This window comes from Sphingomonas sanguinis NBRC 13937, from assembly GCF_001591005.1.
Taxonomy (GTDB): Bacteria; Pseudomonadota; Alphaproteobacteria; order Sphingomonadales; family Sphingomonadaceae; genus Sphingomonas; species Sphingomonas sanguinis.
This window is the reverse complement of record NZ_BCTY01000008.1, coordinates 57,048-100,429: the sequence shown is the minus strand read 5'-3', so window position 1 is coordinate 100,429 and position 43,382 is coordinate 57,048. Positions and strand designations below refer to the sequence as shown.

At 66.6% G+C, this 43,382-nt stretch carries 48 protein-coding genes (1 of these 48 only partly in view); 26 read left to right on the top strand and 22 right to left on the bottom strand.

Translation table 11 applies throughout. The annotated features are described in order from the left end of the window. Positions 1-56: 56 nt before the first annotated feature. The 3 genes from phbB to SSA01S_RS06365 form a co-directional block, all read right to left on the bottom strand. Positions 57-779 (bottom strand): acetoacetyl-CoA reductase, encoded by a 723-nt coding sequence (gene phbB, locus SSA01S_RS06375; RefSeq protein WP_058751053.1) that lies wholly within the window; start codon positions 777-779, stop codon positions 57-59. 85 nt (positions 780-864) lie between these two features. Beyond that, positions 865-1,878 (bottom strand): ferrochelatase, encoded by a 1,014-nt coding sequence (gene hemH / locus SSA01S_RS06370; RefSeq protein WP_061779681.1) that lies wholly within the window; start codon positions 1,876-1,878, stop codon positions 865-867. Next, a complete protein-coding gene (locus SSA01S_RS06365) occupies positions 1,878-4,091 on the bottom strand; it encodes a xanthine dehydrogenase family protein molybdopterin-binding subunit (RefSeq protein ID WP_061779680.1) in 2,214 nt (737 codons plus the stop codon). Before SSA01S_RS06365 ends, hemH begins: the two co-directional genes overlap by 1 nt. Before the next feature lie 395 nt (positions 4,092-4,486). On the opposite strand from SSA01S_RS06365, the gene lgt reads away from it, so the two are divergent. The 5 genes from lgt to SSA01S_RS06340 all read left to right on the top strand — a co-directional run bounded on the left by lgt (position 4,487) and on the right by SSA01S_RS06340 (position 9,207). Then, positions 4,487-5,368: a prolipoprotein diacylglyceryl transferase gene (lgt, locus tag SSA01S_RS06360; protein WP_061779679.1), complete on the top strand. Its 882-nt coding sequence runs from the start codon at positions 4,487-4,489 to the stop codon at positions 5,366-5,368. A gap of 40 nt (positions 5,369-5,408) precedes the next feature. Beyond that, complete coding sequence (locus SSA01S_RS06355) at positions 5,409-6,491, top strand: class I SAM-dependent methyltransferase (protein WP_061779678.1); 1,083 nt, start codon at positions 5,409-5,411, stop codon at positions 6,489-6,491. After that, positions 6,488-6,997: a GNAT family N-acetyltransferase gene (locus tag SSA01S_RS06350; protein WP_061779677.1), complete on the top strand. Its 510-nt coding sequence runs from the start codon at positions 6,488-6,490 to the stop codon at positions 6,995-6,997. Before SSA01S_RS06355 ends, SSA01S_RS06350 begins: the two co-directional genes overlap by 4 nt. Beyond that, positions 6,994-7,761, top strand: a complete 768-nt coding sequence (gene pgeF, locus SSA01S_RS06345; protein ID WP_061779676.1) for a peptidoglycan editing factor PgeF — start codon at positions 6,994-6,996, stop codon at positions 7,759-7,761. Before SSA01S_RS06350 ends, pgeF begins: the two co-directional genes overlap by 4 nt. A gap of 114 nt (positions 7,762-7,875) precedes the next feature. Further along, positions 7,876-9,207: a cystathionine gamma-synthase family protein gene (locus tag SSA01S_RS06340; RefSeq protein ID WP_058717192.1), complete on the top strand. Its 1,332-nt coding sequence runs from the start codon at positions 7,876-7,878 to the stop codon at positions 9,205-9,207. Between the two features lie 30 nt (positions 9,208-9,237). Here SSA01S_RS06340 and SSA01S_RS06335 read toward each other — a convergent pair whose 3' ends face one another. Further along, a complete protein-coding gene (locus SSA01S_RS06335) occupies positions 9,238-9,804 on the bottom strand; it encodes a TetR/AcrR family transcriptional regulator (protein WP_082794963.1) in 567 nt (188 codons plus the stop codon). 11 nt (positions 9,805-9,815) lie between these two features. Then, positions 9,816-10,277 carry a nuclear transport factor 2 family protein gene (locus tag SSA01S_RS06330; RefSeq protein ID WP_061779674.1) on the bottom strand — a complete coding sequence of 154 codons (462 nt, stop codon included), beginning with the start codon at positions 10,275-10,277 and terminating at the stop codon, positions 9,816-9,818. A 360-nt stretch (positions 10,278-10,637) separates the two neighbouring features. Here SSA01S_RS06330 and SSA01S_RS06325 point away from each other — a divergent pair, with 360 nt between their 5' ends. Next, complete coding sequence (locus SSA01S_RS06325) at positions 10,638-11,720, top strand: GGDEF domain-containing protein (RefSeq protein ID WP_061779673.1); 1,083 nt, start codon at positions 10,638-10,640, stop codon at positions 11,718-11,720. A gap of 386 nt (positions 11,721-12,106) precedes the next feature. On the opposite strand, the gene SSA01S_RS20150 is transcribed toward SSA01S_RS06325, so the two are convergent. After that, the gene (locus SSA01S_RS20150) at positions 12,107-12,958 is read right to left on the bottom strand and encodes a cold-shock protein (RefSeq protein WP_061779672.1); all 852 of its coding nucleotides are present in this window, start codon (positions 12,956-12,958) and stop codon (positions 12,107-12,109) included. 288 nt (positions 12,959-13,246) lie between these two features. Here SSA01S_RS20150 and SSA01S_RS06315 point away from each other — a divergent pair, with 288 nt between their 5' ends. From SSA01S_RS06315 to SSA01S_RS06290, 6 genes are all read left to right on the top strand, one after another. Continuing rightward, positions 13,247-13,867: a ribonuclease D gene (locus SSA01S_RS06315; protein ID WP_058732266.1), complete on the top strand. Its 621-nt coding sequence runs from the start codon at positions 13,247-13,249 to the stop codon at positions 13,865-13,867. 23 nt (positions 13,868-13,890) lie between these two features. Continuing rightward, a complete protein-coding gene (gene lptC, locus SSA01S_RS06310; RefSeq protein ID WP_058717186.1) occupies positions 13,891-14,517 on the top strand; it encodes an LPS export ABC transporter periplasmic protein LptC in 627 nt (208 codons plus the stop codon). An 18-nt stretch (positions 14,518-14,535) separates the two neighbouring features. Beyond that, complete coding sequence (locus tag SSA01S_RS06305; protein WP_058717185.1) at positions 14,536-15,078, top strand: LptA/OstA family protein; 543 nt, start codon at positions 14,536-14,538, stop codon at positions 15,076-15,078. A gap of 60 nt (positions 15,079-15,138) precedes the next feature. Beyond that, a complete protein-coding gene (lptB, locus tag SSA01S_RS06300) occupies positions 15,139-15,939 on the top strand; it encodes an LPS export ABC transporter ATP-binding protein (protein ID WP_153002894.1) in 801 nt (266 codons plus the stop codon). A gap of 60 nt (positions 15,940-15,999) precedes the next feature. After that, positions 16,000-17,481 carry an RNA polymerase factor sigma-54 gene (rpoN, locus tag SSA01S_RS06295; RefSeq protein ID WP_061779671.1) on the top strand — a complete coding sequence of 494 codons (1,482 nt, stop codon included), beginning with the start codon at positions 16,000-16,002 and terminating at the stop codon, positions 17,479-17,481. A gap of 63 nt (positions 17,482-17,544) precedes the next feature. Then, positions 17,545-17,946: a hypothetical protein gene (locus SSA01S_RS06290; RefSeq protein WP_061779670.1), complete on the top strand. Its 402-nt coding sequence runs from the start codon at positions 17,545-17,547 to the stop codon at positions 17,944-17,946. Between the two features lie 481 nt (positions 17,947-18,427). Here the strand turns inward: SSA01S_RS06290 and SSA01S_RS06285 are convergent, their stop codons facing one another. Beyond that, entirely contained in the window at positions 18,428-19,588 is a 1,161-nt protein-coding gene (locus SSA01S_RS06285) for an IS30 family transposase (protein WP_061779669.1), read from the bottom strand. Positions 19,589-19,812: 224 nt separating this feature from the next. On the opposite strand from SSA01S_RS06285, the gene SSA01S_RS06280 reads away from it, so the two are divergent. Then, positions 19,813-20,304, top strand: coding sequence for a Ros/MucR family transcriptional regulator (locus tag SSA01S_RS06280; RefSeq protein WP_058717181.1), 492 nt, complete (start codon positions 19,813-19,815; stop codon positions 20,302-20,304). A 279-nt stretch (positions 20,305-20,583) separates the two neighbouring features. Here SSA01S_RS06280 and SSA01S_RS06275 read toward each other — a convergent pair whose 3' ends face one another. From SSA01S_RS06275 to SSA01S_RS06215, 13 genes are all read right to left on the bottom strand, one after another. After that, complete coding sequence (locus SSA01S_RS06275) at positions 20,584-21,474, bottom strand: flagellar motor protein MotB (protein WP_061779668.1); 891 nt, start codon at positions 21,472-21,474, stop codon at positions 20,584-20,586. 3 nt (positions 21,475-21,477) lie between these two features. Beyond that, on the bottom strand, positions 21,478-22,341 hold the full coding sequence (gene motA / locus SSA01S_RS06270; protein WP_058717179.1) for a flagellar motor stator protein MotA: 864 nt from the start codon (positions 22,339-22,341) through the stop codon (positions 21,478-21,480). 113 nt (positions 22,342-22,454) lie between these two features. Continuing rightward, positions 22,455-23,351 carry a flagellin N-terminal helical domain-containing protein gene (locus SSA01S_RS06265; RefSeq protein ID WP_061779692.1) on the bottom strand — a complete coding sequence of 299 codons (897 nt, stop codon included), beginning with the start codon at positions 23,349-23,351 and terminating at the stop codon, positions 22,455-22,457. Positions 23,352-23,356: 5 nt separating this feature from the next. Beyond that, positions 23,357-24,700: a flagellar hook-associated protein FlgK gene (flgK, locus tag SSA01S_RS06260; RefSeq protein ID WP_061779667.1), complete on the bottom strand. Its 1,344-nt coding sequence runs from the start codon at positions 24,698-24,700 to the stop codon at positions 23,357-23,359. 3 nt (positions 24,701-24,703) lie between these two features. Continuing rightward, positions 24,704-25,006: a rod-binding protein gene (locus tag SSA01S_RS06255; RefSeq protein WP_153002895.1), complete on the bottom strand. Its 303-nt coding sequence runs from the start codon at positions 25,004-25,006 to the stop codon at positions 24,704-24,706. Positions 25,007-25,032: 26 nt separating this feature from the next. Next, on the bottom strand, positions 25,033-26,130 hold the full coding sequence (locus SSA01S_RS06250; protein WP_061779666.1) for a flagellar basal body P-ring protein FlgI: 1,098 nt from the start codon (positions 26,128-26,130) through the stop codon (positions 25,033-25,035). A 12-nt stretch (positions 26,131-26,142) separates the two neighbouring features. After that, positions 26,143-26,874, bottom strand: coding sequence for a flagellar basal body L-ring protein FlgH (locus SSA01S_RS06245; protein ID WP_082794960.1), 732 nt, complete (start codon positions 26,872-26,874; stop codon positions 26,143-26,145). A gap of 2 nt (positions 26,875-26,876) precedes the next feature. Next, complete coding sequence (flgG, locus tag SSA01S_RS06240) at positions 26,877-27,665, bottom strand: flagellar basal-body rod protein FlgG (RefSeq protein WP_058717176.1); 789 nt, start codon at positions 27,663-27,665, stop codon at positions 26,877-26,879. 13 nt (positions 27,666-27,678) lie between these two features. Then, the gene (locus tag SSA01S_RS06235; RefSeq protein WP_058717175.1) at positions 27,679-28,434 is read right to left on the bottom strand and encodes a flagellar basal body rod protein FlgF; all 756 of its coding nucleotides are present in this window, start codon (positions 28,432-28,434) and stop codon (positions 27,679-27,681) included. Positions 28,435-28,466: 32 nt separating this feature from the next. Beyond that, complete coding sequence (locus tag SSA01S_RS06230; RefSeq protein ID WP_061779665.1) at positions 28,467-29,753, bottom strand: flagellar hook protein FlgE; 1,287 nt, start codon at positions 29,751-29,753, stop codon at positions 28,467-28,469. A gap of 28 nt (positions 29,754-29,781) precedes the next feature. Continuing rightward, positions 29,782-30,480: a flagellar hook assembly protein FlgD gene (locus SSA01S_RS06225; RefSeq protein ID WP_058732274.1), complete on the bottom strand. Its 699-nt coding sequence runs from the start codon at positions 30,478-30,480 to the stop codon at positions 29,782-29,784. A 2-nt stretch (positions 30,481-30,482) separates the two neighbouring features. Beyond that, positions 30,483-30,896: a flagellar basal body rod protein FlgC gene (gene flgC, locus SSA01S_RS06220; protein WP_058717172.1), complete on the bottom strand. Its 414-nt coding sequence runs from the start codon at positions 30,894-30,896 to the stop codon at positions 30,483-30,485. Positions 30,897-30,899: 3 nt separating this feature from the next. Then, a complete protein-coding gene (locus SSA01S_RS06215) occupies positions 30,900-31,250 on the bottom strand; it encodes a flagellar basal body rod protein FlgB (RefSeq protein ID WP_061779691.1) in 351 nt (116 codons plus the stop codon). 247 nt (positions 31,251-31,497) lie between these two features. Between SSA01S_RS06215 and SSA01S_RS06210 the strand changes: the two genes are divergently transcribed. The 10 genes from SSA01S_RS06210 (at position 31,498) to SSA01S_RS06165 (ending at position 39,159) form a co-directional block, all read left to right on the top strand. Further along, positions 31,498-32,187: a motility protein A gene (locus tag SSA01S_RS06210; RefSeq protein ID WP_061779664.1), complete on the top strand. Its 690-nt coding sequence runs from the start codon at positions 31,498-31,500 to the stop codon at positions 32,185-32,187. Further along, the gene (locus tag SSA01S_RS06205) at positions 32,184-32,726 is read left to right on the top strand and encodes a hypothetical protein (RefSeq protein ID WP_061779663.1); all 543 of its coding nucleotides are present in this window, start codon (positions 32,184-32,186) and stop codon (positions 32,724-32,726) included. Before SSA01S_RS06210 ends, SSA01S_RS06205 begins: the two co-directional genes overlap by 4 nt. Then, positions 32,723-33,220: a flagella basal body P-ring formation protein FlgA gene (locus tag SSA01S_RS06200; RefSeq protein ID WP_061779662.1), complete on the top strand. Its 498-nt coding sequence runs from the start codon at positions 32,723-32,725 to the stop codon at positions 33,218-33,220. Before SSA01S_RS06205 ends, SSA01S_RS06200 begins: the two co-directional genes overlap by 4 nt. A 157-nt stretch (positions 33,221-33,377) precedes the next feature. Further along, complete coding sequence (gene flgM, locus SSA01S_RS06195) at positions 33,378-33,629, top strand: flagellar biosynthesis anti-sigma factor FlgM (RefSeq protein ID WP_061779661.1); 252 nt, start codon at positions 33,378-33,380, stop codon at positions 33,627-33,629. After that, a complete protein-coding gene (locus SSA01S_RS06190; RefSeq protein WP_058717371.1) occupies positions 33,616-33,927 on the top strand; it encodes a flagellar protein FlgN in 312 nt (103 codons plus the stop codon). The genes flgM and SSA01S_RS06190 overlap by 14 nt, the downstream gene beginning before the upstream one ends. A 235-nt stretch (positions 33,928-34,162) precedes the next feature. Then, positions 34,163-35,020, top strand: a complete 858-nt coding sequence (locus tag SSA01S_RS06185) for a hypothetical protein (RefSeq protein ID WP_061779660.1) — start codon at positions 34,163-34,165, stop codon at positions 35,018-35,020. 3 nt (positions 35,021-35,023) lie between these two features. After that, the gene (gene flhA, locus SSA01S_RS06180; RefSeq protein ID WP_061779659.1) at positions 35,024-37,105 is read left to right on the top strand and encodes a flagellar biosynthesis protein FlhA; all 2,082 of its coding nucleotides are present in this window, start codon (positions 35,024-35,026) and stop codon (positions 37,103-37,105) included. Continuing rightward, the gene (locus SSA01S_RS06175; RefSeq protein ID WP_061779658.1) at positions 37,102-37,911 is read left to right on the top strand and encodes a sigma-70 family RNA polymerase sigma factor; all 810 of its coding nucleotides are present in this window, start codon (positions 37,102-37,104) and stop codon (positions 37,909-37,911) included. The genes flhA and SSA01S_RS06175 overlap by 4 nt, the downstream gene beginning before the upstream one ends. Before the next feature lie 70 nt (positions 37,912-37,981). Further along, the gene (locus SSA01S_RS06170; protein ID WP_061779657.1) at positions 37,982-38,719 is read left to right on the top strand and encodes a HipA family kinase; all 738 of its coding nucleotides are present in this window, start codon (positions 37,982-37,984) and stop codon (positions 38,717-38,719) included. Then, positions 38,716-39,159, top strand: coding sequence for a DUF3037 domain-containing protein (locus SSA01S_RS06165; protein ID WP_061779656.1), 444 nt, complete (start codon positions 38,716-38,718; stop codon positions 39,157-39,159). The genes SSA01S_RS06170 and SSA01S_RS06165 overlap by 4 nt, the downstream gene beginning before the upstream one ends. Positions 39,160-39,296: 137 nt before the next feature. Here the strand turns inward: SSA01S_RS06165 and SSA01S_RS06160 are convergent, their stop codons facing one another. Further along, a complete protein-coding gene (locus SSA01S_RS06160) occupies positions 39,297-40,133 on the bottom strand; it encodes a flagellin N-terminal helical domain-containing protein (RefSeq protein WP_058717376.1) in 837 nt (278 codons plus the stop codon). A gap of 200 nt (positions 40,134-40,333) precedes the next feature. Further along, complete coding sequence (locus tag SSA01S_RS06155) at positions 40,334-41,182, bottom strand: flagellin N-terminal helical domain-containing protein (protein WP_061779655.1); 849 nt, start codon at positions 41,180-41,182, stop codon at positions 40,334-40,336. Positions 41,183-41,479: 297 nt separating this feature from the next. Here SSA01S_RS06155 and SSA01S_RS06150 point away from each other — a divergent pair, with 297 nt between their 5' ends. The 3 genes in view from SSA01S_RS06150 to fliF are tightly spaced (at most 23 nt apart) and all read left to right on the top strand, a layout consistent with a single transcriptional unit that may run on beyond the window. Next, positions 41,480-42,763, top strand: a complete 1,284-nt coding sequence (locus SSA01S_RS06150) for a sigma-54 interaction domain-containing protein (protein ID WP_058751744.1) — start codon at positions 41,480-41,482, stop codon at positions 42,761-42,763. A gap of 23 nt (positions 42,764-42,786) precedes the next feature. After that, positions 42,787-43,134: a flagellar hook-basal body complex protein FliE gene (gene fliE / locus SSA01S_RS06145; RefSeq protein WP_058717384.1), complete on the top strand. Its 348-nt coding sequence runs from the start codon at positions 42,787-42,789 to the stop codon at positions 43,132-43,134. A gap of 1 nt (position 43,135) precedes the next feature. Beyond that, positions 43,136-43,382: the 5' end (the start) of a flagellar basal-body MS-ring/collar protein FliF gene (gene fliF, locus SSA01S_RS06140; RefSeq protein WP_061779654.1), read on the top strand. The gene runs 1,604 nt beyond the window's last position; 247 of the gene's 1,851 nt are visible here — the first part of the coding sequence; its start codon is at positions 43,136-43,138; the stop codon falls past the right edge of the window.

Here is a 43,382-nt window from a genome sequence, read left to right as displayed (position 1 = left end):
TCAGCGCTGCGCGCCGCCACCTCCCCTTGCAGGGGAGGAAAGCGAGCACCCATACATCAATACATATGCTGGCCGCCGTTGATCGACAGGGTCGAGCCGGTAACGAAGCCCGCCTCGTCCGAACAGAGGAACGCGACGCCGCGCGCGATCTCATGCGCCTGGCCCAGACGGCCGACCGGGATCTTGGCGACGATCTTTTCCAGCACGTCGGCGGGGACGGCGGCGACCATGTCGGTGTCGATATAGCCCGGTGCGATCGCATTCACGGTCACGCCGACACGCGCGCCTTCCTGCGCCAGCGCCTTGGTGAAGCCATGAATGCCCGACTTGGCGGCGGCATAGTTGACCTGGCCATATTGACCGGCCTGGCCGTTGATCGAGCCGATGTTGACGATGCGGCCCCATTTGCGCTCGCGCATGCCGGGGAACACCGCCTTGGCCATGTTGAAGCAACCGCCCAGATTGGTGTCCATGACCTCTTTCCACATCTGGTAGGTCATCTTCAGCAGTGTGCCGTCACGGGTGATGCCCGCATTGTTGACGACGATATCGACGGGCCCCAGTTCCTCGGCGACCTGCGCGACACCGGCCTGCACCGCGTCGTAATCGGCGACGTCCCACTTGTACGCCTTGATGCCGGTCCGTTCCGAAAACTCGCGCGCGCGTTCGTCATTGCCCGCATAATTGGCGGCGACGGTGATGCCCGCCTCCTTCAACGCCAGGCTGATCGCCTCGCCAATACCACGCGTACCACCCGTCACGATTGCGACCCGAGCCATCAAACCTCTCCCAATTGAGATTGTGGCATAAAATGGGCATGCGACATCCGCAATGCCCAAGACGGGCCGGACATGGAATATAACGCTACGGCAACCAGCCCTGAAGCTCGCGTTCGATCAATCCGCGAAGCATCGCGATGCCGGTCGGACTGTCGTTAAGACACGGGAGATAGGCGAAATGCGTGCCGCCCGCGCCCTCGAAACTTTCCCGTCCACGGATCGCCAGTTCCTCCAGCGTCTCGATACAGTCGGCCGAAAAACCCGGCGCCAGAATCGCCACCTTGCGGATGCCGCGCCCCGGCAGTGATTCGAGCACCGTATCGGTCGCCGGCTCCAGCCACTTGGCGCGGCCGAATCGCGACTGGAAGGCGACCAGCAATTCGCGGCCGTTCAGCGTGTCCTTCATCGCCTCGGCCAGCAGCCGCGCGGTCTTGCGGCAATGGCAATGATAGGGGTCGCCCAGCTCCAACGTCCGCTGCGGCATGCCGTGGAAGCTGGCGACGATCGCCTCGGGCTCGAAATCGAGCGTGGCGAGCTGCGCTTCCAGCTGGGTTTTCAACGCGTCGATATAGAGCGCATCGTCATAATAAGGCGGCAGGGTGCGGAGCGCGGGTTGCCAGCGCATCGTCGCCAGCTCCGCAAACGCCTTGTCATGGGCGGTCGCGGTCGTCGCCGCGCAATATTGCGGATAGAGCGGCGCGAGCAGGATACGCTCGCAACCCGCCTCCTTCATCGCCTTGACCTGGTCGCCGATGGCGGGGCGGCCATAGCGCATCGCCCAGTCGACCATGACGCCCGGCCCGAACGCATCCTTCAACGCCACGGCCTGTGCCCGTGTGATCGCGGCCAGCGGCGAACCATCGTCGCGCCAGACCAGCGAATAGGCATGCGCCGATTTCTTGGGCCGGGTGTTCAAGATAATGCCGCGAAGGATCGGCTGCCACAGCAGCGCCGGGATTTCGATCACCCGGCGGTCGGACAGGAATTCGCGTAAGTACCGCTTCACCGATTTCGGATCGGGCGCGTCGGGCGTGCCCAGGTTCATCAGGAGCACGCCGATCTTCGGGCGCGGGACGGGCGGATGGTCGGGGGGCAGCATCAGGCGGACAACTCCATCGGCAGGCTTCGTATCCGTGGGAAGCCGGACAAGGTGGCGAGCGCATTGGCGATGGCGGGCGCGAGCGGCGGCACCGCCAGCTCCCCCACCCCGCCGGGGCCCTCGTCGGAGCGGATCAGCTCGACCGTGATGTCGGGCGTATCGGCCAGGCGCGGCAGGTTCAGCGCCCCCAGCCGCGACGGGATGGCATAGCCTTGCTCGAACCCGACCGCCGCGCCGCGCAAGGCGGCAAGGCCGAAGATCAGCCCGCCCTCGATCTGCTGGCGCACGATGTCGGGGTTCACCACCCGGCCGCAATCGACCGCCGCGACCAGCCGGTCGACGATCGGGCGGCCGGCATCGTCGCGATGCGTCTCGGCCATGACCGCGATATAGCTGTCGCGAAAGCCATGGGCCGCCACCCCCTGCCCACTGTTCGCGCCGCCGCCTTCCCAGCCGCCGAGCGAGGCGGCGGTCGACAGGCACCGCGCCAGCCGGGGCCCCTCGCCCAGCAGGCGGATGCGCCATGCCAGCGGATCGGCACCGGCCGCGCGCGCGCACTCGTCGAGGAAGGACTCGACGATGAAGCAGTTCGCGACATGCGCGCCGCCCCGGACATGCCCGGTCGGAATCGGCAGTGGTGCGTCATGATGATGCACCGCCAGCGCCGGAATGGCATAAGCGGGCACTGCGCCGCCCATAGCATAGGCATCGCCCCGCCCCTGCCCCCGCATCCCCAGGCGGACCAGACCGGCGGGCATCACCCGATCGGCGAGATTCTTGCCCGTCGCGGGCGTCGCGATCCGCGTGCGCCAGGCGGCCAAGCTGCCCTGGTCCAGCCGCGCGGTCATGCGTGCCTCCACCGGCGCGCGGTACGCGTCGCGGCGCAGATCGTCGGTGCGCGACCATTGGACGTTGACCGGGCGCTTCAGCCGGGCGGCGATCATCGCAGCCTGCGCGACCGCCTCCTGCTCCAGCCCGATGCCGAAGCCGCCGCCGATCGGCATGGGATGGACGACCACCCGGTCCACCGCGACGCCCGCCGCCTGGGCGGCCACCGTCCGCGTATGTTCGGGAAGGAGCGTCGGGGCCCAGAGCTCCAGCCCGTCGTCCTGCCACGCCGCCACCGCCGCGCGCGGCTCGATCGGGGCATGGACGCCGGTGCCGACGCGGTAACGCGCTTCGATCAGCCCCCGCCCGTCCAGCGCGGAGGCGACGTCACCGCGCGTAAAAACGGTCCGACCGTCCTCCTTCAGGGCGGCCTCCAGCGCCTGGGCGATGCCCGCGCCGCTCGGCATCGGACCATGGGTCACCGCCTGCGGGGCTAGCGCATCCAGCCCCTTCTGCGCGATCCACCAGCTGGCGGCGGCCACCGCGACCCAGCCGTCACCTTCGATCACCTCGACGACACCCGGCATTTTCATCGCCACCGCCCGGTCGATGCGAATCGCCCGTGTCTCGCCCAGCGGCGCATGGCGGACCGCGACATGCACCATGTCGGGCAGGCGGATATCGGCGGTGAAATTGGCCGAGCCGTCGATCTTGGCGGGCGAATCGAGCCGGGGCACATCCGTCCCCGCCAGCCGCCCCGCGCCACCGCTGCCCAGCGGCAGGGGTTCGGGCACGGTCTCGCTCGCCGCCGCCTCGGCCAGTTCGGCAAAGCGCAACCGCTGCTCGCCATGGACGATAAAGCCGTCCCTCGCCTCGCAGCTATTCCAGTCCACGCTCCATCGGCGCGCGGCAGCCTGCGCCATCAGCGCGCGGGCAGTGGCGGCGGCGGCACGCGCGGGCTCCTCGAACATCCGCAAGCTGCTGGACCCGGCGGTCAGCATCACCCGGTCACGACGCAGCCATTCCCGGCGCACGCCCTCGGGCAGGCGGTCGAACGCCCCCTCGAACAGCGAATCGACCCCGACCGGATTGGCATAAAGCGGGCTGAGCGGCGCAGGCTCGACCGCGACCGTCCGCCAGTCCGCGCCCAGCTCATCGGCGACGACCTGCGCCAGTGTGGTGGCGATCCCCTGGCCATGCTCGGCCTGCGGCACCGCGACCGTGACGATGCCGTCGCGCCCGATCTTCAGCCACGCGCCAAAAGCCCGCTCGCCCGGCCCGACCGTCAGGTTGGGCGGGTAAGCACGCGGCCACAGGCCCCAGGCGACCAGCAACCCGGCCCCCACGCCCCCACCGACGAGAATGTTGCGCCTGCTCAACTCCATCGCGGCCAGCCTTAGCCGACAGGCATGGACAGACAAGCCGGGGGTTTGCTGTCTCAAAGCGAGGGGATCGATTGGTCGCGCGAAGCCACGACGCCGCGAAGAGTTTTGCGCGCAGAGGCGCGGAGGACACAGAGTTGTCCGGCCCCGCCGCAAGGCCAGTCCATATTCGTGGGGCGACATGGTTTGCCGATCGAAACGGCAGGAGGAGCGAGCCGCCAATCCCCCTCTGCGTCCTCCGCGCCTCTGCGCGAACCATTCTTCTTCGCGCCATCGCGGCTTCGTGTGATTCCAAATTGGGCCACGCACCCCCGCCCCCACACAGCACGGCACCGAACCCATGGTCTTGGTGTTGTCCCACGACCGCTCTATGAAGCGGGCCAGAAAGGGAAACGCATTTGATCCTCTCCATGCTTGCCGCCGCGGGTGGCCATATCCGGTTCGAGGATCTGGGGTTGCACCCGGATGTGTTCTCGATCGGCTTCTTCACGCTGCGCTGGTACAGCCTGGCCTATATCACCGGCATCCTGTTCGGCTGGTGGTATCTGGGCAAGATGCTCGACCGGCCGGGCGCGCCGATGTCGCGGGCCCATGCCGACGATCTGGTGTTCTACGCCACGCTGGGCATCATCTTGGGCGGGCGGATCGGCTATGTGATTTTCTACGCGCCCGAGATGTTCCTGCACCCCTTGCGCATCCTGCGGCTGTGGGATGGCGGTATGAGCTTCCACGGCGGGGCGATCGGCGTCGGCATCGGCGTCATCCTGTTCGCGCGCAAGCACAAGCTCAACTGGTTGCGCATCCTGGACTATCTGGTCTGCACCGCGCCGGTCGGGCTGTTCCTGGGCCGTCTTGCCAATTTCGTGAACGGCGAGCTGTGGGGCAAGCCGTCGGACGTGCCCTGGGCGATCATCTTCCCGCGCACCGTGCCGTTCGGCCTGCCCGATCCGGCGCGCCACCCCAGCCAGCTGTACGAGGCCGGGCTGGAAGGCCTGGTCCTGTTCGCAGTGATGAGCTTCGCCTTCTGGCGGACCAAGGCGCGGTACGATCCGGGCAAGCTGTCGGGGCTGTTCCTGCTGGGTTATGGCATTGCGCGCTTCATCGTTGAATTCTTCCGCGAGCCCGACCAGCAGCTGCGCGCCTTTGCGCAGATGACCGGGCTGCACATGGGCCAGTGGCTGTGCGTGCCGATGATCCTGGGCGGGCTGTACCTGATGAGCACCGCCCAGGCGCGGCGCGTGCGGGTCGAGCCGATCGCGGGGCCCGACAGCGTGTCCTGACGGGGTTGCAGGGCGCCGCGACGGGGGGCAATGCGGGGGCATGACCAACCCGCTGATCCCCCCCGCCGATCACAAGCCCGAGCCCGAGGACGCGCTGCCCGAACGGCTCGCCCGCGCCATCGCGCTGGCCGGGCCGATCCCGGTGGCGCAGTTCATGGCCGCCGCCAATGCGCATTATTACGGCACCCGCGATCCGCTGGGCGCGGGCGGCGACTTCACCACCAGCCCCGAGATCAGCCAGATGTTCGGCGAGCTGGTCGGCCTGTGGTGCGCCGACCTCTGGGACCGGGCCGGACGACCGGAGGTTCACTGGGTCGAGCTGGGACCGGGGCGCGGTACGCTGGCGGCGGATGCTCGGCGCGCCATGGCCAAGGCGGGACTGACCCCGACCATCCATTTCGTCGAGACCAGCGCGACGCTGCGCACCGCGCAAGGCGAGCGCGTGGCCGATGCCCAGTGGCATGACTCGGTCGACACGCTCCCGACCGACCGACCGCTGATCGTCGTCGCCAACGAGTTCTTCGACGCACTCCCCATCCGCCAGCTCGTCCGGCGCGGTGATGGCTGGCACGAGCGGCTGGTCGCGGCGCAGGATTTGCTCTTCCTGCCGATCGCGGGTCCGCCGGTGCCGACCGAGATCATTCCCGAACCCCTGCGCGAGGCCGAGGCCGGGTCGGTGATCGAGGTCTCGCCCGCCAGCGTCGCGGTGATGCGCAGCCTCTCCGCCCGGATCGCTGCACAGGGCGGTGCGGCGCTGATCGTCGATTATGGCTATGAAGGCCCCGCCATTGCCGACACGCTGCAGGCGGTGCGCGGCCATGCCTATGCCAATCCCTTCGACCGGCCGGGCGAGCAGGATTTGAGCGCGCATGTCGATTTCACGACGCTGGCCGCCGCCGCGCAAAGCGCTGGCCTCGCCGCCTTCGGCCCGGTGACGCAGCGCGACCTGCTGGGCAGCCTGGGCATCGACCAGCGGACCGCCAGCCTCGCCCGCGCCCATCCCGACCGCGCCGATGCACTACTCGCCGATCGCCACCGGCTGATGCAGGACATGGGCACGCTGTTTCGCGCCTTGGCGGTGGCGCGGCCCGATTGGCCGGTGCCTGCGGGATATGGCGAATGATCGCCTATCGCGATGCGGTGCCCGGTGACGGGCAGGCGCTGGCCGCGATGGCGGCGGCGTCCTTTACTGAGACCTTCGGCCATCTCTACCCGCCCGCCGACCTGAACGCCTTTCTGGAGGACGCCTTCGGCCCCGAAGGGCTGCCTGCCCAAATCGACCACCCCGATTTCGCCATCCGGCTGGCGAGCGATGGCGACGCGATCATCGGCTATGCCAAGGTCGGCCCCGTCGGCTTTCCCGGCACATGGCCTGCGGATGCGGCCGAACTCTACCAGCTCTATGTCCTGTCGAGCCATGTGGGCGCAGGCATCGGCCCCGCCCTGATGGACTGGGCCATCGCCACCGCCCGCGCGCGCGGCGCGAGCCAGCTGATCCTGTCGGTCTATGTCGACAACCACCGGGCCAAGGCCTTTTACACCCGCTACGGCTTTGTCGATATCGGCCGCTACGACTTTCCCGTCGGCGACACGATCGACGAGGACCGGATCATGAGGCTGTCGCTATGACCATCGAAACGCTCCATGTGCCCCAGCTCTCCCCCATGCCCCACGGCTTTCTCGGGCGGCGCGGCGGCGTGTCGGCGGGCATCCATGGCGGGCTGAACGTCGGGCTCGGCTCGGAGGACGATGCGGATGCCGTCGCCGAGAATCGCCGTCGCGCCCGCGACGCGGTGCTGCCCGGCGCGCGGCTCATCACCTGTTACCAGATCCATTCGGCCGAGGCGGTGACGGTCCTGACCCCGCCGGAGGAGGATGTCCGCCCGCATGGCGATGCGCTGGTGACCAACCGGCCGGGCCTGTTGCTCGGCGTCCTGACCGCCGATTGTGCGCCCGTGCTGTTCGCCGATGCGGAGGCGGGCGTCGTCGGCGCGGCCCATGCCGGGTGGAAGGGCGCGCTCGGCGGCATCACCGATGCCACCCTGCTCGCGATGGAGTCCCTGGGCGCCCGGCGCGAGCGCATCGCCGCCGCGATCGGCCCGTGCATCGCCCGCGCCAGCTATGAGGTCGATGCCGGCTTCCTGCGCCGCTTCGCCGAACAGGCACCGGAGAATGAGCGCTTCTTCGCCGACGGGACGAGGGCCGATCATTACCAGTTCGACCTGGAGGCCTATGTCGCGCATCGCCTGGCCGTCGCCGGGGTCGCGCGGGTGGTCGCGCTGGGTGAAGACACCTATGCGCAAGAGGACCGTTTCTTCAGCTTTCGCCGCGCGACGCATCGCAACGAACCCTCCTATGGCCGTCAGATTTCGCTGATCGGCATCCCGTCGTAAAATTCCCACCTACTCAGAGGGTATTTTACGACATGCCCTCGCCAAAGCCGTTTGTCGCGTTATCCTTGGGACATAGCCGCCGCCAGAGCGGCCCCCTGTCCCAAGGAGACCATCATGCCGACCGAATCCGATCTGACCGGCGTTCCGCCGCAAGACCCGGCCAAGACGGAGCGCAAGAGCGATGCGACCAGCATCGGCGACCGCAAGCTGAGCCCCGCGACCCTGATGATGGGCTATGGCTTCGATCCCGTCCTGTCCGAAGGATCGCTGAAGCCGCCGATTTTCCTGACCTCGACCTTCGTCTTCCCCAATGCGGCGGCGGGCAAGCGACATTTCGAGGGGGTGACCGGCAAGCGCCCCGGCGGGGCCGATGGCCTCGTCTATTCGCGCTTCAACGGACCCAACCAGGAAATCCTGGAGGATCGCCTGGCCATCTGGGACGAGGCGGAGGATGCGCTGACCTTCTCCAGCGGCATGGCCGCCATCGCCACCCTGTTCCTGTCGATGGTCCAGCCGGGCGACGTCATCGTCCATTCCGGCCCGCTCTATGCCGCGACCGAGACGCTGATCGGCCGCATCCTGGGCCGGTTCGGGGTGAAGTGGCTCGACTTCCCCGCCGGGGCCACGCGCGAGGAGATCGACGCGGTGCTCGCCCGGGCGGCGGCGACCGGTCGGGTCGCGCTGATCTATCTGGAAAGCCCCGCCAACCCGACCAACGCGCTGGTGGATATCGAGGCGGTAGCCGCCGCGCGCGATGCGGCCTTTGCCGATACGGATGAAAAGCCCCCCATCGCGATCGACAACACCTTCCTGGGCCCGCTCTGGCAGCGCCCCCTCAAGCACGGGGCCGATCTGGTCGTCTATTCGCTGACCAAATATGCGGGCGGCCATTCCGATCTGGTCGCGGGCGGCGTGCTGGGGTCGAAGGCGCACATCGCCACCATCCGATCGATGCGCAACACGATCGGCACCATCTGCGACCCCAACACCGCCTGGATGCTCCTGCGTTCGCTGGAGACGCTGGAACTGCGCATGAGCCGCGCGGGCGAGAATGCGGCCAAGGTCTGCGCCTTTCTGCGCCATCATCCCAAGGTGGAGAGGGTCGGGTATCTCGGCTTTCTCGAGGATACGCCCGGCCTGGAGCGGCAGGCGGATATCTATCGCCGCCACTGCACCGGGGGCGGATCGACCTTCTCGCTGTACCTGAAGGGCGGCGAGGCCGAGTCCTTCCGGTTCCTCGACGCGCTTCGCATCGCCAAGCTGGCGGTCAGCCTGGGCGGGACCGAGACGCTGGCCAGCCACCCGGCGGCGATGACGCATCTGTCGGTGCCCGACGATCGCAAGGCGGCTTTGGGCATCACCGACAATCTGGTCCGTATCTCGATCGGGGTCGAGGATGCGGGCGACCTGATCGCCGATTGCGAGCAGGCATTGGCGGCGATCTGAAGCCAAAGGGGGAGCGCGCGCGCTTCCCCCTTATTCGGCGGCGGCGAGCGCGGTGTAGAGCCGCGCCGTCAGTCGTCCGAGCGTCGCGCGGAACAGCGCGCTGTCGTTCAGCGCCCGCGACAGGACGACCGCGCCCTGGATGCCGCTGACCACATCCTGGGCCAGCGTCGCGGCATGATCCTCCGCCACCCCCGCCTGCACTAGCACCGTCTGCAGCGCAGCGATCCAGCGCCGGAAATAGCCAGCGATCGGCTCGGCAAAGGGATCGCGCGTCGCGCCCAGTCCCCATGACCCGATCAGGCAGGCCCGCTGGCCCGAACGGAAATAGCGGTCGACCTCGACCATCATCGCATCGATCCCGGCACGCGGGTCTTCGGCCTGCTCCAGCGGCGTAACGATCGCCGCATCGAACCAGCCCGCGACATCGGCCAGCACCGCCGCCGCCATCTCCTGCTTACCGCCGGGAAAGAAGTGATACAGGCTCCCCCGCCCCAATCCGGTCGCGGTGCCGATCAGCGAAAGGCTGGCCCCCGCATAGCCATATTCGCGAAACACTTCGGCCAGCCCCGGCAGCGCATCGGCGCGCTCGGCGATCATCCGCGCCACGATCAGAGACCCAGTTCGCTCAAGCCGGGATGATCGGCAGGACGAGGCCCAGGCGACCAGTGGAACAGTCGCTCCTCCACCCCGATCGCCAGATCGTTGATCGACGCGATCCGGCGGCACATCCGGCCATCCTCCGCAAACTCCCAATTCTCATTGCCATAGGACCGGAACCACCGGCCCTCGCCATCATGCCACTCATAGGCGAAGCGCACCGCGATCCGGCTGTCCCGATGCGCCCACAGTTCCTTGATGAGCCGATAGTCCTGCTCGCGATCCCATTTGTCGCGCAGAAAAGCGACGATCGCATCATGCCCCGCCAGAAACCGGTCGCGATTCCGCCAGGGGCAGTCCGGCGTATAGGCGAGCGCCACGCGTTTGGGATCGCGACTGTTCCACGCGTCTTCGGCGGCACGAACCTTCTCGACCGCAGTCTCGGTAGTGAACGGAGGCAGGGGTGGGCGCATCGTCTTTACTTTCCTTGACCGAGTCGGCTATATTGTATCGATCGGTACAACAGGGCCATATGACTGGCAAGCGGCATGACCTCGCGACGCCAGGCATCGAGGATACCAAGGGAATCGCAGTTCCCACATGATTACAATGGCCTGTCGGATTCCCAAATTCCTCGATAGTAATAAAAATGTTTACGGTTTTTGCGTAAGAGCCGCAGCAACCGGAGCGGGCATTTGTTAAACAAATTCATTCTCGATGCGGCAGTGAAGAGGCACAAAGCCTTTTTCAAATTGCCCTATGAACTTGAAAAACAATACGATCTTTATCTGGCTCCGACAGTTCGTCGGCAGCTCGTCTTCGCCTTGTCAGCGATGCTCGTGCTGACGGTTGCCGGTTTCGTGGCGGATGCGCATGACGGCATTCTGGACCGCACCTTCCTCCTGAGGATTTTGCTGCACATTCCGGTATTGCTGTTATGCCTGCGCCTCGTGCAGCGGTCATGGCTGCCTCCAGGGCGTTTGTGGATCGTGGGCGTCGCCCCCTTTACCGTGACGCTGACCGTCCTGATCACGCTCGCCGCGATCAGCCCGGTCACTTCGGGCGATCGATTCATGATGACGGCCGGATTGACGATGATCGCGACCAATTTCGTCCTGCCGATCAAGTTCCGCGTGGCGATCCCGATGTCGCTTGTGAACATCGCGCTCTATTTCGGCATCCTGCTGATCCTGGGCGGGTGGACGCGGTTCTTGGAATATCGCGATATCCTCGGCTTCTACAGCGCAGCCACCCTGATCACGACCGTCGTCACCTATTATCGCGAGCGGGTGCAGAAAGAGGCGTTTCTGCTCCACTTGAACAAGGACCGGCAAACCGAGGAACTGGTGGCGCTAGTCGATGAGCTGACCCAGATTTCCTATCGCGACCCGCTGACCGGCGCGGGCAACCGGCGCAGCTTCGACATGCGGCTCGACGCGCTTTGGCGGAAGGCGACGCTGCACGGCGAACCGATTGCGCTGATCATGATCGACGTAGATCATTTCAAGCCGTTCAACGACGCGGTCGGCCATGCGGCGGGCGACGAATGCCTGCAGGCCGTGGCCAAGGCGATCGCTGCCGGGGCGGGATGCCCGATCGAACTGGTGTCGCGTTACGGCGGTGAGGAATTTGCGCTCGTGATCCCCTCGACCAGCGGTGCCATCGCCGAGTCGATCCGCGCGAGCGTCGAGGCACTCCAGCTGCCGCATCCCGGTCTGCCGCCCGGCCATGTCGTGACGGTCAGCGTGGGCAAGGCCTTTGCCCAGCCCGGTCACATCCCCTCTCATCAGGACGATCTGATCCGTGCGGCGGACGAGGCGCTTTATACCGCCAAGCGCCTGGGCCGTAATCGCGTGGCGGTGGCGAACAAGGGACCGACGCCGCTTCCCACACGGCGCGCACGCTACGGCACATAGACGGAACGAAGGCCGGTATCAGGATCGCGCGCCGTGCTGGCCGGATCGCGGGACGCCTGGGCCTAGGCAGCAAAACCCCCGATCCTGACATCTCCCCGCGAGGCACGATGCCTCCGTCCGCTGGGGAAATCCGCACATCGAAGCCGTGATGCTGCGGCTTTCTGGTGTTGCCGGACACTGGCGTTGAGGGCGCTGCGGGGCGCACTGTCGCTTTCCGCACATGCAAGCGAGGCCCGGCAAGACCTATCCCCGCTCGACGGTCACGACCAATCCCACCGGTCGCTCCGGCTTCGTGCGGGCCCCGACAACGAAAAGGCCCGGCGTCGCATCGCTGCAACGCCGGGCCCTGTCGCCCGAAAAGGGATGGCTTATTCAGCCGAGGGGGATCAGCCCTCGTTCTGCAGGTTGACGGCCGCGTACTTGCCGCGACGATCGACCTCGATCTCGAACTGCAGGCGGTCGCCCTCGTTCAGCGAGCCCATGCCGGCGCGCTCGACGGCCGAGATGTGCACAAACGCGTCGGGCTGTCCGTCGTCGCGCTGAATGAAGCCGAAGCCCTTCATCGCGTTGAAGAACTTGACCGTGCCGGTCGCCTTCTCGCCGGTCAGCTGGCGCTGGGGAGCGCCGCCGAAACCACCGGCCGCACCGCCGCGGGGACCGCGGTCACCGAAACCACCTTCGCGCGGCTCGCGGGGCGGCGCACGATCGGTGACGGGAAGCGGCTCGCCTTCGATCTTCAGCTCGGTGGCCGAGATGCGGCCGCCGCGATCGACGAGGGTGAAGCCCAGCGGCTGGCCCTCGGCCAGGCCGGTCAGGCCCGCCTGCTCGACGGCCGAGATGTGAACGAACACGTCTTCGCCGCCGTCATCGCGCACGACGAAGCCGAAGCCCTTCTGCGCGTTGAAGAACTTGACGACGCCCGTGCCCTCGCCAACGACCTGGGGGGGCATACCGCCACCGCCGCCACGACCGCCGCCGAAGCCGCCACCGCCGCCACGACCGCCGCCGAAGCCGCCACCGCCGAAGCCGCCGCGATCACCGCCGCCGAAGCCGCCACGATCGCCACCGCCGCCGAAGCGGTCGCCGCCACCGAAACCGCCGCCGAAGCCGCCACCGCCGAAGCGATCGCCGCCGCCGAAGCCGCCACCAAAGCCGCCTTCATCGCCGCCGCCGAAATTGTCCCGCTTGTCGCGACCACGCGTGCCGCGATTGCCTCGGCTACCTCTATCGAAACCCATAAGCCCTGTTCGTCTTCCCGGTTCGCCCGCAACTGCTATCTTCAAGAACCGTGCGCCGGACGAAGAGCGCGGGTCTTTTGGCGCGAAACCTTTTGCGCCTAGTCCGGTGTCATAGCGCAGAAGGACAGCCATCGCGAACGAAATCGTGCGAACTGCTCTCGCTTTACCGTGAACGATGCAGATTGCGTCGGAATTGTGGCCGAAACTCCACAAGTTTTCGGCCCTTCGCACGAATCACCCCCTTCGATCCCGGTTGAGGCTTCGCGCCCCGACCGCTAGGGCAGGACCATGACCGTTCATCTGCACGAAGAAGATATCCCCGCCGACCTGTTCGCGCCCGGCGCGTCGATCGCCGTCGACACCGAGACGATGGGCCTGATCACGCCGCGCGACCGGCTGTGCGTCGTCCAGCTGTCCGACGGCGGCCCGGACGAACATCTGGTCCGCTTCGCCCCCGACAGCGACTATGCCGCGCCCAATCTGCGCGCGCTGCTCGCCGATCCGGCCCGGTTGAAGCTCTATCATTTCGGGCGTTTCGACATCGCGGCGATCCGCCATTATCTGGGCGTCGTCGCCGCCCCGGTCTATTGCACCAAGATCGCCTCGCGGCTGATCCGCACCTATACCGACCGCCACGGCCTGAAGGAGCTGGTCCGCGAACTGCTGGGCGTCGAGCTATCCAAGGCGCAGCAGTCGTCGGACTGGGGTGCGCCCGACCTGTCCGATGCGCAACGCGAATATGCCGCCTCCGACGTGCGCTATCTGCACCGCATGAAGGTGGAACTGGACAAGCGGCTGGAGCGCGAGGGGCGCATGGCCCTGGCCCAGTCCTGTTTCGATTTCCTGCCCGCGCGCGCCGAGCTGGATCTCGCGGGCTGGCCCGAGGTTGATATCTTCGCCCACGCCTGATTCGGTCCGACCAGGGAGCCTGCATGTCCGAGATCGCCGACCGCGTCCGCACCCAGCGCCAGCGCTGGGCCGCGCCCGGCAGCCGCCACGACCGATTCGTCCGGGTGGCGCGCTGGATGCTGCCGAGCGCGATCGGCGTGCTGTCGGCGTTTCTGGTGATGGCACCCATCTATGCGTCCAACGAGGTCTCGTTCGTCCTCGACAAGAAGAAGGTCGAGGTCGCCAAGGAGCGGCTGAAAATCCAAGCGGCGCAATATCGCGGCGTCGACGACAAGGGTCAGCCCTTCTCGCTCGACGCGGGCTCGGCGATCCAGCGCAGCTCGGCCGAGCCGGTAGTCCAGCTCAACAAGCTGGCCGCCGCGATCCGCCTGTCGGACGGCCCGGCCACGGTCAGCGCCGATTCGGGCCGCTATGACATGCGCACCGAGCAGGTGAAGCTGGACGGGCCACTCGATTTCAAGTCGGCGGGTGGATATGACCTGCAGACGCATGACGCGACGATCGACCTGCAACAGCGTACCTTGGTGTCGGGCGGCGCGGTGACCGGCCGCGTGCCGCAGGGCAATTTCAGCGCCAACCGGCTGCGCGCCGACCTGGAAAACCGCACCGTTCGCCTGGAAGGCAACGCCCGCTTGCGCATCGTGCCGTAAAGCACGAAATAGCCGCCTATGCACAAGCTCTTCGCCGTCGCGGCTCCGGCCCTTCTCGTCCTGGCAGGCTCCGCGATCGCGCAGGGCAAGCACAACAGCCGTGCGCCCGTCGATTTCGGCGCGGACGTGATCGAGTTGCAGGACAAGCAGAATCGCGGCGTCCTGACGGGCAATGTCTCGCTGCGCCAGGCGGAGATGACGCTGACCGCCGCGCGGGTGGTCATCATCTATACCGGCCAGGTGATCGGCGGAAAGCCGCAGGTCTCGCGATTCGAGGCGTCGGGCAATGTCGTCGTCAAGCGCCCCAACCAGACCGCGCGCGCCAATTATGGCATCTACGACCTCAATCGCCGGGTCATCACCATGCTGGGCAATGTTACCCTGACCCAGGACGGCAACACGGTGAATGGCGGTCGCCTGACCATCAATCTCGACACCGGTCGCGCGGTGATCGACGGATCGTCGGTCGCGGGCGGCGCGTCGTCGGGCAGCGGCGGCACGGTCACGCGCGCGCCGTCGGGCCGGGTCACGGGCACCTTCTCGGTCCCCGATCGCAACTGAGGCGTGACGCGGGCGCCTGCCTCACGCTAACATGCCGCCAGCTAAGGAAAGTACCGGCCGATGGACATGGAAACCCCGATTCGCGAAGCCGATCAGCGCTCGGGCCATCGCACCAGCCCTGTATCGGAGCCACCGGTCGCCCATGGCCTGCAGGTCGTGTCGATCGCCAAGAGCTATGACAAGCGCACCGTCCTGACCGACGTGTCGGTGTCGGTCGGGCGCGGCGAGGTGATCGGGCTGCTCGGCCCCAATGGCGCGGGCAAAACGACCTGCTTCTATTCGGTCATGGGCCTGGTGAAGCCCGATTCGGGCCGCATCATGCTGGACGGCGAGGATATCACCGGCCTGCCCATGTATCGCCGCGCGATCCTGGGCCTGGGTTATCTGCCGCAGGAAACCTCGATCTTTCGCGGGCTCTCGATCGAGAAGAACATCCTGACCGTGCTCGAACTGGCCGAGCCCGATCCGGCCGAGCGCGCGCGCAAGCTCGACAAGCTGCTGGAGGAATTCGGCCTGACCCGGCTGCGCGCCGCCCCCGCCATGGCGCTGTCGGGCGGCGAGCGTCGCCGGGCCGAGATTGCTCGCGCGCTGGCTGCCGATCCGTCGATTATGCTGCTCGACGAACCGTTCGCGGGCATCGATCCCATCTCGATCGCCGACATCCGCGACCTGGTGAAGGATCTGAAGCGGCGCGACATCGGCGTGCTGATCACCGACCATAATGTCCGCGAGACGCTGGACATCGTCGACCGCGCCTACATCATCTATGACGGGCGCGTGCTGTTCACCGGATCGCCGGAGGAACTGGTCGCCGACGCCAATGTCCGCCGCCTCTATCTGGGCGAGGGTTTTTCGCTCTGATCCGATGAACGCCGTCCGTCGATCCGCACCTGATGGCATGACCGGCGCGGAAACGGCGGGATGAGCCTCGCCCCGCGCCTCGATATCCGCCAGTCGCAGTCGCTGGTCATGACGCCGCAGCTTCAGCAGGCGATCAAGCTGCTGACGCTGTCCAATCTGGAGATCGAGGCGTTCATCGCCGAGGAGGTGGAGAAGAACCCCCTGCTCGATGCGACCGCGGTGCGCGAGGTGGCGACGCCGGAGCGCCCCGAGCGCGAGGCCCCGGCGGGGGCCGACGAACTGGTCGCGGGCACCGCGCCCGCCGAGGATCGCGGGCTCGACCTGGATTACGCGACCGAGAGCCATCAGCAGGACAGCGTGGTCGATGGCGGCACCGGCCCCGATGGCGGCCTGTCGCTGAACGGTGCAAGCAGCGGAGGCTTGGGCGGCGAAGACGGACCCGACTGGGATTCGCTGCCCGACGATGCGCCCAATCTCGCCGAGCATCTGGAGGCGCAGGTCGCGCTGATCCTGTCGGGCACCGACCTGACCATCGCGGCGCACATCATCGACCAGCTGGACGAGGCGGGCTACCTCACCGTGCCGCTGGGGGAGATCGCCGAGCGGCTGGGCGTGTCGATCGCGCGGGTCGAATCGGTGCTGTCGGTCGTCCAGGGCCTGGACCCGACCGGCGTCGGGGCGCGGGACCTGGCCGAGTGCCTGGCGCTGCAGGCCAAGGAGGTCGACCGCTACGATCCCTGCATGGCCAAGCTCATCGCCAATCTCGACCTGCTGGCGCGTGGCGACCTTGCCCGGCTGAAACGGTTATGCGGGGTCGATGACGAGGACATGGCGGACATGATCCGCGAGCTGCGCGGCTATGATCCCAAACCCGGCTGTCGTTATGGCGGCGAGCCCGCGCGCGCGGTGGTGCCCGACCTGTTCGTCACGCGGACCAAGGCGGGCTGGGGCATCGAGCTGAACACCGCCACCCTGCCCCGCGTGCTGGTCAATCGCCGCTATTATCAGGAATTGCGCCACGGGCCGCAGGACAAGGGGTCGAAGGCGTGGCTGGCCGACTGCCTCGCCAATGCCAACTGGCTGATGAAGGCGCTCGACCAGCGGCAGCGGACGATCATCCGCGTTGCGACCGAGATCGTGAAGCAGCAGGAGGCCTTCTTCCTCCACGGCGTCGCACAACTGCGCCCGCTGACCCTGGCGCGGGTCGCCGAGGCGATCGGGATGCACGAATCGACCGTCAGCCGGGTGACCAGCAACAAATATCTCAGCTGTGCGCGCGGGCTGTTCGAGCTGAAATTCTTCTTCACCAGCGGCATCGCGGCGGCGGACGGCGGCGATGCGGTGTCGGCCGAGGCGGTGAAAAGCGCCATCAAGGCGCTGATCGCGAACGAGGGCGCCAAGATCCTGTCCGACGACACGCTGGTCGAACTGCTCCAGGCCAAGGGCTTCGACATCGCCCGGCGGACGGTCGCCAAGTATCGCGAGGCGCTGGGCATCGGCAGTTCGGTCCAGCGCCGCCGCGCCCGGGCGCTGGGCGGCTGACACGCCTTGAACCACGCCCGACGTGTATTATATTGGAAATACACTTAAGGAGCCGGGACGCTCATGGGCAAGAAGAAGCATAAGAAGAAGCAGAAAAAGGCCGCGCAGGACGAACAGGCCGCTTCCTCCGGCTCGTCATCCCTGTACCGGATCGGCCAGGTCCTGCTCGACCAGGCGCGCAGCCCGGCGGGGCGGCAGTTGCTCGCCACCGGCCTGATCGTTGCGGCCTCGGCCATCGCCCGCGAGACGGGGCGACGGGCCACCGACGGACCGGCCGCCGCTCCGCCCCATGATCCGCAAAAGGGCGAGGCCACTCAGGGGTCGCAACCGGGCGACGCCGCCCAAGGACCGCAGTCTGGGGGAACGACGCGCTCCGGTATGCCGGAAATTGCCGCCTTTGCGGGCATGGCATTGTCCGCGCTCGATCAGTTTCTGCATCGGCCGTCGTCCGGCAACAAGGGCTGAACCCACGCGGCGAGCTTGTAGCGTAGCGTCGGACCGCTCTGCCTCAGGGCTTCCGATCGACCATGCCGTTGGCAAGAACGGGGGGAGCGAAATGTCGCTCAACCCCCGGCACCGACGCGCGGGTGCCGGTTTCCCGGCGGCTTCCACTCCTGCTTGTCTTATCTTTGGTGCGCGGCGATGGGGTAGCCTAGGCTGATACGCGGCGGAAGCAAGTCAAAAAAAAGGCTGGTCCGAGGACCAGCCGTGAAAGTTTTTAGGAGAGGATGCCTGAAAGGCCCGCTCTCTCTGGCCGAGCTTTGCGATTAACACAAATGCAACCTCATCAATTTTAGTTGCATAATTTGCAATCATGGTGATTTTGTGCATTCCGACGTCGCGCTGTTCCGATAGTTTGGCCGTCTATGACGAAGACGTCATCTGCGACCCTATTCGTATGGGCGCCATGAATGACAGATCGGTCCGACAATAGCGGAGGGTGGGTTCAACCGGTCATCGCAACGGCTTCGGCAAAGGTAGCTCCAGGCGTTCGGAAGCCAAGTGTTTTTCGAGGCCGCGTATTGAGCTTGAGCGCGATCGCGTCGAGATCAGACTGTGTGTAGCCCGACAGGTCCGAACCCTTGGGAAGATATTGACGCAGTAAGCCGTTCGTATTTTCGTTGCTACCGCGCTGCCAAGGGCTCCGCGGATCGCAAAAGAAGACGTCAGCGTCTGTCGCCATGGTGAAGCGTTTGTGCATGGCCAGCTCGGCGCCACGATCCCATGTCAGCGATGACATCATTCCCTCGGGTAGCCGTTCAGCCTGTCGGATCAGCGCACTGACGACGCTATTGCTGTCCTTGCCGTCGACCTGAACCAGCATCACGAACCGAGAATGCCGCTCGACCAATGTTGCGACGTGGCTGTTCCTGCGCCCTGAGATCAGATCCCCCTCCCAATGGCCGGGCACGGCCCTGTCATCGATGTCTGCCGGACGCTGTCGGATCGAGATTGCATCGATGATCTGCCCGCGTGGTTGCCCCTTGGCCGTAGATGTCTTGCCGCGTCGCATGATCCTGCGGCTGCGCAGATGCACCATGAGTTCACGCTTCAATACGCCACGGGCTTGGATGAACAGACTTTTGTAGATCGTCTCATGCGACACTTGCATCATCCCATCATCGCCGTGCTCGGTCTTTAGCCATCCCGATATCTGTTGCGGAGACCATTGATCCTGCAGCTTCGCTGCGACCGTCGACTGCAGGCGCGGATTGGCCGCGAGCAAGCAAGGCTTTGGCCGAAGGCCCTGTTGCCATGCTCGGCCGTCGGCGGTCGTGGCACGGTACTCTTCGCGGCCTCCATTGCGAGCGACTTCGCGGCTAATAGTCGAAGGCGGCCGGCCGAGCTGCCTGGCTATCTGGCGGAACGACGAACCTGCAAACAGTCCGCGAGATATCTCTTCCCGTTCCTCTGGGCGAAGGCAAAGCACGCCCCGCCTTCGCGTCGCCGGCATTATCCCGCCATGAGCCTGCAAAACGCCAAACACCGAGGCTGCATGCTTGCCGAGAGCTCGGCCAATATCGCTCAGGGATTGCCCAGCCTTCCACCGAGACCAGAGGTCACGTTTCTGCTCTGGCGATAAGCCGGGACGACCCGTGCGTGCCATTCCGACGCCTCCTTCAACATCACTAAACCTGACATGTTGCGGTGACCGGTTGAACCCACCAGCGGCTATTTTTATCGTTCTTGCTTCACTTATGCCAATTATCCGATCGTCTTTTCTAAATAAAACCATCAGTGATCAGGCATTTTTTGGTCGATTTCCACATTCGACGGTTGACGCCGCGCGATGGACGGTTAGGTCACAACGATCTTTAACAGGAGCGTATCATGGCCGACGACCCTATCGATGTGAATGCCGTAGAACTGGCAACCGAATTGACCATTGCGTGGCTGGGCAACCCCAATACCCGCACCTCGTCGGAAGAGGTTCCGGCTTTCCTGCATAAGATGCACGAAACCGTGTCTTCGTTGCTGGGTTCTGCGCCGCAGACCGCCGATGTCGAAACGCCGACCGAATATGTTCCGGCCGTGTCGGTTCGTAAGTCGCTGGCCTCGAAGGATCACATCGTCTCGATGATCGACGGCAAGCCCTATAAGACGCTGCGCCGCCACCTCGCGACCCACGGCCTGACGCCGGAAGAATATCGTGAGCGTTACGGCCTGAAGCCGGATTATCCGATGGTCGCCGAGAGCTATTCGGAAAGCCGTCGCGCGATGGCCAAGAAGATCGGCCTCGGCCGCAAGCCCGGTCCGCGCAACACCGCCAACGCTCCGGCCGCCCGCAAGTCGCGCAAGGCGGACGCCGCCGACGCCGAATAAGCGTCACCGCGATCGACCGATCGCATGAGACCCGTCCGACGACCCCGCTCATCTCCCGGAGCAGGGCCCGTCGGGCGGGTTTCGCTTTATCTGGGGGGCGGCAGTATTTTCGACCGGCCGGATCACGTCGGTGCTGGCCAGCCGCCTTGCCGCACGGCGGCATGCGGGCCGATGACGCCGCACTGGCGGCACTGGCCCGGCACCTTCGGGGCGACGCAGCCCGATAAGCCCGCGCCCTTCGCGCATCGGGAACGCCATCGATGAACGATGGGCGCGCGCTTACTGCCCGAAGCTGCCCTTGCGATAGAGCAGGGTGATCGCGACGCGGCGGTTGCGCGGGTCGGACGGGTTGTCGGTGATGATCGGTTCGCGGTCGGCGACGCCTTCGATCCGTTCGAAGCGTGCTTCGGGGATGCCCCCGGCGGCCAGGCGGCGGCGGGTCGACTCGGCGCGGCTGGACGACAGCATCCAGTTGTTCATCGCGCGCGGATCGCCATAGCCCAGGCTGTCGGTATGGCCGCGGATCATGATCGTGTTGGGCAGCCCCGCGATCGACTGGGCGATGGTGCCGATCAGCGCGGACGCCTCGGGCTCCAGCTGGGTCGTGCCGCTGGCGAACATCGAATAATCGGCATTGTCGACCAGATCGATGCGCAGGCCGTCCTGGGTCGGGATGAAGCGGATATGCTTGGCCAGGCGCTTGAGCTCCGGCGTCATGTTCATCTTCTTCTCGAGCGCCTTTTGCAGATCGGCGAACTTCTTGCGATCCACGGCGACCGAATTGGGGTTGCGCAGCGAGCCCTTGTCGCCGGTTCCCGCCTTTTCACCGCCATCGGGCGTCATCTTGGGCACGATCAGCTGCACGATGCCGCTCGCGCCGCTGGCCTTGTCGCCCGCCCCCGGACCGCCGTTCAGCGCACCGCCGCCGACGCCCATCGAACGGGTGTCGAGCAGGGTCGGCGCGAAATAATCGGCAATGCCCTTGCGCTGTTTCTCGGTCGTCGCGCCCAGCAGCCAGAGCAACAGGAAGAACGCCATCATCGCGGTCACGAAGTCGGCATAGGCGACCTTCCACGCACCGCCATGATGCCCGCCATGACCATCGGCGATGATCTTCTTGACGATGACGATCTTGGGCGGCTCGTTCTTGCCATGCGGTGCGCGCGCCATGGCTTAGCGTCCCCGCAGGCCGTCGAACACCTCGGCAAAGCCGGGCTGATCCTTGTGCTTGATGCCAGAACGCGCCGCCTCGATGACCAGCGGCTGCGGATGGCCGTGGAGCGAGGCGATGATGATCTGCTTGACGACGTGATAGATGGCGGCGTCGGCGTCGATCACCTGCTTCAGACGTCCCGCGAACGGATTGACGATGCCGTAAGCCAGCAGCACGCCCATGAAGGTGCCGACCAGCGCCGAGCCGATCATGCCGCCCAGCACGCTCGGCGGCTTGTCGATCGAGCCCATGGTCTTCACGATGCCGAGCACGGCGGCGACGATACCCAGCGCGGGCAGCGAGTCGGCCAGGCTCTGCAGCGTGCCCTGCGGCCCCTCCACCTCGTGGTGGTGGGTCTTGATGGCGTTGTCCATGACCTCCTCGACCGCGTGCACGTCGAGCGTGCCGGACGAGACGACGACCAGGCGCAGCGTGTCGGCGATCAGGTTGACCAGCGTATGGTCGGCAACGAGGCGCGGATATTCGGCGAACACGGAGGAGGACTTGGGGTCCTCGACATGCGGTTCCAGCGCGATCGGCCCTTCGGTGCGCAGGAGCTTCATCAGCTTCGAGACGAGGAAGATGACGTCGAGATAGTCCTGCTTCTTGTATTTGGGCCCCTTGAAGATCTTGCCCATGGCACCGCCCAGCGCCTTCAACTCGGCACCGCTATTGCCGATGACGAGCGCGCCGACGGCCGCGCCGCCGATGATGAGCATTTCGTGGGGAATCGCCTCGAACACAGGCCCCAGCGCGCCGCCAGTAATGGCGAAGCCGCCGAAGACCATGCCGAGCAGGATGACAAGGCCGATGGCAGGAAACATGGTGGACCGATTCTCCAGAAGGAAGCGACACAAGGGCCGTCAGATGTCTGGATTACCGCGATTTGGTCACCATAGGGTTACCGCGCCGGAAAGGATGTCCGCGCCGATGACGATTATTTCAGATAATCGAACAGCGACAGCCCGGCCAGCTTGCTGAAGCTCGCCTGCGTCGCCTGCAGCACGGTCATCGTCTGCTGCAACTGGGCGATGTTGCTGGCGATATCGACGTCCTCGACGCTGGAGCGCAGCGTGGCGCGATCAGTGGCAGCGCCCTGCATCAGGCTTTCCTGCAAGGTGACGCGGGTTTCGCGTGCGCCCACCGATGCCTGGACCGTAGCGACATTGTTGTTGGCGGCGTTCAGCTGGTCGATCGCACTGCTCAACGTGGCGGCGGGCGTGCCGGGCGTCTTCAGTCCGGTGATCAGGTTGTTGAGCACCGTGAAGGTGTCGCTGTTGCCCGACTGAAAGACCTGTTTGGCGCTGACCGTCACCTCGACCGTCTGGTCGCGGTCGATGGGGACCGCCGAGACCTGCGAATCGGCATAGGTGGCCGTACCGTTGTTCAACTGCACCGCATCGGTGCCGTCGACCGTGCCGAACAGCGGCTGGTTGCGCATGTCGCGGGTATTGCCCAGTTGGACCAGCTGGTCGCGGATCGCGATCAGCTGGTCTCCCAGCACCGAACGGTCATAGTCGCTGAGCGTGCCGTTGGCCGCCTTGGTCGCGATCTCGGCGGCGTTCTTCAACTGGTCGCCGATCGACCCCAGGGTCGTGTCCACCTGCTGCAGCACCGATTTGGCGAGGTTCAGATTGCCTTTGTAGACGGCCGAATCGGCATCGGCGCGGTCTAGCTGCGCGATCTGCGCCGATGCGGCGGCATCGTCGGACGGCTTGATCAACCGCTTGCCGGTCGCGTTCTGCACCATCAGCTCATTGGCCTTGCCCTGCAGGGCCGCCATGCGCTTCGTGGTGCTCTCATAGAGGGTGGAGGTGGAGTTGGAAATCTGCATCACCGTCACCGGATTTCGAGGATGGACTGGAAGATATCGCGCGCGACCTGGATGACGCGGCCCGACGCGGAATAGGCTTGCTGAAACCGCATCAGCGACACGGCCTCATTGTCCAGCGTGACGCCGGTCGCACCGGCCAGCGCGGCCTTGGCCCCGTCGCGAATCGACGACTGGGCGTCGGCGATCGTCTGCCGCTGCTTCAGGCTGGAGGCGTTTTCGGTGACGATATCGGTCAGCCGGCCTTCGAACTGGCCCGTGTAGCGCGACGCCTCGATCGCCGAGAGATTGTCGGTGTTGCGCGGCCCCTTGCCGCTCCCCGCCGCCGCGATCTGCGACGCATCGGTCAGGGCGACGGTCATCGCCGCGCCGCTCGACGCCATGGTGAACATCGGCCGCCCGGTCGCGCCGCTGGCATCCTCGCCCTTGGACTGGAGCGTGTTCATCGTGGCCGCAAAGTCCTGAGCGACCTGGGTGAAGCTGTCGCGCATCGCCGAGATCCGCTCCGCCCCGTCGACCAGTCCGCCCAGCGTCCCGCCTGACGGCACCACCTGGGACACCTTGCCCTGCGAGGCGACGGTGAAGCTGATCCCGCCACCGGTCAGCCGGTTATAGCTGACCGAACCCAGCGTATCCGGCGAGGCCAGAATCGGCCCTGCCCGGTCGCCGATCCGCACCGTGGCGCGTCCCAGCTCGTCGAGCGTCACATTGACGTCGGACAGGCCGCTCATCTGCGACAGGATCTGGTCGCGCTGGTCGGCAAGCTGCGCCGAGGTGGCGGTGCCCGCCTGGGTCCGGGTCAGGCCGTCGTTTACACGCGACAGCGACACGGCCAGCGACGACAGCCCCTGGGCCGCATCGCGCGCCTGGCCGTCGAAATCCGCCTCGGTTGCGTCGAACGCCTTGTCGGTCGCCGTAAACGCGAAAGCCGCCGACGTGGCGGCTTCGATCATGTTGGTGCGCAGCGCGCTGGACGTGGGGTCCGATGCCATGTTGCGCGCGGCGGTGAAGAAACCGGTCAGCTGGTCCGACACCTTGTTGCCGGTCATCACGTCCTGGATTCGGCTGAGCCAGACGGAGCCCGCTTCACTGCGCCCCAGGTCCGAAGTCGCGGTGCGCAGACCGGCCGTCAGATAGGTGTCGGTCGCGCGGGCGATGCCGTCGACCGTGACCCCGGCGCCGGGCGACAGCCGGTTGCTGGTCGCCCCACCCGTGGTGCCGACTTCACGCAGCGTGACCGTGCGACGCGAATAGCCGTCGGTGCCGGTGTTGGCGATATTCTCGCCAACCGCCGTCAACGCGGTCTGATACGCCCGCACGCCCGAGGCGCCGATGTGAAGCAGGTCGCTCATGGTTTATGCGATAGGTTGTGCTTGGTTAATTTTGGGTTGCGACTTGGCCAGGAATGCGGTCACCGCCTTGCCGATGCCCATCGGGGCATGTTCGGCCATGGTCTGGGCCACCTGCTGGTCCTGCATGTCGCGAAACGTGTCGAGCGCCTGCGACTCGAACAGCGTGTCGCCCAGCTTGGTCTGGCGCATCGCCTTCAGCATCATGCCGTTGAAGATCGCCTCGAACTGGGTGCCCGCCTTGTCGAGATTGGCGCTGTTCGACAGCCGCTTGGTATCGGTGGAGACGGTCCCGGTGATCGGGGCCATGGCGGGCGTGGATGCGATGCTCTGCGTCACAGGATGATCAACTCCGCCTTGAGGGCTCCGGCTTCCTTCAGCGCTTCGAGGATGGCGACCAGGTCGGACGGGGCCGCGCCGATCGCGTTCACCGCCTTCACCACATCGGCCAGCTTGGGGCCGGGGGCGACGATGAACATCGGGCGCTTCTCCTCCTCGATCGAGACACCCGATTTCTGGGTGATGGCGGTCTGCCCCCCGCTGAGCGGACCGGGCTGGCTGACGCGCTGATTCTCGTCGATCTTCACGGTCAGCTTGCCATGGGTGACCGCCGCCGGGCCGACCCGCACGGCCGAGTTGATGACGACGGTGCCGGTGCGGGCATTGACGATCACCTTGGCGGGTGGCTCGGCCGAGGTGACGTCGAGATTCTCGATCTCCGACATCAGCGTGGCGCGGACATCGGCGCCCATCGGCGCACGGACCGCGACCGATACGGCATCCATCGCCTGGGCCGTGCCCAGCCCGAGGCGCGCGTTGATCGCCTGGGCGACGTTCTGCGCGGTGGTGAAGTCGGCGCGCGCCAGATTGAAGGTCAGGGTCGGCGCGGTGTCGAACCCGGTGGCGACGGCACGTTCGACGGTCGCCCCTTCGGGAATGCGGCCGGTCGAGGGGACGTTCACGACGATCTTCGACCCGTCCGCACCTTCCGCGCCCAGACCGCCGACCGCCAGATTGCCCTGCGCCATCGCATAGATCTGGCCGTCCGCGCCCTGAAGCGGCGTCAGGATCAGCGCGCCGCCGCGAAGCGACTTGGCCTTGCCCATCGACGAGACGGTGATGTCCAGCTTCTGCCCCGGCTTGGCGAAGGGCGGCAGCTCGGCCGTGACCATCACCACCGCGGCATTCTTCATGCCCGGATTGGCATTGGGCGGCAGCTGCAACCCGAAACGCGAGACGACCGCCTTCAAGGACTGGACGGTATATTCCAGATTGTCGTCACCCGTGCCCGGCAGGCCGACGACGACGCCGTAACCGGTCAGCTGGTTGGTGCGGATGCCCTGGAACCCGCCCAGGTCCTTGATACGGTCGGCCGAGGCCGGCCCTGCGATCAGGATCGTGGCGAACAGCGCGGCGAGGAAGCGAAAGATCATGTCTCTGATGCCTCAGAACGGGCTGACGGCCGAGAAGAAGCGGCTCAGCCACCCCTGGCGGCTGGCGCGGGCGACGTCGCCCTTGCCGGTATAGGCGATCTGCGCATCGGCGACGCGGGTCGATTCGACGCGGTTGTCGATGCCGACATCGGCCATGCGGACCAGCCCCTTGATCTGGATGAACTCGTCGCCGCGGTTCAGCGTCACGCGCTTCTGCCCCTGCACCAACATGGTGCCGTTGGGGAACACCTGCGCCACGGTCACGCTGATCTCGCCCGACAGCGAGTTGGACTGGTCGGCGGCACCCTGGCCGGTGAAGTTGCGGCTGCCGCTCATGCCGATATCGGTCGACTTGAGCAGCGATCCCAGCGGACCGGTGACCGGCGGAGCCAGGCCCAGATCGCCCTTCGAGCCCAGCTTCGAGCCCGCCGACTTGGACGCGGCGGTCCGCTCGACCAGGATGATGGTCAGCGGATCGCCGACCCGGCGCGCGCGCCAGCCTTCGTAGAGCGCGGCATAGCCGTCCGACACCTGGAAGATGCCGCCATTGGGCTGGGCGACCGGCTGCATCGGCACAGGCGCGGGGCGCACGGTGGTGAAGTCCTCGACGGGCTTCTTCTTGCCGAACAGGCTGGCATGGGCCGGGATCGGCGCCAGCGCGGCGACGACCAGCGTACCCGCCGCCGCCGACAGCGCCAGCTCGGTCCAATACCCGAAGCGAAGGGTGGGAAAGCGGAAGGTCATGATCACAGATTCTGGTTGGCGTACTGGAGCATTTCGTCGGTCGACTTGATCATCTTCGAGTTCACCTCATAGGCGCGCTGCGTTTCGATCATGTCGACCAGCTCCTCTACGACGTTGACGTTCGAGCCTTCGAGCATGCCCTGGCGGATCTGGCCGCGCCCCTCAAGGCCGGCGACACCCATGTTCGCGGCGCCCGAGGCGGCGGTCTCGGTCAGGTAGTTGTCGCCCTTGGCCTGCAGCCCGGCCGAGTTCGGGAAGCTGGCGATCTGGATCTGGCCGATCTGGGCGGGCGCGGTCTGCCCGGCCAGCGTCGCCGACACGGTGCCGTCGGTGCCGATGGTGATCTGGGTCGTCCCCTCCGGCACGGTGATGCCGGGCATCACCTGATATCCCTCGGACGTGACCAGCAGCCCCTCGGCCGAGCGCGAGAAATTGCCCGCGCGGGTATAGCCCAGCGTCCCGCCCGGCATCTGCACCTGGAAGAAGCCGTCGCCGTCGATCGCCAGGTCGAGGCTGTTGTTGGTGGTCTGCATCGCGCCCTGGGTGTTGATGCGCGCGGTCCCCTGGACCCGCACACCGGTGCCGACGTTCAGGCCGGTCGCATATTTGCTCTCGGTCGAGCTGGCCGCGCCCGGCGCGGTGACGACCTGATAGGCCAGCGTCTCGAAGGCGGCGCGGTCGCGCTTGAACCCGGTCGTGTTGACGTTGGCCAGGTTGTTCGAGATGACCCGCATACGCATATCCTGGGCATCGAGCCCGGTGCGCGCGACGTGCAAGGCGGCGGACGACATAAACCTCTAATCCTCAGCTCGGCAGACGCATCAGCGATGCGCTGTTCTCATCCAACGACTTGGCCTCTTTCATGAGGTTGGCCTGCACCTCGTAACTGCGCTGGTTCTCGATCATGTCGACCAGCGTCTGCGTCATGTTGACGTTGGACCCTTCCAGCGCGCCGGACTGGACGGTGGCGTCCATGTCCTGCGGCAGGGCGCCCCCGCCCTTCACGCGCAGCAGATTGTCCAGACCCTTGACCGTGGTCGACCCGCGCGTGTCGGCCAGCTTCAGCCGGTCGATCACCTGGGGCTGGGCGTCGGGACCGGAGCCCAGCGGCAGGATCGAGACGGTGCCGTCGGGCGCGATGGTCAACGAGTTGTACGGCGGCACGGTGATCGGGCCGTTCTGGCCGATCGCCGGATAGCCGTCGCCGGTCTGCAACACGCCGGTCGCCGTCACCTCCAGGTCGCCACGCCTCGTATAGGCCTCCGACCCGTCGGGAGCCTGCACCGCCAGCCACGCGGTGCCGGTGGCGACCGCGACGTCGAGCGGGTTGCCCGTCTGCTGCACCGTGCCCGGCGCGCGATCGGCGTCGGTCACCTCGTCGGCGGTCGGCATCCGCGCCTCGAACGCCGCGCCGCCGCCCTTCAGGTCGATGCGGTCGAACACGACGCGATCGGCGCGAAATCCGATCGTCGAGGCGTTCGCCATGTTGTTGGCGATCGCGGTCTGCGCCGCCATATGCGCCCGCAGACCCGTCGCCGCCGTGTAGACCAGCTTGTCCATCGCGGTTCCCTGTTACCCCCCGACCCCTATGATCAGCTGCGCAGGTTGAAGATCGTCTGCGAGATCTGGTTCGAGGTATCGAGCGCCTTGGCGTTCGCCTGGAAATCGCGCTGCGCCGCGATCAGGTTGACCAGTTCCTCGGTGATGTCGACGTTGGAGCCTTCCAGCGTGCTCGACTTGATCGCGCCGTAGGTGCCCTCGCCCGCCGAGCCGATGTTCGGGTTGCCCGACAGGCCGGTCGCCTGCCAATAGCTGTCGCCCGATTGGCGCAGGCCCGGCATGTTGACGAACGAGGCCAGCGCCACCTTGCCCAGCTTGGCGGTCTCGCCGTTCGAGAAGGACGCAACGACCAGGCCGTCCGATCCCACCGACACGCCGGTCAGCGTACCGATCGCCTTGCCGTCCTGGGTGCGCGAGGCGACCGAGAAGACCGAGCCCGCCTGCGACGTCCCGGTATAGTCCAGCGTCAGCGGCTGCGAGACGGTCGAGCTGTGCGAGGTGAAATTGTCGAAGGTGACCGGCGCGGTCGGCTTGGTCATGTTGCCGTTCTTGTCGAAGGTCAGCTCGACCGGGTCGGCGGAACCCTGAACCTTCAGCTGCTGGTCGTCGACGAAGCTGTAGACCTGCCAGGTGCTGCTGCCGTCGGTCGGCTGGATCGCATTGCCATTGGCATCGACGGGCAACGGCTTGCGGACATAATAGTTGGTCAGCGTCATGGCATTGCCCGACGGGTCGTAGATCTTGGTGATGGTGGTGTTGTTGTAGGTCGCGAGGTTGGACCGGTTGAACGCCATCGGCGTCGTCGCCGCGGTGCTCGACAGGTTGAGGTCCATCGTCACCTTCTTGGTCGCGATCGGCTCGCCGCTGGTCGCGGGCAGCTGCAACGCGGCCAGGCCGTCGAGGCCGGTGGCGGTGACGTTGCCGTCGGTGTCGACCGGCAGCACCTGCAAGCGGCCGCCGCTGGAATCGGTCACGTAATTCTGCTGATCGACCTGGAACGCGCCGTTGCGGGTATATTGCAGCGGGCCCTTGCCGGGATTCTGCACCGCGAAGAAGCCGTCACCCGAAATGGCGAGGTCCAGCGCATTGGCCGAATTGTTGTAATTGCCTTCCTTGAACTCCTGGCGGTTCGCCTTGACCACCACGCCCGAGCCGACCTGCTTGGTCGGGTCGGTCGCGAAGTTCGACGCCATCACGTCGGCGAACTGGGCATGGCTCTTCTTGAAGCCGTTGGTGCCGACGTTCGCGATGTTGTGCGAGATCACGGACAGGTCGGTCTGCGAAGCCTGGAGACCGCTCAGCGAGGTATAGAAGGACATGGGTTCAGTACCTTGATGGGGAAAGGGTTCAGCCGACCGAGCGGACGGCGGAGAGGTCGACCTGGCCGAGCCCGGCCACGGTCAGGATGGGATTGCCCGAGCTGGGCATCGACACCGACTGGACGGGCGCCCAGACCAGCGGACGGCCCGACACGGCGGAAACACCGTCATTGGCGTTCAGCGTGACGGTGAACGGACCGCTGCCCGCCTCCGCGCCGTCGTCGGTCTTGCCGTCCCAATCGAAGCTGGTGGTGCCCGCCTTCTGCGCGCCCAGCGACATGGTCTTCAGCGGATTGCCCTTGGCGTCGGAGATGGTGACGAGCACGTTGGAGGCCGCCTGATCCAGCTCGACCGCGCCGGCCAGGCCGCCGCTGGTCCGGCCATAGGCGACCGATCCGGGGGTCAGCACCGTCTTGCCGACATAGCTCATGGCGTCGGCCTTGGTCGTGCCGTTCATCTTGGCGGCCATCGCCGACAGGGTGGTGTTCATCTCGGAGATGCCCGCCACGCTGGAGAACTGCGCCATCTGGGCGACCATCTGGGTGTTGTCCATCGGCGAGAACGGGTCCTGGTTCTGCAGCTGCGCGGTCAGCAGCTTCAGGAAGGACGTCTGGTCGAGCGTGTTCGGGTTCTTGGCCGGGGTCGCGGCCGCCGCGCCGCTGGTCGCGCCGGAGCGACGAACGCCCATCGCGTCCAGCGTCGAGTCCATGGTGGTCGAAGTGGTCATGATCAGCGGCCCAGCTTGAGGGTATCGAGGATCAGCGACTTGGCGGTCTGCATCACCTCGACATTGTTCTGATAGGTGCGCGCCGTCTCCATCATGTCGACCAGTTCGCGGGTCTCGTCGACGGCGGCTTCGTAGATATTGCCGTCCTTGTCGGCCAAGGGGTTGTTCGGATCGTGGCGCTTGGTCGGGTCCTCGCCCGCGGTCACGATCTTCTCGACATCGACGGTGGACAGGCCGGTCGCGGCGTCGAAGCTGGTGCGGAAGACCGGCTTCATCGTCTTGTACGCGGTATCGGCCGACCCCGCGACGCCCCCGGCATTGGCCAAGTTGGACGCGGTGGTGTTCATCCGGATCAGCTGGGCCGACATGGCGCGCCCGGCGACCTGGAAGATGGACATGGGGTTGGTGGTGGCCATGGCTTACTCGCCCTTCAGCGCACGGGTGATGGTGGAGATGCGGCCGTTCAGGAACGACAGCGTCGTCTGATACTGGACCGCATTCTCGGCGAAGGCGGTCTGTTCCTGGTTGAGTTCGACCGTGTTGCCGTCGAGCGAGGTCTGGAGCGGCACGCGGTACTTCAGCGCGTCGCCGATGCTCCCCGCCTGATCCTGGCTGCCCTCGACGGCGGCCAGCGCCGCCTTGAAATCGATGTCGCGCGCCTTGAAGCCGGGGGTGGAGGCGTTGGCGATGTTGGATGCCAGCACACCCATACGCTGTGCCCGGACCTCCAGCGCGGCACCGTGCACGCCGAACAGTGTTTCATTGGCCATCGTCATTCCTCCTTTCCGGCGAGACGCTCTTCGCCAGCGGGGATACGCAACACCCGTGCCAATTGACCCGACCAAAGGGGACAGGCCGGAAGCGGCAGGGGCGCAAGGCCGCTTTCCGGCAACGCCTTGCCGCCTTTTTGCCGGTCCGGCGGCAAGCACCGGCAATCCCCCCGCCCCCACCTACGAGCCCCCGCCCCCTGGGATGCCGCTGGCCCGAATTGGCCCGCCCCTTGCAAAGCACGGGCGCATGAACGGTTTGCCGCCCCTCTCCCAATTCTTCGATCCGGCCGCCCTGGCGATCGTGCTCGGCGGAACGCTGGTTGCGACGCTGCTGCGCACGCCGTGGCGCGATGCGGGCCGCAGCGTCCGGGCGCTGCGCGTGCTGGTCCGCGCGCCCTATTCGGCCGAGCCATTGCTCGAACAGATCACCCATCTCGACCGGATCGCCCGGCGGCACGGCGTGCTGACGCTCGACCGGTCGGTCATCACCGATCCCGACCTGGCCGAGGCGATCGCCGCGATCGTCGATGGCGAGCGCCCCGAGGCGGTCGTCGCCTGCACCCGCCATGCCCGGCTGGCGCGGGTCGAGCGGCATCTGGCGGTCGCCGATGTCTGGGCAGGAGCCGCCGAGGCCGCGCCCGCCATGGGCATGGTCGGCACGCTGATCGGCCTGGCCGCGATGTTTGCGACGATGAACGATCCGCAGCGGATCGGCGGCGCGATGGCGATCGCGCTGCTGGCCACCTTATATGGCGCGCTGTTCGCCAATCTGGTCGCGCAGCCCATCGCCACCCGCCTGCGCCGCGCCGCCCGGATCGAGGCGTTCGAGCGGATGCGCATCGAATTGCCGCTCGCCGCTTTGTCCGCGCGCGAGGCACCGGCGGCCGCGATCAGCCCGCCGACTCCGCCCCGCCGCCCGCTGGCGACCGTCGCATGACCGAGTTCGACTTCCCCGCCACCGTCCCCGCGCGCCCGCTCTGGCTGGTGACGCTGGCCGACCTGGCCCTGTTGCTGGTCGGCTTTCTGGTGCTGGTGCAGGCCATGGGGATGGAGCGTCGCCCGGCCCTGGTCGACGCCTTACGTGCCGAGTTCGGTGCGATGGGCCCGGCACAGCATGCGGCGCCCCCCGCGCCGCCGTCGATCATGCCGGTCGCCGCCGCCGCGCTGCGCTTCGCCCCCGGTTCGGCCGAGCCGATCGATCCCGATCCGTTGCTCGTCCCCTGGGCGCGCGAGGCGCTGGCCGATCCGCGGGTCCGCCTGTCCGTCACCGCCGCGACCGATGGCAGTGCGGCCGATGTCGATCCGCTGACCCATAGCGCGGTCGTGCTCGCCGCCGATCGCGCGCGCGCCGCCGCCGCGCTGATCGGGCCGGTCGCCGCGAACCGCCTGACCCTCTCCACCGCCACCGCCCCGGGCCAGCGCAGGGCGCTGGTCACCCTGGCCTTTTCCGGCGAAGCACAAAGGAAACCCCGATGATCTTGCCCCTGCTCCTCGCCGGCGCCGCCGGTTTTCAGGATGTCAGCGCGCTCGACGCCGCCGTCACCGCCTTTACCGGCCGCCCGATCGGGGTGGAGGGCGGCGCCCGTTCCGCCGTCGATGCCCGGCTGAAGCTGGCGCAATGCCCGACCGTCGCCCTGTCCTGGCGCACCGAGATGCACGATGCGGTCGTCATCGCCTGCGCCTCGCCGCAATGGCGCATCTTCGTGCCCGTCCTGTCGGTGCCCAAGGCCGCCCCGGCGGCCACCGCCATGCCAGCGGTCGCGATCAAGCAGGAGCCGGTCATCCGACGCGGCGATCCGGTGACGATCGAGGCAGGCTCGAACGGCTTTTCCATCACCCGCGACGGCATCGCCATGGCCGATGCCGCACCCGGCGCGCACTTCCCCGTCCGCATCGATTCCGCCCGCCAGCCGGTCCAGGCCGTCGCCTTGTCCAGCGGCCGCGCCACCCTGCCCGGCTGGGCCGAGTGATCGGACGGCAGGCGGGAAATAACCGGATTTCTTGCTAAAGGATTTCACCACCCGGCCGTTTCATGGAATGTCAGCGGAACCGATAGGTGCGGGCATGGTGGAAATATCAACTTCAAGGCTGAATGCCGGAGACATAAGGACCGCGCGGTTAACGCCCGTGGAACGTGTCGCGGCGACCCCGGAGGCGGGGCTCGCTTCGGCTCCGGCCGCAGCGAAGGACACCAACGGTGACACCAGCGCCCTTACGGGTCTGGCCAGCGCGATGTCGGCCCAGCCGCCGGTGAATTCGGAGCGCGTCGCCCAGATCAAGCGGGCCATTGCCGACGGCCATTTCCCGATCCTGCCGGCAACCATTGCCGACCAGATGATCGCCCTGAAGCTGAGCTGGAACCATAATGACGCGGCGTGACGGTTTGATCCGGGTCATCGAGGCCCTTCATCGGGAAATCGCCGCGCTCAAGGTGAACGACGTCGCCGCTCTGGAGCGTGCGACCACCGAAAAGCTGGCCGCGATCGAAGAGATCGCCTCGCTGGGCACCGGCCCGGCCGGGCCCGAACTGCGCGAGCTGGCCGACGAGGCCAATCGCCTGAACGAGACGTGCCGCATCTATGTCAACCTGATGGCGGCCAATGTCCGTCGTCGGTTGCAGACGCTGACCGGCGATGCCGGCGGCAGCTATCGCCCGATGATGCGCGCCTACGCCTGATTGCCGCGCCGTTGCCGCCTGCCGGGCGGCAAGGCGTTGCCGCTTTGCCGGATCGACCGAATGCCAGGCGGCTCCCCTCGCTGACACGCCCCTCTCCACCACATAGTCAAAGCCGGGTTTTTCCGGGCTTTTTTGTTGTCCGGCACGTTTTTCCGGCCTTAGCCGCCCCGGCAGCCACGCGAATTGGCACGCCCCTTGCTGAGTAAGCCCCGAACAAGGGCTTTAACCAAACAGCATGACCGTCCAACCCGTATCCCAAGCCAGAGTCCAATCGGCCATCGCGCTGGCGTCCAGCCGCACGGGTGTCGATTTCGGCTATCTGCTCGGCCAGGCCAAGCTGGAGTCGGGGCTGAACGCGAATGCACGGGCGGGCACCTCGTCCGCCTCGGGCCTGTATCAGTTCGTCGAACAGAGCTGGCTCGCCGTGGTGAAGAAGCACGGCGCCGAGCACGGCCTGGGCTGGGCCGCCGACTCGATCGGCCAGTCGGGCGGACGCTATTATGTGACGGGTGGCGCGCGTGCGGCGGTCATGGGCCTCCGCAACGACCCCACCGCCGCCTCGCTGATGGCCGCCGAGCATGCCTCGGACAACAAGGCCGCCCTCGAATCGACGCTGGGCCGCGAGGCGGGTGGCACCGACCTGTACATGGCGCATTTCCTCGGGCTCGGCGGCGCGACCAAGTTTCTGGGCACGATGGCCAGCAATCCGCAGGCCAGCGGCGCCGCACTGTTCCCGGCCGCCGCGCGCGCCAATCGCTCGATCTTCTATGCCTCGAACGGCCAGCCGCGCTCACTGTCGGACATCTATGACCGTTTCGCCGCCAAGCTGGCGGGCACCCAGGCCGACAGCAACGAGACGCGCGCCGCCAACCTGCAGTTCGCGGCCCAGTCGCTGGCGCTCCAGGGCATGAACGGCGACGCGACCGTCGTCACCGGCACCAACGAAAGCGCCGCCGATGCGATCGCCTGGGCGACCAGCACGATGAACCAGCTGGGGATGCGCAGCGCCGCCACCACCGCCGACAGCGTGCTGCGCCCCAAGCCCGACCATGCGCGCCTGGCATATATGATGCTCGCACGGATGGGTGGCTAAGCGATGGGCAAGCTCTTCTCCAGCGGCCGCACCATGGCGCTGCCCGCGGCGATCCTGCTGCTGGTGCTGGTCATGGTCGTGCCGATCCCGCCGGCGCTGCTCGACATCTTCTTCGTCGCCAACATCGCGATCAGCCTGGCCGTCCTGATGGTCGCGCTGAACGCCGAAAAGCCGCTCGACTTCTCGGCCTTCCCGACCGTCCTCCTGTTCGCGACCCTGTTCCGCCTGGGCCTGAACGTCGCCTCGACCCGCATCGTGCTGGTCCATGGCCATGAGGGTGAGAGCGCGGCCGGTCACGTCATCGAGGCGTTCGGCACCTTCCTGATCGGCGGCGACTATGTCGTCGGCCTCTTCGTCTTCGCGATCCTGATGATCATCAACCTGATCGTGGTGACCAAGGGCGCGGGCCGCGTGTCGGAAGTGTCGGCCCGCTTCACCCTGGACGCCCTGCCCGGCAAGCAGATGGCGATCGACGCCGACCTGAATGCCGGTCTCATCACGCCGGACCAGGCCAAGGCGCGTCGTCTGGAAGTGTCGACCGAGGCCGATTTCTACGGCTCGATGGACGGTTCGTCCAAGTTCGTGAAGGGCGACGCGGTCGCCGCGATGCTGATCCTGGCAGCCAACATCATCGGCGGCCTGATCCTGGGTCCGGTCAGCCATGGCATGGGCATCGCCGAAGCGGCCAAGACCTATATCCTGCTCGCGATCGGCGACGCGCTGGTCGCGCAGCTGCCCTCGCTGATGCTGTCCATCGCCGCCGCCGCGATCGTCACCCGCGTCTCGTCCGACAAGGACCTGGCGGGCCAGATCGGGTCGCAGTTCGGCGCGTCGAAGACCTGGATTCCCGTCGCTGTCATCCTGGGCCTGCTCGGCGTGCTGCCCGGCATGCCGCACATGATCCTGCTGCCCGCCGCCGCCATCGCCGGTTTCACCGCGTGGAAGCTGCGCCAGATCGAGAAGCGTCCGGTCCTCGCGCCGCCCGCCCCCGCGCCGGAGCCGGTCGACCCCTCGCGCGTCAGCTGGGACGAAGTGATCGACGGGATGCAGGTGCATATCGACATTGGTTACGGCCTGGTGCCGCTGGTCGACGAACGGCGCGGCGCGCCGCTGATGGCCCGCATCACCGGTGTCCGGCGCCAACTGTCCAAGGATCTCGGCTTCGTCGTGCCGCAGGCGCGCGTCCGCGATGACATCGGCCTGGCGCCCTATAGCTATCGCATCATCATCAATGGTGTGGTCGCCGCCGAGGATCAGGTCTCGCCCGACGAGATGCTGGCGCTCGACACCGGCCAGGCGTTCGGCACGCTGAACGGCAAGGCCGTGCAGGACCCGACCTTCGGCCTGCCCGCGACCTGGATTCTGAAGGGCGACGCCGATGCGGCGACCGGCATGGGCTATCTCGTGGTCGATCCGGGCACGGTCATGGCGACGCACCTGAACCATGTGCTGACCACCAACGCGTCCGAGCTGCTCGGCCCCGACGAGGTGCAGGCGCTGCTCGACGGGCTGAAGGAACGCGCCGCGCAGCTGGCCGCCTCGCTCTGCCCGACGCCGCTGCCGCTGACCACGCTGACCCAGGTGCTGAAGGGCCTGCTGGCGGAGAACATCTCCCTCAAGGAGTTCCGCCGCATCGCCAGCGCCATCGCGGTCGCCGCGCAGAAGTCGACCGACGCCGAGGATATCATCGAGCTGATCCGCCCCAATCTGGGCGGCCTGATCATCCAGAAGCTGTGCGGCGTGCGCGAACCGCTGCGCGTCATGACGCTGGACGGCCAGCTCGAAGGGCTGCTCGGCCAGGCGATGCGCGCCGATGTGTCGCGCCGCCATGTCATCGAACCCGATCTGGGCCAGCGGATCACCACCGCCCTGACCCAGGCCGCGCAACCCCTGATCGCCGAGGCCAAGCCCTTTGCCCTCGTCGTCCAGCCGGGCGTCCGTCTGGCGATGCGCAAATTGCTGCGCACCTGCCTGCCCGACGTGCCGGTCCTCTCTTTCTTTGAAGTGCCGGAAGACAAGCCGGTCGAAGTCGTCGCCGTCATCGGCGCCCCCCATCACCCCCAGCAACAGGCGATTGCTGCATGACCTCGCACCCTCTCAGCGGCGCATTCATGAATGCCCAGCCGATCAATCCGACGAGCTTCGATCCGGCGCTGATCAACCCGACCGTCGCGGACCAGCCGCTGACCTATCGCCCCGCCCCACGAGGGCCAGCGGGCGATACGAGCGCGCTGATCCGGCGTCACCTGCCGCTGGTCCGCCGCATCGCGTGGCATGTCCATGGATCGATGTCGAACCTGGTCGAGATCGAGGATCTGGTCCAGGTCGGCCTGGTCGCCTTGGTCGAGGCGACCGCCTCGTTCGAGGAGCGCGGGGTCGAGTTCGGCCATTATCTGAAGGCGCGCCTGCGCGGCGCGATGATCGACGAGCTGCGGCGCCAGGCGACCACGACGCGCGGGGCCATGCGCCGCCGCCGCGACTATAGCAAGACCGTCGCCGCGCTGACCCAGGCGACCGGCCAGGCGCCGACCGACGAGGTGGTGGCGCAGAAGCTGGGGGTCTCGGTCGAGAAGCTGCGCACCGAATACAAGACCGCCGAAGCCGTGCGCATGGAGCCGATCGAGGACGTCTATGCCGACGACCTGCCCTGGTTCGCCGACGACACGCCCAACGCCTTTGACCAGCTGGTCGAAAGCGATCTGCGCGACGCGCTGATCGCCGCCATCTCCGGCCTGCCCGAGCGCGAGGCGCTGGTCATCCAGCTCTATTATGTCGAGGAACTCAATCTCGAGGAAATCGGCCAGGTCCTGGGCGTCGGCGCCGCCCGCGTCTGCCAGATCAAGAGCGCGGCGCACGCCCGGCTGAAAAAGGCGCTCGCCGCGCAGGCGTGATGGAACAGGCCTGGGCCATCGCCACGATAGCGATGGCCGCCATGGGGGCGACCTGATAGGCTGAAGCGCAATGCCGCTTTCGCTCCCCATGCTGGACGTCGTCGAAATCGTCAGGCCGATCGATAGCGGCATGACGCGTCCCTATCTGTGCCGCCTCGAAGACGGGGCGCTCTATGCGGTCAAGGGCCGGGCCGCGCTACCCCAGGGCCTGATCGCCGAGGTCGTGGCGGGCCAGCTGGGCCGCCTGCTCGGCCTGCCCATTCCTCCCTTCGCCATCGCATACATGCCACGATCGCTGCTGCGCCATCATGGCGACGCGGGTGTGGCCCAGGCCGTGGGCGAGGGTCCGGTCTTCGCCTCCGCCTGGCAGGATTCGGTCCAGCCGATCACCCCGCTGACCCTGGCGACGATGGACCAGGAGCTGCTGGCGCGCCTCTATATCTTCGACCACTGGATCGCCAACGGTGACCGCTCGCTGACCGAACATGGCGGCAATCCGAACCTGTTCGTCCGACTGGGCGACGGCGCCACCGTCGCGATCGACCATAATCTGGCCTTCGCGGCGGACTATGATCCCGAAAAGGAGCTGCCGGTCCATGCCGGTCGTCTCGCCTGGGAGGGTGTGACCGATCACGCGGCCTTTTTCGCGACGATGCGCGCCGATCTGGAGCGCGTCCGCGCCGACCTGCCCGCGATCGTCGAGACGCTGCCCGAGGAATGGCTGGAGGAACAGCCGCGCCTTGCCGATCGGATAGCGACGATACTGGACAGGTTCGACGATATCGGTTTCTGGGTGGAGCTGGCATGAAGACCCTCTACCGCTATGCGATCATCCGCTTCTGCCCGTTCGCGGAAACCGAGGAGTTCGCCAATATCGGCGTGATCGCTCTCGACCTGTCGCACGGCCAGATCGATTACCGGATCGCGGCGAAGGACTTCCCCCGAATCGAGCGGTTTTTCGGTTCGGTCGGCTACGTCGCCTATCAGGGGGCGATCGACCTGCTGCGACTCGAGCTGGGGCGGATCAGCGAATATATGTTGGGTTATGCCGCGCGGAACGGCGAAAGCGCTTTTCAGACCATCATCGCGCCGCGCGAATCGACGATCCGGTTCAGCGAGCCGCGCATCGCTCAGGCGGATATGCCGCTGCTGCTGTTCATCGAGGGGCTCTATACCCGTTTCGTCCGGCCGGACGGCGCACCCGCCATGCTCTCGCCGTGGAACGCTCTACCACCCACCGCCCGATGATCTGACGCATACGCAAGTAAACCCCGGCGGCCCGAAGACCGCCGGGGTTTTTCCTGCAAACCGGTTCGCCGAAGCGCGGCCGGTTGGCCCCGGCACCCGAGTGGGGGCGCGGTGCCAGGGCGCTCAGGAACCTGGTATTACTGTCCGAGCAGCTTGAGCACGCCCTGCTGCGACTGATTGGCCTGGCTCAGCATGGCGGTGGACGCCTGGCTGAGGATCTGGGCCTTGGCGAGTGCCGTCGTTTCCGCCGAGAAATCGGTATCCTCGATGCGGCTGCGCGCGGCCGAAAGGTTGGTGGCGTTCGACGTCAGGTTGTTGATCGCCGACTGCAGCCGGTTCTGCACCGCGCCCAGACCCGAGCGGAAGTTCGACACCTTGGCGATTGCCGTGTCGAAATCTTCCAGCGTCGGCGGGGTCGTCGACTGCAGCTTCTGGTTGGGAAAGTCGATGATGGTGGTCAGCGTCGAGTCGGTCTTCAGATTGCCGAACGTCATGGTGAGCGCGTCGGTGGAATAGGCGCCCGCCTGGATCTGCACGGAACCCGACGAACCCGCCGTGCCGTCGAACAGCTTCTGACCGTTGAAGGTCGTGTTGGTCAGGATCGTCGAAATCTGTGCCGACAGCGCGTCCTGCTCGACGGTGATGCTGGTCTTGTCCTGCGCCGAATAGGTCGCGTTGGCCTTCTGCACCGCCAGTTCGCGCATCCGCTGCAGCATGTTGCTGACTTCCTGGAGCGCGCCTTCGGCGGTCTGCGCCATCGAGATGCCGTCATTGGCGTTGCGCACGCCCTGATTCATGCCTCGGACCTGTGCGGTCATCGAGGACGTGATGGCCAGGCCTGCCGCGTCGTCCATCGCGGAGTTGATCCGCTTGCCCGTCGAGAGACGGTTCATCGAAACGTCGAGCCCTGTCTGGGCAGAGATCGATGCATTGGCGGCGCGTAAGGCCGAGATGTTGGTGGCGATCACCGTCATGGTTGTTCTCCAAAGCTGGAGCTCTCCGCCGCCCCCAAGGCGAAGGTCGAGCTGCCACCACGGAAAACGGTCGCCTTTCGCCGCACTTTAGGAAAAAAGTGCAGCGGGCGACGAATATTTTTGGCTGCCCCCCGCCATCTCATTGAAATGGCGGGGGAACAGTTATCGGGGGTTCAGGGGATAAACCCCCAATCCGGGGCTTAGCCGAGCAGCTTGAGCACGCCCTGCTGCGACTGGTTGGCCTGGCTCAGCATCGCGGTCGACGCCTGGCTGAGGATCTGGGCCTTGGCGAGCGCGGTCGTCTCGGTCGAGAAATCGGTGTCCTCGATGCGGCTCTTGGCTTCCGACAGGTTGGTCATGGTCGAGGTCGTGTTGTTGACCGCCGACTGGAGCTGGTTCTGGGTCGCACCCAGGCCGGCCCGGGCCGTCGCCACCGCGCTGATCGCATCGTCATACTGGGCCAGCGTCACACCACCGACCGAGGAAGCGGTCGGCGCGGTGCCACCGGCACCACCCGTCACGGCCTTCATCGCAGCATTGCCGCCCGAGCCACCGGTGAAATCGGTCGACTTCAGCGTGACCGTATCGGCGGCGCTGGCACCGGTCTGGATGGTGAAGCCGGTCGCGGCACCCGAGTCGAACAGCTTGTTCTTGTTGAACGTGGTGTTGCCCAGCACGCTGTTGATCTGGTTGGCGAGCGCCAGCTGCTCGTTGTTGATGTTGGCGGTGTCGGTGCTCTGATAAGTGCCGTTGGTCGACTGGACCTTCAGCTCGCGCATCCGCTGCAGCATGTTGTTGACTTCGTCCATCGCGCCTTCGGCGGTCTGGGCCATCGAGATGCCGTCATTGGCGTTGCGGATACCCTGCGCCATGCCGCGGATCTGCGAGGTCATCGACGAGGAAATCGCCAGGCCCGCCGAGTCGTCGGCTGCCGAGTTGATGCGCTTGCCGGTCGACAGGCGCTGCATCGACGTGCTCAGCGCATTCTGGGCCAGGTTGCTGGCGGCGGTGGCGCGCATCGCATTCACGTTCGTCGCAATAACAGTCATCGTTCTTCCTCCGAGTAGCTCGACGGGTCCCTCGCTGTCCCCTGGGACCGTCGAGCCGTCGAAGTGGAGAACGGCCGCATTCCGGCAGGATTTAGCCGCCATCCGGCAATTTTCCGCCGTAAAGTTTTGCCGGTTTTGCCGTTTACCGCGGGCGTGCGGGCGCAGGCCGGCGCGCCTGCTGCGGGCGGGTGCACCCGCCCGCCCGCGCCCGGAAAAAAGTTGCCGCCGGAATTGCCGCATTAACCTGCGTTTTACCAAGGAGAGCGCATTGACGAGTCACGAAAGGACTTGTCGCCGATGCCGTCGATTCACCCCTCCCCCGCGCTGGTTAAGCAGAAATACGCGCTGATTTCCGCGTTGCGCGCCCAGGGCCTGGCCATTGCCGAACCCGGCGCCGCGCCCCAGGCCGGGGACATGTTCCTGCTGGCGAAGGGCGACACGGTCGTTCACCCGTCCCGCACCGTGATCGTCGCCGACGGCCCGGAGGCCTCGGTGGTCCCGATGCAGGGCAATTGCCCGATCACGGTCACCTATCCGGCAAACGAGTCCGGTGTCGGCAACAGCTTCGTCCGCGCGCTGGTCGCAGGCCCCGCCATGCCGACCGCCGCCGACCCGGAAAGCCTGGCCCTCTTCACCCTGGCCGAGCGCGTGGCCCAGTCGGACATCACCGTCCTGATCAACGGCCCGACCGGCACCGGCAAGGAAGTGCTGGCCCGCGCCATCCACGCCCAGTCGTCGCGCGCCACCAAGCCGTTCGTCGCGATCAACTGTGCCGCGCTGCCCGAATCCATGCTGGAGGCGCTGCTCTTCGGCCACCAGAAAGGTGCCTTCACCGGCGCGGCGCAGGCGGGCGAAGGCTTCTTCCGCGCGGCGGACGGCGGCACGTTGCTGCTCGACGAGATTGCCGAAATGCCGCTTCAGCTCCAGGCCAAGCTGCTCCGCGTGCTGCAGGAGCGCGAGGTGATCCCGCTCGGCGCGTCGATGCCGCAGTCGGTCGACGTCCGCGTCATCGCCTGCGCCAACCGCGACCTGCAGGCCGAAGTGGCCGCGGGCCGGTTCCGCGCCGACCTTTACTACCGCCTTTCGGTCTTCCCGCTGACCACCAAGTCGCTGTGCGAGCGGCGCATGGACATTCCCGCGCTCGCCGCAACGATGATCCTGCGCCACGCTGCCGGTCGCACCATGGTGCCGTGGCCGAGCACCGCCGCGATCGAGAAGCTCGCCAAGCACAATTGGCCGGGCAATGTCCGCGAACTGGAAAACGTCATCCAGCGCGCGCTGCTCTTTGCGGGCGGCGCGACCATCGAGCCCGAGCATATCGTGTTCGACCGCGCGATGGTCGCCAACGACCTGGATGACGAACCTGCGATCGGGTCGGTCGCCGAGGCGACGCTGGGCAAGGTCGTGCAGATGAGCGAGTTCGCCGCGATCCGCGAGATGCTGGCCGCATGCGGCGGCAACCGGGTCGAGACTGCCAAGCGCCTGGGCATTTCGGAGCGCACGCTGCGCTACCGCCTCGCCAAGGCGCGCGAGCAGGGCGAAGAGATCATCCGCCCTTCTAGCCGGGCCATGACCGCGTGAGTGTCGGTGGTGTCGGCGGCGCGATGAGCGTCGACCGGGTGATGGCGCTTCGCGCGCAGATCCTGGAACGCAATCAAGCGCTCAAGGCGGCAAGCCAGGCCGGTGCCAACCAGGCGGCACAGGCCGCCCAGACTCAAGCTCCCGCAGCCCCGGCGACCTTCGCCGACACGCTGGAGACCGCGCTGAAGGGCGTGAACGAAGGCCAGCAGCAGGCCGCCCGCCTGTCCGAATCCTATGAACGCGGCGAAACGGTCGACATCGCGAAGGTGATGATGGCCCGCCAGCAGGCATCGGTCGGCTTCGAGGCCACGTTGCAGGTCCGTAACAAACTCCTGTCCGCCTATAAGGACATCATGAGCATGCCGGTGTAAGATGAGCACAGCCCTCACCCCCGCATCCGCCAATCCCGCAACCGCGCTGCCGCCTTTGCCGGAAAAGTTCGCCAACCCGCTTCGCCAGATCAAGTCGGTCATGGCCCAGCCTGCGGTCCGCCGGTCGGCGCCCATGGCGCTGCTGATCGGGCTGATCGCCGCCGCCGCGCTCGCGTGGATGGCGCTGTCCAGCCCGCCGCAAAAGACGCTGTTCGAGAATCTGTCGGATGCGGACAAGCAGGCCGTGA

Bases quoted from the DNA above. Each gene is read 5' to 3' on its own strand.
- phbB (WP_058751053.1), bottom strand. From the start codon at position 779: ATGGCTCGGGTCGCAATCGTGACGGGTGGTACGCGTGGTATTGGCGAG.
- hemH (WP_061779681.1), bottom strand. From the start codon at position 1,878: ATGCTGCCCCCCGACCATCCGCCCGTCCCGCGCCCGAAGATCGGCGTG.
- SSA01S_RS06365 (WP_061779680.1), bottom strand. From the start codon at position 4,091: ATGGAGTTGAGCAGGCGCAACATTCTCGTCGGTGGGGGCGTGGGGGCC.
- SSA01S_RS06355 (WP_061779678.1), top strand. From the start codon at position 5,409: ATGACCAACCCGCTGATCCCCCCCGCCGATCACAAGCCCGAGCCCGAG.
- SSA01S_RS06350 (WP_061779677.1), top strand. From the start codon at position 6,488: ATGATCGCCTATCGCGATGCGGTGCCCGGTGACGGGCAGGCGCTGGCC.
- pgeF (WP_061779676.1), top strand. From the start codon at position 6,994: ATGACCATCGAAACGCTCCATGTGCCCCAGCTCTCCCCCATGCCCCAC.
- SSA01S_RS06340 (WP_058717192.1), top strand. From the start codon at position 7,876: ATGCCGACCGAATCCGATCTGACCGGCGTTCCGCCGCAAGACCCGGCC.
- SSA01S_RS06335 (WP_082794963.1), bottom strand. From the start codon at position 9,804: ATGATCGCCGAGCGCGCCGATGCGCTGCCGGGGCTGGCCGAAGTGTTT.
- SSA01S_RS06330 (WP_061779674.1), bottom strand. From the start codon at position 10,277: ATGCGCCCACCCCTGCCTCCGTTCACTACCGAGACTGCGGTCGAGAAG.
- SSA01S_RS06325 (WP_061779673.1), top strand. From the start codon at position 10,638: ATGCTCGTGCTGACGGTTGCCGGTTTCGTGGCGGATGCGCATGACGGC.
- SSA01S_RS20150 (WP_061779672.1), bottom strand. From the start codon at position 12,958: ATGGGTTTCGATAGAGGTAGCCGAGGCAATCGCGGCACGCGTGGTCGC.
- SSA01S_RS06315 (WP_058732266.1), top strand. From the start codon at position 13,247: ATGACCGTTCATCTGCACGAAGAAGATATCCCCGCCGACCTGTTCGCG.
- lptC (WP_058717186.1), top strand. From the start codon at position 13,891: ATGTCCGAGATCGCCGACCGCGTCCGCACCCAGCGCCAGCGCTGGGCC.
- SSA01S_RS06305 (WP_058717185.1), top strand. From the start codon at position 14,536: ATGCACAAGCTCTTCGCCGTCGCGGCTCCGGCCCTTCTCGTCCTGGCA.
- lptB (WP_153002894.1), top strand. From the start codon at position 15,139: ATGGACATGGAAACCCCGATTCGCGAAGCCGATCAGCGCTCGGGCCAT.
- rpoN (WP_061779671.1), top strand. From the start codon at position 16,000: ATGAGCCTCGCCCCGCGCCTCGATATCCGCCAGTCGCAGTCGCTGGTC.
- SSA01S_RS06290 (WP_061779670.1), top strand. From the start codon at position 17,545: ATGGGCAAGAAGAAGCATAAGAAGAAGCAGAAAAAGGCCGCGCAGGAC.
- SSA01S_RS06285 (WP_061779669.1), bottom strand. From the start codon at position 19,588: ATGGCACGCACGGGTCGTCCCGGCTTATCGCCAGAGCAGAAACGTGAC.
- SSA01S_RS06280 (WP_058717181.1), top strand. From the start codon at position 19,813: ATGGCCGACGACCCTATCGATGTGAATGCCGTAGAACTGGCAACCGAA.
- SSA01S_RS06275 (WP_061779668.1), bottom strand. From the start codon at position 21,474: ATGGCGCGCGCACCGCATGGCAAGAACGAGCCGCCCAAGATCGTCATC.
- motA (WP_058717179.1), bottom strand. From the start codon at position 22,341: ATGTTTCCTGCCATCGGCCTTGTCATCCTGCTCGGCATGGTCTTCGGC.
- SSA01S_RS06265 (WP_061779692.1), bottom strand. From the start codon at position 23,351: ATGCAGATTTCCAACTCCACCTCCACCCTCTATGAGAGCACCACGAAG.
- flgK (WP_061779667.1), bottom strand. From the start codon at position 24,700: ATGAGCGACCTGCTTCACATCGGCGCCTCGGGCGTGCGGGCGTATCAG.
- SSA01S_RS06255 (WP_153002895.1), bottom strand. From the start codon at position 25,006: ATGGCCCCGATCACCGGGACCGTCTCCACCGATACCAAGCGGCTGTCG.
- SSA01S_RS06250 (WP_061779666.1), bottom strand. From the start codon at position 26,130: ATGATCTTTCGCTTCCTCGCCGCGCTGTTCGCCACGATCCTGATCGCA.
- SSA01S_RS06245 (WP_082794960.1), bottom strand. From the start codon at position 26,874: ATGACCTTCCGCTTTCCCACCCTTCGCTTCGGGTATTGGACCGAGCTG.
- flgG (WP_058717176.1), bottom strand. From the start codon at position 27,665: ATGTCGTCCGCCGCCTTGCACGTCGCGCGCACCGGGCTCGATGCCCAG.
- SSA01S_RS06235 (WP_058717175.1), bottom strand. From the start codon at position 28,434: ATGGACAAGCTGGTCTACACGGCGGCGACGGGTCTGCGGGCGCATATG.
- SSA01S_RS06230 (WP_061779665.1), bottom strand. From the start codon at position 29,753: ATGTCCTTCTATACCTCGCTGAGCGGTCTCCAGGCTTCGCAGACCGAC.
- SSA01S_RS06225 (WP_058732274.1), bottom strand. From the start codon at position 30,480: ATGACCACTTCGACCACCATGGACTCGACGCTGGACGCGATGGGCGTT.
- flgC (WP_058717172.1), bottom strand. From the start codon at position 30,896: ATGGCCACCACCAACCCCATGTCCATCTTCCAGGTCGCCGGGCGCGCC.
- SSA01S_RS06215 (WP_061779691.1), bottom strand. From the start codon at position 31,250: ATGGCCAATGAAACACTGTTCGGCGTGCACGGTGCCGCGCTGGAGGTC.
- SSA01S_RS06210 (WP_061779664.1), top strand. From the start codon at position 31,498: ATGAACGGTTTGCCGCCCCTCTCCCAATTCTTCGATCCGGCCGCCCTG.
- SSA01S_RS06205 (WP_061779663.1), top strand. From the start codon at position 32,184: ATGACCGAGTTCGACTTCCCCGCCACCGTCCCCGCGCGCCCGCTCTGG.
- SSA01S_RS06200 (WP_061779662.1), top strand. From the start codon at position 32,723: ATGATCTTGCCCCTGCTCCTCGCCGGCGCCGCCGGTTTTCAGGATGTC.
- SSA01S_RS06190 (WP_058717371.1), top strand. From the start codon at position 33,616: ATGACGCGGCGTGACGGTTTGATCCGGGTCATCGAGGCCCTTCATCGG.
- SSA01S_RS06185 (WP_061779660.1), top strand. From the start codon at position 34,163: ATGACCGTCCAACCCGTATCCCAAGCCAGAGTCCAATCGGCCATCGCG.
- flhA (WP_061779659.1), top strand. From the start codon at position 35,024: ATGGGCAAGCTCTTCTCCAGCGGCCGCACCATGGCGCTGCCCGCGGCG.
- SSA01S_RS06175 (WP_061779658.1), top strand. From the start codon at position 37,102: ATGACCTCGCACCCTCTCAGCGGCGCATTCATGAATGCCCAGCCGATC.
- SSA01S_RS06170 (WP_061779657.1), top strand. From the start codon at position 37,982: ATGCCGCTTTCGCTCCCCATGCTGGACGTCGTCGAAATCGTCAGGCCG.
- SSA01S_RS06165 (WP_061779656.1), top strand. From the start codon at position 38,716: ATGAAGACCCTCTACCGCTATGCGATCATCCGCTTCTGCCCGTTCGCG.
- SSA01S_RS06160 (WP_058717376.1), bottom strand. From the start codon at position 40,133: ATGACGGTGATCGCCACCAACATCTCGGCCTTACGCGCCGCCAATGCA.
- SSA01S_RS06155 (WP_061779655.1), bottom strand. From the start codon at position 41,182: ATGACTGTTATTGCGACGAACGTGAATGCGATGCGCGCCACCGCCGCC.
- SSA01S_RS06150 (WP_058751744.1), top strand. From the start codon at position 41,480: ATGCCGTCGATTCACCCCTCCCCCGCGCTGGTTAAGCAGAAATACGCG.
- fliE (WP_058717384.1), top strand. From the start codon at position 42,787: ATGAGCGTCGACCGGGTGATGGCGCTTCGCGCGCAGATCCTGGAACGC.